At 71.7% G+C, this 55820-nt stretch carries 56 protein-coding genes and 1 pseudogene (2 of these 57 only partly in view); 22 read left to right on the top strand and 35 right to left on the bottom strand.

All coding sequences use genetic code 11. The features are described from left to right. The 6 genes and pseudogenes from ABEA10_RS48170 to ABEA10_RS48145 all read left to right on the top strand — a co-directional run. Nucleotides 1-194, top strand: the 3' end of a protein-coding gene (locus ABEA10_RS48170; RefSeq protein WP_345475423.1) for an aldo/keto reductase. 769 nt of this gene lie to the left of the window's left edge; the window shows 194 of its 963 coding nt (coding positions 770-963); its start codon lies beyond the left edge, outside the window; its stop codon occupies nucleotides 192-194. An 86-nt stretch (nucleotides 195-280) separates the two neighbouring features. Beyond that, entirely contained in the window at nucleotides 281-2107 is a 1827-nt protein-coding gene (locus ABEA10_RS48165) for a glycoside hydrolase family 15 protein (protein WP_345475422.1), read from the top strand. Beyond that, nucleotides 2104-3489 (top strand): glucose-6-phosphate dehydrogenase, encoded by a 1386-nt coding sequence (locus ABEA10_RS48160; protein ID WP_345475421.1) that lies wholly within the window; start codon nucleotides 2104-2106, stop codon nucleotides 3487-3489. Before ABEA10_RS48165 ends, ABEA10_RS48160 begins: the two co-directional genes overlap by 4 nt. Before the next feature lie 133 nt (nucleotides 3490-3622). Next, the gene (locus tag ABEA10_RS48155) at nucleotides 3623-5413 is read left to right on the top strand and encodes an IlvD/Edd family dehydratase (protein WP_345475420.1); all 1791 of its coding nucleotides are present in this window, start codon (nucleotides 3623-3625) and stop codon (nucleotides 5411-5413) included. Further along, nucleotides 5400-6404, top strand: coding sequence for a C-terminal binding protein (locus ABEA10_RS48150; RefSeq protein WP_345475419.1), 1005 nt, complete (start codon nucleotides 5400-5402; stop codon nucleotides 6402-6404). The genes ABEA10_RS48155 and ABEA10_RS48150 overlap by 14 nt, the downstream gene beginning before the upstream one ends. A 47-nt stretch (nucleotides 6405-6451) precedes the next feature. Beyond that, nucleotides 6452-6905: pseudogene (locus ABEA10_RS48145) on the top strand (ATP-binding cassette domain-containing protein); the annotation flags it as partial. 72 nt (nucleotides 6906-6977) lie between these two features. On the opposite strand, the gene ABEA10_RS48140 reads toward ABEA10_RS48145, so the two are convergent. The 3 genes from ABEA10_RS48140 to ABEA10_RS48130 all read right to left on the bottom strand — a co-directional run bounded on the left by ABEA10_RS48140 (nucleotide 6978) and on the right by ABEA10_RS48130 (nucleotide 9634). After that, entirely contained in the window at nucleotides 6978-7484 is a 507-nt protein-coding gene (locus tag ABEA10_RS48140) for a hypothetical protein (protein WP_345475418.1), read from the bottom strand. After that, nucleotides 7481-8884 (bottom strand): ATP-binding protein, encoded by a 1404-nt coding sequence (locus ABEA10_RS48135; protein ID WP_345475416.1) that lies wholly within the window; start codon nucleotides 8882-8884, stop codon nucleotides 7481-7483. Before ABEA10_RS48135 ends, ABEA10_RS48140 begins: the two co-directional genes overlap by 4 nt. Before the next feature lie 75 nt (nucleotides 8885-8959). Continuing rightward, complete coding sequence (locus ABEA10_RS48130; RefSeq protein WP_345475415.1) at nucleotides 8960-9634, bottom strand: response regulator; 675 nt, start codon at nucleotides 9632-9634, stop codon at nucleotides 8960-8962. Between the two features lie 120 nt (nucleotides 9635-9754). On the opposite strand from ABEA10_RS48130, the gene ABEA10_RS48125 reads away from it, so the two are divergent. Beyond that, nucleotides 9755-11743, top strand: coding sequence for a transglycosylase domain-containing protein (locus tag ABEA10_RS48125; protein WP_345475414.1), 1989 nt, complete (start codon nucleotides 9755-9757; stop codon nucleotides 11741-11743). Nucleotides 11744-11805: 62 nt separating this feature from the next. Further along, nucleotides 11806-13215 carry an MFS transporter gene (locus tag ABEA10_RS48120; protein WP_345475413.1) on the top strand — a complete coding sequence of 470 codons (1410 nt, stop codon included), beginning with the start codon at nucleotides 11806-11808 and terminating at the stop codon, nucleotides 13213-13215. A 185-nt stretch (nucleotides 13216-13400) separates the two neighbouring features. Here ABEA10_RS48120 and ABEA10_RS48115 read toward each other — a convergent pair whose 3' ends face one another. From ABEA10_RS48115 to ABEA10_RS48090, 6 genes are all read right to left on the bottom strand, one after another. Beyond that, on the bottom strand, nucleotides 13401-14249 hold the full coding sequence (locus ABEA10_RS48115; RefSeq protein WP_345475412.1) for a chitosanase: 849 nt from the start codon (nucleotides 14247-14249) through the stop codon (nucleotides 13401-13403). A gap of 192 nt (nucleotides 14250-14441) precedes the next feature. Continuing rightward, a complete protein-coding gene (locus tag ABEA10_RS48110; protein WP_345475410.1) occupies nucleotides 14442-14945 on the bottom strand; it encodes a mycothiol transferase in 504 nt (167 codons plus the stop codon). A 154-nt stretch (nucleotides 14946-15099) separates the two neighbouring features. Then, nucleotides 15100-15510, bottom strand: a complete 411-nt coding sequence (locus tag ABEA10_RS48105; protein ID WP_329254000.1) for a VOC family protein — start codon at nucleotides 15508-15510, stop codon at nucleotides 15100-15102. A gap of 5 nt (nucleotides 15511-15515) precedes the next feature. Next, nucleotides 15516-15962 (bottom strand): helix-turn-helix transcriptional regulator, encoded by a 447-nt coding sequence (locus ABEA10_RS48100; protein ID WP_345475409.1) that lies wholly within the window; start codon nucleotides 15960-15962, stop codon nucleotides 15516-15518. A 37-nt stretch (nucleotides 15963-15999) separates the two neighbouring features. After that, nucleotides 16000-16440: an iron chaperone gene (locus ABEA10_RS48095; RefSeq protein WP_345475408.1), complete on the bottom strand. Its 441-nt coding sequence runs from the start codon at nucleotides 16438-16440 to the stop codon at nucleotides 16000-16002. Between the two features lie 63 nt (nucleotides 16441-16503). Further along, entirely contained in the window at nucleotides 16504-17130 is a 627-nt protein-coding gene (locus ABEA10_RS48090; RefSeq protein WP_345475407.1) for a glyoxalase, read from the bottom strand. 196 nt (nucleotides 17131-17326) lie between these two features. Here ABEA10_RS48090 and ABEA10_RS48085 point away from each other — a divergent pair, with 196 nt between their 5' ends. Both ABEA10_RS48085 and ABEA10_RS48080 read left to right on the top strand, forming a co-directional pair. After that, the gene (locus ABEA10_RS48085; RefSeq protein WP_345475406.1) at nucleotides 17327-18340 is read left to right on the top strand and encodes an SDR family oxidoreductase; all 1014 of its coding nucleotides are present in this window, start codon (nucleotides 17327-17329) and stop codon (nucleotides 18338-18340) included. Beyond that, the gene (locus tag ABEA10_RS48080) at nucleotides 18331-18687 is read left to right on the top strand and encodes a hypothetical protein (protein WP_345475405.1); all 357 of its coding nucleotides are present in this window, start codon (nucleotides 18331-18333) and stop codon (nucleotides 18685-18687) included. The genes ABEA10_RS48085 and ABEA10_RS48080 overlap by 10 nt, the downstream gene beginning before the upstream one ends. Before the next feature lie 30 nt (nucleotides 18688-18717). Here ABEA10_RS48080 and ABEA10_RS48075 read toward each other — a convergent pair whose 3' ends face one another. After that, entirely contained in the window at nucleotides 18718-18975 is a 258-nt protein-coding gene (locus tag ABEA10_RS48075; RefSeq protein WP_345475404.1) for a DUF7218 family protein, read from the bottom strand. Nucleotides 18976-19096: 121 nt separating this feature from the next. On the opposite strand from ABEA10_RS48075, the gene ABEA10_RS48070 reads away from it, so the two are divergent. Further along, entirely contained in the window at nucleotides 19097-20155 is a 1059-nt protein-coding gene (locus ABEA10_RS48070) for a DNA topoisomerase IB (RefSeq protein ID WP_345475403.1), read from the top strand. On the opposite strand, the gene ABEA10_RS48065 is transcribed toward ABEA10_RS48070, so the two are convergent. The 6 genes from ABEA10_RS48065 to ABEA10_RS48040 all read right to left on the bottom strand — a co-directional run bounded on the left by ABEA10_RS48065 (nucleotide 20147) and on the right by ABEA10_RS48040 (nucleotide 24564). Continuing rightward, nucleotides 20147-21190 (bottom strand): Ppx/GppA phosphatase family protein, encoded by a 1044-nt coding sequence (locus ABEA10_RS48065; RefSeq protein ID WP_345475402.1) that lies wholly within the window; start codon nucleotides 21188-21190, stop codon nucleotides 20147-20149. The genes ABEA10_RS48070 and ABEA10_RS48065 overlap by 9 nt on opposite strands. A gap of 70 nt (nucleotides 21191-21260) precedes the next feature. Beyond that, nucleotides 21261-21500 carry a hypothetical protein gene (locus tag ABEA10_RS48060; RefSeq protein WP_345475401.1) on the bottom strand — a complete coding sequence of 80 codons (240 nt, stop codon included), beginning with the start codon at nucleotides 21498-21500 and terminating at the stop codon, nucleotides 21261-21263. 52 nt (nucleotides 21501-21552) lie between these two features. Beyond that, a complete protein-coding gene (locus ABEA10_RS48055) occupies nucleotides 21553-22218 on the bottom strand; it encodes a glycosyltransferase family 2 protein (protein ID WP_345475400.1) in 666 nt (221 codons plus the stop codon). Between the two features lie 125 nt (nucleotides 22219-22343). Next, complete coding sequence (locus ABEA10_RS48050) at nucleotides 22344-22934, bottom strand: class I SAM-dependent DNA methyltransferase (RefSeq protein WP_345475399.1); 591 nt, start codon at nucleotides 22932-22934, stop codon at nucleotides 22344-22346. Next, nucleotides 22931-23674, bottom strand: coding sequence for a PIG-L deacetylase family protein (locus ABEA10_RS48045; RefSeq protein ID WP_345475398.1), 744 nt, complete (start codon nucleotides 23672-23674; stop codon nucleotides 22931-22933). The genes ABEA10_RS48050 and ABEA10_RS48045 overlap by 4 nt, the downstream gene beginning before the upstream one ends. Continuing rightward, nucleotides 23671-24564, bottom strand: a complete 894-nt coding sequence (locus ABEA10_RS48040; RefSeq protein ID WP_345475397.1) for an acyl-CoA dehydrogenase — start codon at nucleotides 24562-24564, stop codon at nucleotides 23671-23673. Before ABEA10_RS48040 ends, ABEA10_RS48045 begins: the two co-directional genes overlap by 4 nt. 118 nt (nucleotides 24565-24682) lie before the next feature. On the opposite strand from ABEA10_RS48040, the gene ABEA10_RS48035 reads away from it, so the two are divergent. Continuing rightward, nucleotides 24683-25282: a TetR/AcrR family transcriptional regulator gene (locus tag ABEA10_RS48035; protein ID WP_345475396.1), complete on the top strand. Its 600-nt coding sequence runs from the start codon at nucleotides 24683-24685 to the stop codon at nucleotides 25280-25282. Next, entirely contained in the window at nucleotides 25276-25578 is a 303-nt protein-coding gene (locus ABEA10_RS48030) for a hypothetical protein (protein ID WP_345475395.1), read from the top strand. The genes ABEA10_RS48035 and ABEA10_RS48030 overlap by 7 nt, the downstream gene beginning before the upstream one ends. A 2-nt stretch (nucleotides 25579-25580) precedes the next feature. Here ABEA10_RS48030 and ABEA10_RS48025 read toward each other — a convergent pair whose 3' ends face one another. The 4 genes from ABEA10_RS48025 to ABEA10_RS48010 form a co-directional block, all read right to left on the bottom strand. Next, entirely contained in the window at nucleotides 25581-28928 is a 3348-nt protein-coding gene (locus ABEA10_RS48025; RefSeq protein WP_345475394.1) for a protein kinase domain-containing protein, read from the bottom strand. Nucleotides 28929-28973: 45 nt separating this feature from the next. Next, the gene (locus ABEA10_RS48020) at nucleotides 28974-29573 is read right to left on the bottom strand and encodes a hypothetical protein (RefSeq protein ID WP_345475393.1); all 600 of its coding nucleotides are present in this window, start codon (nucleotides 29571-29573) and stop codon (nucleotides 28974-28976) included. A gap of 183 nt (nucleotides 29574-29756) precedes the next feature. Beyond that, on the bottom strand, nucleotides 29757-29864 hold the full coding sequence (locus ABEA10_RS48015) for a DUF397 domain-containing protein (RefSeq protein WP_345475392.1): 108 nt from the start codon (nucleotides 29862-29864) through the stop codon (nucleotides 29757-29759). Further along, a complete protein-coding gene (locus ABEA10_RS48010) occupies nucleotides 29864-30667 on the bottom strand; it encodes a helix-turn-helix domain-containing protein (protein ID WP_345475391.1) in 804 nt (267 codons plus the stop codon). The genes ABEA10_RS48015 and ABEA10_RS48010 overlap by 1 nt, the downstream gene beginning before the upstream one ends. Before the next feature lie 193 nt (nucleotides 30668-30860). On the opposite strand from ABEA10_RS48010, the gene ABEA10_RS48005 reads away from it, so the two are divergent. Then, the gene (locus ABEA10_RS48005; protein WP_345475390.1) at nucleotides 30861-31229 is read left to right on the top strand and encodes an ATP-binding protein; all 369 of its coding nucleotides are present in this window, start codon (nucleotides 30861-30863) and stop codon (nucleotides 31227-31229) included. Here the strand turns inward: ABEA10_RS48005 and ABEA10_RS48000 are convergent. From ABEA10_RS48000 to ABEA10_RS47985, 4 genes are all read right to left on the bottom strand, one after another. After that, entirely contained in the window at nucleotides 31198-31842 is a 645-nt protein-coding gene (locus ABEA10_RS48000) for an alpha-ketoglutarate-dependent dioxygenase AlkB (RefSeq protein WP_345475389.1), read from the bottom strand. The two genes, ABEA10_RS48005 and ABEA10_RS48000, sit on opposite strands and share 32 nt — an antisense overlap. 109 nt (nucleotides 31843-31951) lie before the next feature. Continuing rightward, the gene (locus tag ABEA10_RS47995) at nucleotides 31952-33172 is read right to left on the bottom strand and encodes a hypothetical protein (RefSeq protein WP_345475388.1); all 1221 of its coding nucleotides are present in this window, start codon (nucleotides 33170-33172) and stop codon (nucleotides 31952-31954) included. A 13-nt stretch (nucleotides 33173-33185) separates the two neighbouring features. Further along, nucleotides 33186-33545, bottom strand: a complete 360-nt coding sequence (locus tag ABEA10_RS47990; protein ID WP_345475387.1) for a VOC family protein — start codon at nucleotides 33543-33545, stop codon at nucleotides 33186-33188. Nucleotides 33546-33673: 128 nt separating this feature from the next. After that, nucleotides 33674-34180, bottom strand: coding sequence for a universal stress protein (locus ABEA10_RS47985; RefSeq protein WP_345475386.1), 507 nt, complete (start codon nucleotides 34178-34180; stop codon nucleotides 33674-33676). 112 nt (nucleotides 34181-34292) lie between these two features. Here ABEA10_RS47985 and ABEA10_RS47980 point away from each other — a divergent pair, with 112 nt between their 5' ends. Beyond that, on the top strand, nucleotides 34293-34697 hold the full coding sequence (locus ABEA10_RS47980; protein WP_345475385.1) for a nitroreductase family deazaflavin-dependent oxidoreductase: 405 nt from the start codon (nucleotides 34293-34295) through the stop codon (nucleotides 34695-34697). A 200-nt stretch (nucleotides 34698-34897) separates the two neighbouring features. Continuing rightward, nucleotides 34898-36805 (top strand): GTP-binding protein, encoded by a 1908-nt coding sequence (locus ABEA10_RS47975; RefSeq protein ID WP_345475384.1) that lies wholly within the window; start codon nucleotides 34898-34900, stop codon nucleotides 36803-36805. Here the strand turns inward: ABEA10_RS47975 and ABEA10_RS47970 are convergent. Further along, nucleotides 36796-37605, bottom strand: coding sequence for a phosphotransferase (locus ABEA10_RS47970; protein WP_345475383.1), 810 nt, complete (start codon nucleotides 37603-37605; stop codon nucleotides 36796-36798). The genes ABEA10_RS47975 and ABEA10_RS47970 overlap by 10 nt on opposite strands. 461 nt (nucleotides 37606-38066) lie before the next feature. Further along, on the bottom strand, nucleotides 38067-40742 hold the full coding sequence (locus tag ABEA10_RS47965; protein WP_345475382.1) for a helix-turn-helix transcriptional regulator: 2676 nt from the start codon (nucleotides 40740-40742) through the stop codon (nucleotides 38067-38069). A 128-nt stretch (nucleotides 40743-40870) separates the two neighbouring features. Between ABEA10_RS47965 and ABEA10_RS47960 the strand changes: the two genes are divergently transcribed. Continuing rightward, nucleotides 40871-41452: a dihydrofolate reductase family protein gene (locus ABEA10_RS47960; RefSeq protein ID WP_345475381.1), complete on the top strand. Its 582-nt coding sequence runs from the start codon at nucleotides 40871-40873 to the stop codon at nucleotides 41450-41452. Between the two features lie 14 nt (nucleotides 41453-41466). On the opposite strand, the gene glgC is transcribed toward ABEA10_RS47960, so the two are convergent. Continuing rightward, nucleotides 41467-42702 carry a glucose-1-phosphate adenylyltransferase gene (gene glgC / locus ABEA10_RS47955; protein WP_345475380.1) on the bottom strand — a complete coding sequence of 412 codons (1236 nt, stop codon included), beginning with the start codon at nucleotides 42700-42702 and terminating at the stop codon, nucleotides 41467-41469. Nucleotides 42703-42773: 71 nt separating this feature from the next. On the opposite strand from glgC, the gene glgA reads away from it, so the two are divergent. The 4 genes from glgA (at nucleotide 42774) to ABEA10_RS47935 (ending at nucleotide 46147) form a co-directional block, all read left to right on the top strand. Continuing rightward, complete coding sequence (glgA, locus tag ABEA10_RS47950; RefSeq protein ID WP_345475378.1) at nucleotides 42774-43952, top strand: glycogen synthase; 1179 nt, start codon at nucleotides 42774-42776, stop codon at nucleotides 43950-43952. A 137-nt stretch (nucleotides 43953-44089) separates the two neighbouring features. Next, nucleotides 44090-44449, top strand: coding sequence for an SPW repeat protein (locus ABEA10_RS47945; RefSeq protein WP_329254097.1), 360 nt, complete (start codon nucleotides 44090-44092; stop codon nucleotides 44447-44449). A gap of 81 nt (nucleotides 44450-44530) precedes the next feature. Continuing rightward, nucleotides 44531-45109 carry a TetR/AcrR family transcriptional regulator gene (locus tag ABEA10_RS47940; RefSeq protein ID WP_345475377.1) on the top strand — a complete coding sequence of 193 codons (579 nt, stop codon included), beginning with the start codon at nucleotides 44531-44533 and terminating at the stop codon, nucleotides 45107-45109. Nucleotides 45110-45295: 186 nt separating this feature from the next. Further along, nucleotides 45296-46147: a siderophore-interacting protein gene (locus tag ABEA10_RS47935; protein WP_345475376.1), complete on the top strand. Its 852-nt coding sequence runs from the start codon at nucleotides 45296-45298 to the stop codon at nucleotides 46145-46147. Here the strand turns inward: ABEA10_RS47935 and ABEA10_RS47930 are convergent. The 8 genes from ABEA10_RS47930 to ABEA10_RS47895 form a co-directional block, all read right to left on the bottom strand. Continuing rightward, nucleotides 46144-47097, bottom strand: a complete 954-nt coding sequence (locus tag ABEA10_RS47930) for a proline racemase family protein (RefSeq protein ID WP_425551065.1) — start codon at nucleotides 47095-47097, stop codon at nucleotides 46144-46146. The genes ABEA10_RS47935 and ABEA10_RS47930 overlap by 4 nt on opposite strands. A gap of 44 nt (nucleotides 47098-47141) precedes the next feature. Next, nucleotides 47142-48077, bottom strand: coding sequence for a dihydrodipicolinate synthase family protein (locus ABEA10_RS47925; RefSeq protein WP_345475373.1), 936 nt, complete (start codon nucleotides 48075-48077; stop codon nucleotides 47142-47144). Next, nucleotides 48074-49450: an FAD-dependent oxidoreductase gene (locus tag ABEA10_RS47920; RefSeq protein ID WP_345475371.1), complete on the bottom strand. Its 1377-nt coding sequence runs from the start codon at nucleotides 49448-49450 to the stop codon at nucleotides 48074-48076. The genes ABEA10_RS47925 and ABEA10_RS47920 overlap by 4 nt, the downstream gene beginning before the upstream one ends. Then, nucleotides 49447-49752 (bottom strand): (2Fe-2S)-binding protein, encoded by a 306-nt coding sequence (locus ABEA10_RS47915; protein WP_345475370.1) that lies wholly within the window; start codon nucleotides 49750-49752, stop codon nucleotides 49447-49449. The genes ABEA10_RS47920 and ABEA10_RS47915 overlap by 4 nt, the downstream gene beginning before the upstream one ends. Continuing rightward, nucleotides 49749-50891 carry an NAD(P)/FAD-dependent oxidoreductase gene (locus tag ABEA10_RS47910; protein WP_345475369.1) on the bottom strand — a complete coding sequence of 381 codons (1143 nt, stop codon included), beginning with the start codon at nucleotides 50889-50891 and terminating at the stop codon, nucleotides 49749-49751. Before ABEA10_RS47910 ends, ABEA10_RS47915 begins: the two co-directional genes overlap by 4 nt. A 105-nt stretch (nucleotides 50892-50996) precedes the next feature. After that, on the bottom strand, nucleotides 50997-53894 hold the full coding sequence (gene fxsT, locus ABEA10_RS47905; protein ID WP_345475368.1) for an FxSxx-COOH system tetratricopeptide repeat protein: 2898 nt from the start codon (nucleotides 53892-53894) through the stop codon (nucleotides 50997-50999). A 107-nt stretch (nucleotides 53895-54001) separates the two neighbouring features. Continuing rightward, nucleotides 54002-54337: a hypothetical protein gene (locus ABEA10_RS47900; protein ID WP_345475367.1), complete on the bottom strand. Its 336-nt coding sequence runs from the start codon at nucleotides 54335-54337 to the stop codon at nucleotides 54002-54004. A 222-nt stretch (nucleotides 54338-54559) separates the two neighbouring features. Further along, nucleotides 54560-54730, bottom strand: a complete 171-nt coding sequence (locus tag ABEA10_RS47895) for a hypothetical protein (RefSeq protein ID WP_329254131.1) — start codon at nucleotides 54728-54730, stop codon at nucleotides 54560-54562. A 303-nt stretch (nucleotides 54731-55033) separates the two neighbouring features. Between ABEA10_RS47895 and fxsT (ABEA10_RS47890) the strand changes: the two genes are divergently transcribed. Beyond that, nucleotides 55034-55820, top strand: partial view of an FxSxx-COOH system tetratricopeptide repeat protein gene (fxsT, locus tag ABEA10_RS47890; protein ID WP_345475366.1) — the start only. 1730 nt of this gene lie beyond the right edge of the window; 787 of the gene's 2517 nt are visible here — the first part of the coding sequence; the start codon lies at nucleotides 55034-55036; its stop codon lies off the right edge, out of view.

Genomic DNA, 55820 nt, shown 5'->3' with positions numbered 1-55820 from the left:
GGCAGCTCGCCGTGGCGTGGGTACTGGCGCACCCCGCGGTGCAGGTCGCCATCGTCGGCTCCCGCCGCCGGGCCCATCTCGAGGAGACGGTCGGCGCCCTGGACATCGGCCTGAGCAAGGAGGACCTCGCGCACCTGGACAAGATCATGTCCGGGGCCGCGCCCCTCCGCGCGCCCGCGCCCGAGGGTGCGTGACCGCCCTTGGACATTCGCTGCTCGTGTCCTGGACCTGCCGAATCAAGCAGTACCGCTGAGCTCCGGCTCGGCAGAAACGAGGCGGCATGCTCGATCTCGAGCCATCATTCCGGCCGATTCACCTGTGTGGCGGGTACCTGCCGCTGGAGGATCTCGGCCTGATCGGGGACGGCGCGACGGCGGCGCTGGTCGGCCTGGACGGTTCCATCCCGTGGATGTGCCTTCCCCGCTTCGACTCCGAACCGCTGTTCTGCGGGCTGCTCGATCACGCGCATGGCGGCCACTTCACGGTGGCGCCGGAGGACCCGGTGGAGGCCCGGCAGCGCTACGAGCCGGACACCGGCGTGCTGACGACCGAGCTGCGCAGCGCCACCGGCCTCGTCCGGGTCACCGACGCGCTGGTCCTGCGCTCCGGCGCCGATCTCACCGATGACGCTCCCGTCGACCGGGCCGAGCTGGTCCGTTCGGCCGTCGTCCTGTCCGGGAGCGTCCGCCTGCGGGTGGACGTGAAGCCTCGCGGCGGCGGGCATGCCCGGGCCCTGTTCAGCGGGCTGGAGGTACGAGCGTCCCGGCGGCCGGACCTCCGGCTGCACCTGCGCTCCAACCGCCCCCTGACCGCCCTGTCCAGCACACACGACCTGGAACAGGGCGATCGCCTCGACCTGGTGTTGTCCTGGGGGCGTTTCCATCGCCACCATCGATTCGACGCCGAGGCGATGTTGCGGCAGACCGCTGAGGCGTGGCGCCGCTGGATGACGCATTTCAGCTACCGCGGCCCTGAGGAACCACTGGTCCGGCGTGCCGCGATCACCTTGAAGATGTGCGACGACTGGGCCAACGGCTCGCTGGTCGCGGCGCCCACGTCCTCCTTGCCCGCACCCGTCGGCGGGATCCGTAACTGGGACTACCGCTACGCGTGGATCCGCGACGCGGCCTACGCCGTGTTCGCCATGCGCCGCATCGGTTTCGGCGGCGAGGCCGACGCCTTCCTCGGCTGGGTGCTGGACGCGTTCGAGCAGAGCGGGCGACCGCGGATCATGTACGACCTCGGCGGCAACCCGGTGCCGGCCGAGGTCGAGGACTTCGAGTTGGAGGGTTACCGGCGATCCGCTCCGGTGCGATGGGGCAACGGCGCCGCCGACCAGCGCCAGCACGACGTCTACGGCGAGATACTGGACTGCGCCGACCAGTGGCTGCGCTCCGGCGGTGAGCTCCAGCCGACGCTGTGGGCCGACCTGGCCGCATTGGCCGACGCCGCGGGGAGCTCCTGGCGGCAGCCGGACCAGGGCATCTGGGAGGTGCGCAGCGAGAGCCAGGTGTTCACGTACTCGGCCGGGATGTGCCAGGTGGCTCTCGACCGGGCCGCGGCGATCGGTGAACGGCTCGGCCTGCCCGGGCGCATCGCGGCGTGGCGAGCCCAGGCCGACAAGGTCCGCCAGCTCATCCTGGACCAGTCTTGGGACGAGGAAGCGCAGACCCTGAGCGTGTATCTGAGCGGCGGCGGCAGCCTGGACGCCAGCCTGCTCGCCCTTCCGCTGCGGCGGGTCATCCCGGCCGATCACCCCCGGATGGTGGCGACCACGACGGCCGTCGCCGAGCGCCTGTCGGCCGGCGGCGGCCTGCTCTACCGCTACCTGCATGATCAGTCACCGGACGGTCTCGCCGGCGACGAGGGTGCCTTCCTGCTGTGCAGCTTCTGGCTCGTCGACAATCTGATCGGCCAAGGCCGGATCGAAGAGGCCGAGGAGCTCTACGCCTCGCTGTGCGCCCGGGCGAGCCCCCTCGGGCTGCTGTCGGAGCAGATCGATCCGTCCACGGGCGAGTTCATGGGCAACTTCCCGCAGGCGTTCAGCCACATCGGGATCATCGCCAGCGGCGTGAACCTCGCGCGGGCGCGGGCGGGTGCGGCGTGATCCATCGGCTGGCCGTCTTCGGCGCGACGGGCGACCTCAGCGCGCGTTACCTGCTGCCGGCGCTGGCCGCGCTGCGAGCGGCGGGACACCTCGGTGACCGGTTCCAGCTGACCTGCGCCGGCCGGGAGGACTGGGACGGCGAGCGGTTCCGGCACTGGGTGGCCGGCCGGCTCGACCGGCACGGCGCGTCCTGGCCGGCCGACGCCAGGAAGGCGATCGTGGCTTGCACCCGTTACCGGCGGGCCGATGTCACCGACCCCGCCGAGGTCGCGTCGGTCATCGCCGGCGATGGGCCGGTCGCCGTCTACCTCGCCCTTCCCCCGGCGGTCTTCCCCGCCGCGGTCACCACGCTGCACGACGTGGGCCTGCCGCCGGGCAGCCGCATCGTGCTGGAGAAGCCCTTCGGGGAGGATCTGGACGGCGCGGTGGAACTGAACCGGCTGCTCGCCGACCTCGTACCCGAGCAGGCGGTGTTCCGGGTCGACCACTTCCTGGCCATGACGACCGTCCAGAACGTGCTCGGCAGCCGGGTGGCCAACCGCGTGCTGGCGCCCATCTGGAACAGCATCCACATCGCCGAGGTGGAGATCGTCTGGGATGAGTCCCTCGCGCTGGAAGGCCGGGCCGGCTACTACGACGGCGTCGGGGCGCTCAAGGACATGGTGCAGAACCACCTGCTGCAGTTGCTGTGCCTGGTGGCCATGGAACCGCCGATCAGCCTCGACGAGCGCGAGCTGCGCGACCGGAAGGTCGATGTGCTGCGCTCGGTGCGGCCTCTCACCGAGAAGGACGCCGTCCGCCGCACCCGCCGCGCACGCTACAAGGCCGGCCGGATCGGTGATCGCCCGGTTCCCGCCTACACCGACGAGGAGGGCGTGGACCCGGGGCACCACACCGAGACCTTCGCCGAGGTGGAGCTGGAACTGGACAGCCCGCGCTGGTCGGGAACGGTCTTCCGGCTTCGCAGCGGCAAGGCGCTCGGACATGACCGCAAGGAGGTCGCGGTACGCTTCCGGCCCGTACCCCACCTGCCCTTCGGCAACAGCGGGGACGCGCGGCCCGACGTGCTTCGATTCGGGCTGGAGCCGGAAGGCCTCACCATGGACCTGATGGGCATCGGTTCTCGCGCCCAGACCCTGGTACCCCTCACGCTGACCGCACGGATGGACCCACCGGGCCTGCCCGCCTACGGCCAGGTGCTGCTCGACGTACTCAGGGGCGACGCCGCCCTGTCCGTCCGCGGCGACGAGGCCGAAGAGTCATGGCGGGTCCTCACGCCGGTGCTGTCGGCCTGGTCGAAGGACCTCGTCCCGCTGCAGGAGTATCCGGCGGGCTCGGACGGACCGGTTCCCCCGCGGCGAGACGCACCCTGCTCGGCGTGAAACGACCAGCAGGGCCTGGCCGCGGCGGAACGCCGACCTTTGCCATATCTGCGCAGGTCACACGGATTTTCGCGCGTTTGCGCCGGGTAAAGGCGCCGTAGGGACTCGGGTAGGCCGGCCAGGAGAGCACTTCATGCCACCGACGAAGCGCACCACGGGGGGCCTGCGGAGCCAGGCCTGGTGGGACAACGCGGGCAATCCGGAGATGACGGCTCTGTACCTCGAGCGCTTCCTCAACTACGGCCTCACCCCGGCCGAACTCCAGTCGGGCCGGCCGATCATCGGCATCGCCCAGACCGGCAATGACCTGGTTCCGTGCAACCGGCACCATCTCGCCCTCGCCGACCGGGTCAAGGACGGCATCCGCGACGGTGGTGGCATCCCGTTCGAGTTCCCCGTCCATCCGCTGCAGGAGACCGGCAAGCGCCCCACCGCGGCGCTGGACCGCAACCTGGCCTACCTCGGGCTGGTCGAGGTGCTCTACGGATATCCGCTCGACGGAGTGGTGCTGACGACCGGCTGCGACAAGACCACGCCCGCGTGCCTGACCGCGGCGGCGACGGTGAACATCCCGGCGATCGTCCTGTCCGGAGGGCCGATGCTCAACGGCTACCACGACGGCATGCGGACGGGCTCGGGGCTGGTGATCTGGCAGTCGAAGCGGCTCCTCGCCGGCGGGCAGATCGACTATGACGAGTACATGGCGCGCGTGGCCGCCTCCGCGCCCAGCATCGGGCACTGCAACACGATGGGCACCGCGCTGTCGATGAACAGTCTGGCCGAGGCCCTGGGGATGTCCCTGCCCGGCTGTGCGGCGATCCCGGCCCCGTACCGCGAGCGGGCGCAGATGGCCTACGACACGGGCCACCGGGTGGTGGCCATGGTGCGCGAGGACCTGACACCGCGCAAGGTCATGACCCGGCAGGCCTTCGAGAACGCGATCGTCTGCGCGTCGGCCATCGCCGCGTCGACCAACGTGCCCATCCACATCAACGCCATCGCGCGTCATGTCGGGGTGCCACTGTCCAACCACGACTGGCAGCGGGTCGGATCCGACATCCCGGTGCTGGTGAACCTCGCCCCGGCGGGGGAGTTCCTCGGCGAGGATTTCTACCGCGCCGGCGGCGTCCCCGCGGTCCTGCGGTCGCTGCTGGCGGCGGGGCACCTGCACGGCGACGCCATGACGGTCTCGGGCCGTACCCTGGCCGAGAACCTCGACGGCGTCCCGCCCGCCGACCCGCAGGTCATCCGGCCCTGCCATGACCCTGTCGCGGCGCGGGGCGGGCTTCTCGTCATGTCCGGCAACCTGTTCGACTCCGCGGTCATGAAGACCTCGGTCATCACCGACGACTTCCGGGCCCGCTATCTGCCGCGCCCCGGCGATCCGCCGGTGTTCGAGCTTCGCGCCATCGTCTTCGACGGGCCCGAGGACTACCACGCCCATATCGAGGATCCGGAGCTGGGCATCGACCAGGACTGCATTCTCGTCATCCGCTACACCGGGCCGATCGGCTATCCGGGATCGGCCGAGGTGGTGAACATGGAGGTGCCCGCCGCGCTGATCCAGCGGGGCGTCAACGCGCTGCCCACGCTCGGTGACGGCCGGCAGAGCGGCACGTCGGACGCACCGTCCATCCTCAACGCCAGCCCCGAGGCCGCCGTCGGCGGCAACCTCGCCATCCTGCGCACCGGCGACCGGATCCGCGTCGACCTGGACAACGCCCGTGTCGACGTCCTCCTGCCGGACGAGGAGATCGCCGCGCGGTGGGCCGAGTACACACCTCCCGCACTGGAGAACCAGACACCGTGGCAGGAGATCTACCGCTCCACGGTCGGGCAGCTGGACAGCGGAGGTTGTCTGGAGCTCGCCGTGTCGTACCAGGACCTCGTACACACCAAAGGGATTCCGCGTGACTCGCACTGACCCCGAAGGAACGGTCCTGATCGCCGACTTCGACTTCGGCGACGTGGACATCGAACGCGAGATCATCGAGGGCGCCGGGTTGAAGCTCCTCGCCGCCCAGTGCAAGAGCGAGGACGAGGTGATCGAGAAGGGCCGTGACGTCGACGGCGTCCTGACCCAGTACGCGCGGGTCGGCGCCCGCGCCATCGACGCGTTCACCCGTTGCCGGGTGATCGCTCGCTACGGCACGGGCGTGGACATCGTCGACGTCGACGCCGCGACCCGACGGGGCATCCAGGTCACGAACGCCCCGAACGACTGGTGCGCCGACGAGGTCGCCGATCACGCCGTCTCACTCTGGCTCGCCGCCGCCCGCAAGATCTGCGAGTACGACCGGGCGACCCGGCTGGGCGAATGGCACTGGAAGACCGGACGGCCGATCTGGCGGCTGCGGGGACGGGTGTTCGGCCTGCTGTCCTTCGGCGCCATCGCACGGCTCATCGCCGAACGCGCCCAGGCGTTCGGCGTCGAGGTCTGGGCGCACGACCCGTTCCTCGACGAATCGGAGATCCGCTCGCGCCAGGTGCGGCCGGTGTCCTTCGACGAGCTCGTGGAGGGCGCCGACTACCTGGTGATCCAGTCGCCGCTCACCCCACAGACACACCACACCTTCGACCGCGCGACGCTCCGCAGGATGAAGCCGACCGCCATCCTCATCAACACCGCACGCGGACCCATCGTGCAGGACACGGCGATCTACCAGGCACTCACCGAAGGGTGGATCGCCGGCGCGGCGCTGGACGACATCGAGGAGGAACCCGCGAAACAGCGCGACTGGCGTCCGAGCAACCCCCTCTTCACGCTCCCCAACGTGGTCATCACGCCCCACGCCGCCTACTACTCCGAAGAGGCCATCGCATCGGTGCGGCGCATCGCCGCCGAAGAGGCCGTACGGGTCCTGACCGGGCAACCGGCACGCTCACCGGTCAACGACGTGACCAGCACGTCATGAGCGCCCCCCTCGCGGAGGCGAAACAAGTGCCGCGTTAAGCGGTTGCCGCCGGCAAGTCCACCCTGCTGCGTCTGCTCGCCGACAAGCAACAGCCCGACACCGGTGAAGTGACCGTCGCCGCCCCCGGCGGCGTCGGCTACCTCCCCCAGACCCTCCCGCCGTCCCCTGAGGCCGGCGTCCAGGATGCCGTCGACTTCGCCCTCGCCGAGTGCGCGCGGCCGACCGAACAGTACGAGGCCCGCGACGGGTACGGAGCCGACGCCTCGCGTCGACGCCGCCCTCCACGGACTCGGCCTGCCCTCACTCGACCGGCGGCGACGCCTCGGCACCCTCTCCGGCGGCGAACGCTCCCGGCTCGCACTCGCCGTCACGCTCGCCTCCCTGCCCGAACTCCTCCTCCTCGACGAACCCACCAACCACCTGTCTCCCGCCCTCGTCGAGGAGCTGGAGGAGGCGCTGGCCGGCTACGAGGGCGCGCTCGTGCTCGTGACCCACGACCGCCGCATGCGGGCCGAGTAGGGAGAAGATGCACCAAACGGTCACCGGGTTTGTCGTTTCCGGGCACTTCAGGCGTCACTCCGTGGGCGAGGGCATCGGAGCCGCGCCGCCGGGTGAGCCCGCCGCATCGGAGCAGTCGGGGCTCGGGTAACCCGCGGCGTCCGCCAGGGCCAGCTTCACCGAAGGTCGTTCGGGCAGCATGAGCCCGGTGCAGTAGATCTGCGTGTACGCCGGCCCCAGGAGCTTGGGCATGGGCGGCACCGTCTCGATGAAGAGCGCCCGGCCGCCGAGGTCGCGGACCGTGATCTGCTTGACCCCGGTCAGCTCCGTGGTCAGGCCCTTCGCGCGCTCGGCCGAGGTGGGCCCGCGCAGCAGTTCGTCGAAGACCTGCTGGGCGTCCCAGGGGCTGACCGCGCGGCCGACCGGGATCGGGAACCCGCGGAGCAGGAAGAAAACCTGGGACCGCGACGACGCCGAGGCGGTGGCGACCGGGGGCTCACCCGCGTACACGACCCCGGTGGGGCGCACGCCGCAGCCCGCCAGCAGCGGGAGCGTCAGCAGGCCCGCGACCAGGCGCCTCACGCGGGAATCCACACGGTGAAGACGGCGCCGCAGCCCGGCGCGTTGGCGGCTTCGATGCCGCCGCCGTGCAGGGCCGCGTTGGCCTGTGCGATGGCGAGGCCGAGGCCGCTGCCCTGGCCCGCGGGACGGGCCGGGTCCGCCTTGAAGAACCGGCCGAACACCTTCGGCAGCAGCTCCTCGGGGATGCCCTTGCCCTGGTCGATCACGCGTACCTCCACTCTGGGCGGGCCGGACCGGGCGATGACGCGCACCGGCGGCGCTCCGTGCGACAGCCCGTTGCCGATCAGGTTGGCGAGGATGACGTCGAAGCGGCGGGGGTCCAGGCGGACTCGCAGGTCCGGCGGCACCTCGACGACGACCTGGTCGGCCCAGCCGCGCGTCGTCACGCACTCGCGGACCAGGTCGGCGAGCGGCACCTCGTCCAGGACGAGTTGCGCCGTGCCGGCGTCCATCCGGCTGATCTCCAGCAGGTCCTCCACGAGCGCGTTCAGCCGCCGGGTCTGGCCGGCGATGAGCCGGGCCGCCGTGCCGGTGTCGGCCGGCAGGGCCGCGGCGTCCTCCTCCAGCACGTCCGTGACGGCGGTCATCGCCGCGATGGGGGTGCGCAGCTCGTGCGACACGTCGGCGGCGAACCGCCGCGCGCCCGCCTCCAACCGGCGCAGCTCGTGCACGGTGAACTCCAGGGACGCGGCGCTCTCGTTGAACGCGCGGGCGACGTCGGCGAGCTCGTCGCGGCCGCGCACCTCGACGCGCGCGCCGAGGTCACCGGTGCCGAGGGCACGGGCGGCCCGGCCGAGGCGGCGGAGCGGCCGGAGCACGCTCTGCCCGAGCAGCACGGCCAGGACCAGCGCCAGCAGGAGCGTGAGGGCGCCCGCGCGAATGAGCGCCCGCTGGATGCCGTCGAGGTCGGCACGCTCTTTGGCGAGCGAGGCGAACACGTACACCGACAGCGGGGAGGACCCTCGGCCGGCGGTGTAGACGCGGGTGGCGACCACCAGCCACGGAGCGCGGCGTAGCTCGACGCGCTGGAAGTACAGGCCGTCCTCCGCCCGGCTGACGAGCGACGGCGGCACGTCCTGGACGCCGAACTCCCCGGCGCTCACCGTGTCATCGCCGGCGGTGACGACCACGGCGCGGTCGGGCCGTACGAGGGCCTGGGCGACGTCGCGCAGCGTGTCGTCCGGCACCGGGTCGGCGAGCGTGCCGGGCACGACGCGGGCGAGCGTGTCCCGGGTCTCCACGAGCACGGCGTCCTGGGCCCGCTGCAGGACGGCCCGGCGGACCAGGACGTAACCGATGCCGGCCACGAACGCGGTCGAGGCCAGGCACGCGACGATGAACGAGGCGAACATCCGCCCTCGCAGTCCGGTGATCATGAGGCCGCCAACCGGTAGGCGCATGCGCGGACCGTCTGGATGAGCAGGGAGGCGAACATCCGCCCCCGCAGTCCGGTGATCACGAGCGTCCCCCGGTGATCACGAGGCGACGAACCGGTAGCCGAACCCGCGGACCGTCTGGATGAACGCGGGTGCGGAGGCGTCCGCCTCGACCTTGGCGCGGAGCCGCTGCACGGTGGCGTCGACGAGCCGCGAGTCGCCGGCGTACCCGTGGTCCCACACCTCCCGCAGCAGGTGCCGCCGGCTGAGCACCTGTCCCGGGTGGCGGGTCAGTTCGAGCAGCAACCGCAGCTCGGTCGGGGTCAGGTTCACGTCCGCGCCCGCCCGCGAAACCCGCAGCGCACCGCGGTCGATGACGAGGTCGCCGTAGGTGGACCGGTCGCCGGCGCCGCCCACGGCCCGCCGCAGGACGGCGCGGATGCGGGCGTCCAGCACGGCGGGCTCGACGGGCTTGATCACATAGTCGTCCGCGCCCGCCTCCAGTCCGATGACCACGTCGAGGTTGTCGCTGCGGGCGGTCAGCAAGATGATCGGCATCTGGTCGGTCCGCCGGACGCGGCGGCAGACCTCGAACCCGTCGACGCCGGGCAGCATCACGTCCAGGATGACGATCTCCGGCCGGCGTGCCCGCGCGTGCTCCAGGCCCTCCTCGCCGGTCGCGCACGCGGTGACCGAGTGCCCCTGGCGGGTGAGGGCGAGCTCCAGGCCCGTACGGACCGAGGGGTCGTCCTCGACGAGAAGAATCGCGGCCATCGCCCCATTATCGGGTGACCGCCGGGCCCTCGGCCGTACGTCACAAAACCCGGACATTTTCCGGAAAGCGTGACGCCGTTGCGACGCCGGCCGGACGTCTCGCGCCAAGGCTTGATCGACATGGGACGACGACGACTTCCGAAGGGCCGCCGGCGGTGGCGGCTGGTCCGGCGCGGGCTGTACGTCCTGGCCTTCGGCTTCGGGGCCCTGTGCGTGGCGGTGGGCATCATGTACTCACGGACCAAGCTGCCGCCGGTCAACGCCGCCGCGCGGGCCCAGTCGAGCACGTTCACCTACCGCGACGGCTCCACGCTGGCCCAGGTCGGGCAGCTGAACCGGGTGGCCGTGCCGCTGCGGGACGTGCCGCCGTACGTGCGCGGCGCCGTACTCGCCGCCGAGGAGCGCGGTTTCTACCACGACCCGGTCGTCTCACCGAGCGGGCTGGCGCGGGCGAGCTGGGCGGCGGTCTCCGGCGGGGACACTCAGGGCGGTTCCGGCATCACCCAGCAGTACGTCAAGGTGGCCTACCTCAACCCCGAACAGACGATGTCCCGCAAGGTGAAGGAGCTGTTCATCGCGGTCAAGCTCAGCCGCGCCCGGTCCAAGGACTGGATCCTGGAGCAGTACCTCAACACGGTGTACTTCGGCCGGGGCGCGTACGGGATCCAGGCCGCCTCGCAGGCCTACTTCCGCAAGAACGCCGGTGCGCTGACCCCCGCCGAGGGCGCCCTGCTCGCCGGGCTGATCCAGGCACCCTCCTACCTCGACCCGGCGCTCGGGCACACGGCGGAGACCCGGGCGCGCTGGCGCTACGTGATCAACGGGATGATGAGCACGGGCGTGCTGCCCAGAGGGCCGTTGCCCGCGTTCCCGAGCATCGCCCCGGCGCACACGGAGCCGATGTACGCCGGCCAGCGGGGCTACCTCATTGAACGCGTCATCGCCGAACTGCACGACCACGGCTTCGACGACGACCAGATCTACCGGCGCGGCCTGCGCGTGACCACCACCATCGACCCGCGGACCCAGGCGGCGCTGCCGGAGGAGGTCGCCCGCGCCACCGGCACCGACCGGGATTTGGAGGTCGGCGTGGCCTCGGTAAGGCCCGGCACCGGCGAGATCCTCGCCGCCTACGGTGGCCGCGACTACCTCACCCACCAGTACGACAACGCCTTCCTCGCCGCGCTGCCACCGGGCTCGTCCTTCTCGCCCTTCGTCCTGGCGACCGGCCTGCGCGCCGGGATCGGGCTGCGCAGCACGTTCGCCGCGACCCCGGCCGGCTCGGTGGTCAACGACGGTGACGCTCAGGTCGCCTCCGCCGACCTGCTCACCGCGACCACCCGCTCCTACGCCACCGTCTTCTCCCGGCTCGGCGCGAAGGTGGGGGCGTCCGGAGCGACGCGTGCCGGCCTGCCCGGCCGCCTTCCGCCGTCGGGGGTGCACGCCGTCGACCAGGCGGCGGCGTACGCCGCACTGGTGAACGGCACCTACGCCGCGCCGCACATCCTCGCCAAGGTGACGGACCGGTCGGGAAAGGCGCTGCTCACTGTACGGCCGCGCACGCGCGCGGCGTTCCCGCCGGCGGTCGCCGCCGACGTCACGTTCGCCCTGCAGATGGCGCTGCTGTACGACGGCAAGAAGGGACCCCGTCAGGTCGTGCCGGGCCGACCGGCGGCGGGCACGATCGGCACCACGGACCACAACGCGGCGGGCTGGTTCTGCGGTTACACGCCGGACATCTCGACCGCGGTCGTCGTCTACCGGGCCAGCAACCGGCCGGTGGTCAACATCGGCGACGCGCCCCAGCGGAGCAGCGCGGACGTACCGGCCGAGATCTGGCGGTCCGTCACCGAGAGCGCCGAGTCCGGGCTGCCGGTCCGGCCCCTCCCGGGGCCCGCCTGGGTGGGATCGACCCGGAGATTCGCCCCGCCGACGCCGACGCCGACGCCGAGCACCCCGCCGCCCGCACCGGCGTCCCCGGCACCGCCGCGACAGACCGCGCAGCAGAAGAAGGCCGCGGCGAAGGCCAAGGCGAGCGCCGGGGCGGCCGGCCGGCCGACGGACCGGGCGACGGCGGCCAAGACCCCGCTGCCCGGGGCGTCGAAGTGAGACGTTCCGGCTTACCTGAGAGGTAATCGACCGGGTGACCTCGCGGCGGCGAACCTTACGGCATGACCACCGCGATCATCGAAAGACCGGCGCGGGACCACGCTCGCGCCGTACCCGGATGGGGCACGCTGCTCGTCCTGCTCACCGGGACCTTCGTCACCACCCTCGACTTCTTCATCGTCAACGTCGCGATCCCGGCCACCCAGCGGGACCTGCACGCCGGGCCGGCCACCATCCAGTTCATCGTTGCCGGCTTCGGGCTCGCGCTGGCCTCCGGGCTGATCACCGGAGGACGGCTCGGCGACCTGTACGGCCGGCGCCGGATGTACACGCTCGGGCTGAGCCTGTTCACCCTCGCCTCGCTCGCGTGCGGGCTCGCGCCGAGCGCCGGGTTCCTCGTCGCGGCGCGCGTCGCGCAGGGCGCGGCGGCGGCGATGCTCATGCCGCAGGTGCTCGGCATCGTGGGCACCGTCTACACCGGCGAGCGCCGGGCGCGGGCCTTCAACGCGTACGGGCTGGCGATGGGGTTCGGCGGAGTGTTCGGCCAGCTCATCGGCGGCCTGCTCATCAAGGCCGACATCGCCGGGCTCGGCTGGCGCAGCGTCTTCCTGATCAACGTCCCGGTGGGGCTCGTGGCGGTGCCGGCGGCGATGCGCCTGGTGCCGGAGTCACGGGCGCCCAAGGCCCGGCTCGACGTGCGGGGCGCCCTTCTCGTCACCGCCGGGCTGGTCCTGATCGTGCTGCCGCTCGTCGAGGGCCGCCAGGAGGGCTGGCCGCTGTGGACCTGGCTGTCCCTGGCGGCGGCGCCGTTCGTCCTCGCCGGCTTCGCCGTGTACCAGCGGCGTGCCGGTGAGCGCGCGCTGATCCACCTCGGGCTGTTCCGGCACCGGGCGTTCAGCGTGGGTGCCATGATCGCGGTCCTCAGCCAGATGGCGGTCGCCTCGTTCTTCCTGATCCTCGCGCTCTACCTCCAGCAGGGCCGCGGGCTGTCCCCGCTGGAGTCGGGCCTGATCTTCCTGGCGCTCGGCGCCGGCTACTTCGTCTCCTCCGCACGGGCGGTCCAGGTCGCGGCCCGGCTCGGCCGTCAGGTCATCGCCGTCGGCGCGCTGACCATGGCTCTCGGGTACGGGCTGCTGGCCCTCGTCGCGGGGGCGACCGGCGGCGGGATCGGCTGGCTCATCCCCGGGCTGCTTCTCGCCGGCTGCGGCATGGGCCTGGTCATGTCACCGCTTCCCGCGACCGCGCTGAACGGTGTCGAGGCGCGGCACGCCGCCTCCGCCGCCGGGGTGATCTCCACCGCGCTGCAGTCCGGCGGTGCGATCGGCGTCGCCGTCGTCGGTGTCGTCTTCTACGACGTCCTCGGCACGGCCCGTTTCTCGGCCGCGTTCGTCGCCGGCCTCGCCACGGCGGGCGCCTGCTGCCTCGCCGCGACCGCGCTCGTCCAGCTGCTGCCGGGCCGGGCGAGGTCATGAGCCCTCCTTCGTCGGGGAGGGTGACCACAAGGGCGCGTCTTTGATTCCCTCGCTTCGCTCGGTCATGAGCCCTCCTCCGCCGGGGAGGGCGACCACAAGGAAGCGTCTTTGATTCCCTTGCTTCGCTCGGTCGTGAACCGGCGGGCGGGCGCGGTCGGGATCCGCGTCCGCCCGCCGGAGTTCTGCTATTCGCTGATGGTGTAGCCGTCGCCGTACACCTTCCAGGTGAGCGGCGGGGTGAAGTCGAGGTTTCCGTCGTTCAGGAAGACGCGCTGCTCGGTGTCGACGCGGCTGGTGTCGCTGTGCGCCTCCTCGCGTTTCATCGCGGCCTTCCGTGCGTCGAGGAACGCGTTGAGATAGGCGACCTCGCCGCCGCCCTGCGCCGGAGGCTTGGCCTTCGCCAGGGCGGCGGCGCGGATCCCGCCGAAGCTGTCGGCGTCGTCTCCCGGGCCGTGCATGACCATGGCGTCGTAGTAGATGAACTGCCCGAGCGCCCGCAGGCCGTCGTTCTTCGCCTGCCGTACGGCGGGGTCGAAGTACACCGAGTCGCGCTCGTCGTCCTGCGCCCGCTGGAACGCCGGGTCGGCCGCCGCCTCGCGCCAGTCGGCGGGGAAGCCCGGGTCGAGTCCCTCGTGGGAGTCGGTGCCGTTCACCGCGCGCAGCGCCGGCAGGTACTTGGCGAGGACGTTGCCCGGCTCGGCGTCGGTGTAGGCCTGGACGGTCTCGAGCATGTCGCCGGTGCCGGAACAGAAGCCGATGATGCCGGCGGTGTAGCCGCGCCCGTCGCCGATGTCCTCGATGTACTTGTACTGCGCCCGCCAGTCGAGCGAGGAGTTCTCCGCGCTGGAGACCACCTGCATGGCGATGTCCTTCTCGTGCGGATCGGTCAGGTCGACGGCCGTCGCCCGTCCGGAGAGCACGGCCGGCGTTCCGGACGCATGCCCGTCACCGGTGAAGGCCACGAGTGCGGGCACGCCGCCGGCGAGGAGGACGACGAGGGCGGGGATCGTCCATCGAGCGGATATCCGTGTCAAGAATGATCCTGTCGGTCCGGGGGGCGGGGCGAATGGCGCTGGCGGCGCGTGACGAAGGCTGCGCGATTCGTTAATGGCCTTCCTGGTAGGCGCTGGGATAAAAGCATGAATTTCGGCCCGTGTCAACGATTCAGTTAGGAACGTACTTATAACAGAAAGTAGACTCCCCAAGTCAACAGGGCGAAAAACGAGCTAAATAATGAGACCGCGCAGGAATGCGGCCTGGCCGGCGTGCTGCGTGTCGTCGTTGATCACGCTCACGAGCCGTACGCCCAGCGTCACCGGCGGGTCCCACGCCTCGTCCACCACACGGTCGAGGTCGGCGTCCTTCAGCCCGGCGACGTACCGCAGGGTCTGCTCGTGCACGGCGTCGTAGTAGCCGGTGAGGAGCTCGCCCGACTCGACACGGACGGCGTCGACGGCCCGTGCGTCGTGGCCGTACCCGGTGTCGGACGGCGGCAGCGGCAGGCCGAACCGCTCGGCCCACCCGCCGGCGGTCCACACCTGCTCGACGCCCGCGACGTCGGCGACGTGGTCGTCCTGGACGCGTGTCAGGTGCCAGACGAGCCACGCGATGGAGTTGGAGTCGTCGGTCGGCCGCGTGGCGAGCCGATCCGGGGACAGGCCGTCCACGACCTCGTGCACGGTCTCGCGAACGCGTTCGAAGGCGTCGGTCAGCAGTTCCGCGCTGTTCATCGGCTTGGCTCCCTTCCTCGCCCGGCCGCGGCGTCCTCCGGTCGGCCGGGGCCGTCATCGGTCCGCTCGTTTCGAGGATGCCAGGCTCGGACGCGACGCCGGGGCGCGGGTGGGGCGGCGGAACCGTCCCCGGCGTCAGGACCCGCCGGACGGCTCAGCGCAGCTCCTGGATGCGGACCATGTTGCCCGCGGGGTCGCGGAAGGCGCAGTCGCGCACCCCGTACGGCTGCTCGGTCGGCTCCTGGACGACCTCGGCGTCGCCGGCCTGCACCCGTTCGAAGGTGCCGTCGAGGTCGTGGGTGGCCAGCAGGATCCACCCGTAGGTGCCCTTGGCCATCATCTCGGCGATGGTGCGGCGCTCGTCGTCGGTGATGCCGGGGTCGGCGGCCGGCGGCGCCAGGAGGATGGACGTGCCGGGCTGGTCCCTGGGGCCGACCGTGATCCAGCGCATCCTGCCCTTTCCGACGTCGCTGCGGACCTCGAAGCCGAGGGTGTCGCGATAGAAGGCCAGCGAGGCCTCCGGGTCGTCGTGCGGCAGGGCACAGGTGTGAATCGTGATGTCCATGCTGCTCACGCTAGCCATTCTCGGCTCCTGACCGGCCGGGTCACCTGTTTCGCCACGCACGACGGCATCTCCTCGGTCGCCTCCATCGCCTGGCGCCGGTAGACGCTGGGCGACACACCGACCAACTCGGTGAAGCGCGTGCTGAAGGTGCCCAGCGACGCGCACCCGACCGCGAAACAGACCTCGGTGACGCTGAGGTCGCCACGGCGCAGCAGCGCCATCGCGCGCTCGATGCGCCGCGTCATCAGATAGGAGTACGGCGACTCACCGTAGGCGATCCGGAAGCGGCGGCTGAGGTGCCCGGCCGACATGTGCGCGCCGCGGGCCAGGGCCTCGACGTCCAGCGGCTGCGCGTACTCCCGGTCGATCCGGTCCTTGACGCGGCGCAGGCGCGCGAGGTCGCCCAGTCGCTGCTCCTCGGCGAGTGCGCGGCCCCACGAGGGGTGACACATGAGACGTTCCCTTCACCGATGTCCGTGAGAGCGGGCCTCAGCTCAACGCCTGCTTCACGAGCGCGGCGATCCGCGTTTCCACCTCGGGCGTCACCTCGGTCAGGGCGAAGCCGGCCGCCCACATGGTGCCCTCGTCCAGGTTCGCCTGGTCGCTGAACCCGAGCGTCGCGTAGCGCGCCTTGAACTTCGCCGCGGGCTGGAAGTGGCAGATGATCTTGCCGTTCAGCGCGTAGGCCGGCATCCCGTACCAGAGCTTCGGCGCCAGGTCCGGCGCGCAGTCCGTGATGACGGCGTGGACGCGCTCGGCCATGATCCGGTCCGACTCCTGCATCTCGGCGATCTTCGCGAGCACGTCCCGCTCGGCCTCCGCCGCCTTGTCCGCGTGCGAGCCGCGGCGCGACGCCTTCTTCATCTCCTGGGCGTGGTCCTTCATCGCGGCCCGCTCCTCGGCCGTGAATCCCTCGTACGTGCTGCTCATGCCGACTTTCCCCTCAATGTGACTGTGGTGACCCTATGTGATGAACAGTGAGTTTTGCCCGGTTTAAAGCGCTGCGGTCTTCGCCGCCGGCTCCCACGCGAACCCGTCCGGGTCGGTGAACGGCGTGTCGTCGCCGTTGATGACGAGCCGGTGCGATCCGGTGCCGTCGGGCGAGACGCCGGCGTCCTTGGCGAGGGCCCGGCGCCCGTAGAGCGCCAGCTTGACGGGGCTCGACCCGGTGTCGAACTCGACGTACTTGCGGCCGAAGCTCTTCGCCACGGTCAGACCGTGCTCCAGGTAGAAGCGCTTGCTCGCGGCCATGTCCGCGACCCCCAGCAGGAGCACGACGGAGTCGATCTTTCCGGTGGCCGGGCCGGTGTCCTTCTTCGCCGAGGTGGCGACCTTCCAGATCGCCCCGTCCGGGGCTCGCACGACGCCGCCGTGGCCCCAGAACGACTTCGTGACCGGCTTCAGCACCGAGGCGCCGGCGTCGAGTGCGGCGTCGATGAGGGCGCTGACGTCGGCCGGCTGGGAGACCGTGACCGACAGCGTGAACCCGCGGAAGCCGGTCGTCGGCGCCTCCGAGGCGCGCAGGCGGATCCGGGTGTCCAGGCCGAGGGCTTCGGTGTAGAAGCGGTCGGCGGCGGTGGGGTCGGCCACCTCGAGGGTGACGGATTCGATGGAGTTCATGAAGATCAGGCTAGGAACGGCCCGGTGAGGTGCGCTTCTTGAATCCTGACCGGTTCGTGACTCCTGACCGGTTCGTGACCGTTCCGGCCACCGGTCGCTCCGCGCACGCCGCCGCTCCACGGGCCACCGGCATGGCGTCGGCGATGCTGGGTAGCGCTGCTCGTGGACGGAAGGTAAGCGACCGAGGGGGAGTTCGATGGGCGGCAGTCGTGTCGTGGTGGTGACCGGTGCGAGTGGAGGGATCGGCCGGGCGGCGGCCCGTGCGTTCGGCGCACGGGGCGACAAGGTCGCGCTGCTGGCGCGGGGTGAGACCGGTCTGAACGCGGCGGCCGAGGACGTGCGCGCGGCCGGCGGTGAGGCCCTGGCCATTCCCACGGACGTGGCCGACTACGACCAGGTACGCGCCGCCGCCGAGCGCGCGGAGGCCGTGCTGGGCCCCATCGACGTGTGGGTGAACGTGGCGTTCAGCTCGGTGTTCTCCGAGTTCGTCGACATCGAACCGGCGGAGTTCAAGCGGACCACCGAGGTCACCTACCTCGGCTTCGTGCACGGCACGAAGGTCGCGCTCGACCTGATGCTGCCGCGCGACCACGGCACGATCGTGCAGACCGGGTCGGCTCTGGCCAAACGCGGCATCCCGCTTCAGTCGGCGTACTGCGGCGCCAAGCACGCCATCCAGGGCTTCTACGAGTCGCTGCGCACCGAGCTGCTGCACCGGGGCACGAACGTGCGCACGACCATCGTGCACATGCCGGGGGTCAACACCCCGCAGTTCGACTGGGTGGAGTCGCGGCTGCCGAACCACGCCCAGCCGGTGCCCCCGATCTACCAGCCGGAGGTGGCCGCGCGGGCGCTGGTGTACGCCGCGGACCATCCGGCGCGGCGGGAGTACTGGATCGGCGGGAGCACCGTGGCGACCCTGCTCGCGAACCGGGTCGCCCCGGGCCTGCTGGACCGCTACCTCGCCCGTACGGGGTTCGACTCCCAGCAGACCGACCAGCCGCGCGACCCGCACCAGCCGGCCAACCTGTGGAAGCCCGCCGACGGCAAGGACGGCCACGACTACGGCGCACACGGAAGCTTCGACGACCAGGCACATCCGCGCAGCTACCAGATGTGGGCGAGCCGGTACCGGGTGGCCGTGGCGACGGCCGCGGTCGCGGGGCTGGGCCTGGCCGGCCTGGGCCTGCTGCGGGGCCGGTGCCGGTGAGGGGCCTGGCCGCGGCGCGACTCGCGTGGGGCGGGCTGCTCGTGACCGTGCCGGACCTGGTTCTGCACACGCTCACGGGCCGTCCGGCGACGCGGTCCCAGACGTGGGTGCTGCGCGTGCTCGGCACCCGCCATCTCCTGCAGGCCGGGGTGGAGCTGGCCCACCCCACGCGCGCCCTCGCCCGCGCGGGCGCGGCGGTGGATCTGCTCCACGCGGCGACGTGCGCAGGCGCGGTGGCGCTCCTGCCGGCCTGGCGGCGGGCGGCCCTGGTCGACGGTACGGGCGCGGTGGTCTTCGCCACCGGCGGCCTGACCCGCGCCCGCCTCACGTCGACCGGTGTCTCCTAGTCGACCGGAGCCCCCGTCGGCCGGCGTCTCCTAGTGGTTGCGCAGGGCCTTGACGAGCTGGGCCTTGGTCATCGTCGACCGGCCCTTGACGCCGATCTCCCGGGCGCGTTTGACCAGGTCGTCCTTATTCCACTCGTCGTACGACGGGCTCTTGCCGCCCTTCTTGCCGACCGACTTGCGTGAGCTGCCCGCCGACGCGTTGGCGATCCGGGCGGCCTTCTCCTTGCTCTCGCCCTTCTCACGGAGCTTCTGGTAGGTCTTCTCGTCCTTGATCTGTGCTCTCGGCATCGATGTGCTCCTTTCACGATCGGCCGTTACCGATCGCCTACCCACCCTGCGCGTTTCACACCTGCGCACGAGGACGCGCCGCCGGTGATAGGCCGGAACGCCCGCGGGTAGCGGGAGGAATGTGGATGACACGCGAGAGGACGCCCTGACGGTCGAGCTCGTGCGCAGCGACCTCGGCGGTCCGGGCATTCGCCGGAGACGGTGTGGCCGTGGGTTCCGCTACTTCGACGGGGAGGCCGTCGCGATCAGGGATCCGGACACGCTCGCCCGCATCAAGGCACTGGTGATCCCGCCGGCGTGGGAGGACGTGTGGATCTGTCCCGACGAGAACGGGCACATCCAGGCGGTCGGGACCGACGCGGCGGGCCGGCGGCAGTACCGGTACCACGACCGGTGGCGTGAGCGGCGCGACCGGGAGAAGCACGACCGGGTCCTGGCGTTCGGCGCCGCCCTGCCCCGCGTCCGCGAGCGGGTCGAGCGCCACCTCGACGGCCGGGGGCTGGGCCGCGAACGCGTGCTCGCCGCCGCGATCCGCCTGATCGACCTGGGATTCTTCCGGCCGGGCGGTGAGGAGTACGCCGCGGAGAACGGCACGTACGGCCTGGCGACCATCCGTCGCGAGCACGTCACGTGCTCGCACGGTGAGATCGTCTTCGACTACACCGCCAAGGGCGCCAAGGAGCGCGAGCAGGCCCTCGTCGACGACCAGGTCATGGCCGTCGTACGGAGCCTGAAGCGGCGCCGGAGCGGCGGGGAGGAGCTCCTGGCCTACCGGAGCGGCCCGCGCTGGCACAACGTCACCGCCGCGGACATCAACGACTACCTCCGGGAGATCTCCGACGGGGAGTTCACCGCCAAGGACTTCCGCACCTGGCACGCGACCGTGCTCGCGGCGGTGGGGCTCGCCGTCTCCAGACCCGCCGCGACCACCGCCAACGCGCGCAGGCGCGCGGTCGTCCGGGTCGTGCGCGAGGTGTCGGAGTACCTCGGCAACACCCCCGCCGTCGCGCGGGCCTCCTACATCGACCCGCGGATCATCGAGCTGTACGAGCAGGGCGTCACGGTCGAGCCGGCGCTCGCCGACCTCGGCAAGGGACGCGACCTCGGCGAGCTCGCCACGCGCGGTCCGGTCGAGAAGGCCGTCCTGAAGATCCTGACCGACTGCGCCGGGTCACCGTGACCCTCCCGCGGCGACGGTCGCGCTCCGGCCGGCCGGTAACGCCGGCACGGCGCGCCGGGGGCCGAAGGAGCGCTGGACCAGGCTCCCCAGCTCGTCGGTGACCGCGAGTGCCGTCGCGGTCCGCGTCCGCCGGACCGCGATCCCCTCGCGCAGGGCCCACGGGCAGACCTCGGCCTCGTCCAGGCCGAGCGTCGTCATCAGGGCCTCGGCGACGATCGCTCCCGCGACGATCTGATGCACCCGGCTCTTCGCCACGCCGGGCAGCCGGGCCCGGTGCCGGTCGTCGCACGCGACGAGCTCGGGGATCCGGTCGCGCAGCAGGTCGCGGCGCAGGACCCGGCGCGCGTACGGGCCGGCCGCGCCTCCCGGCGCGCCGGTCAGCCGGGCGAGCTGCTTGAAGGTCTTGGACGTCGCCACCACCCGCCGCGCCGGGGGAAGCCCCCGGATCCGCCCGCCGACCCCGGCCAGGCGCTCGTACACGAACCGCCGCAGCAGCCGGACGTCGCGTGGGCGTGGCGGGTCACCGGGCAGGAAGGCGCGGGTCAGCCGTCCGGCGCCCAGCGGCAGGGACAGGGCCGGCGCGGGCTCCTCGCCGTCGCCGTAGGCGAGTTCGGTGGACCCGCCGCCGATGTCCATCAGCAGCATCGGACCGGCCGAGCAGCCGTACCAGGCGCGGGCGGCCAGGAACGTGAGGCGTGCCTCGTCCTGCCCGGACAGGTGTCCCAGCCGGATCCCGGTCTCGGCCGCCACCCGCTCGAGGACCGGCTCGCGGTTGGCCGCGTCGCGCACCGTGGAGGTGGCGAAGGCGATCAGTTCGTCGAGGTGCTCGTCCTCGGCCGCGCGGGCGGTCGCGCCGACCGCCGTGACCAGCCGCTCGACGGCCGGCGCCTGGATGCTTCCGTCCGGGGCGATCGCGTCGGCCAGCAGCGTCGGGTGCTTCACCGACCGGACCGGCCGCGGAGGCTCCCCGGGACGGAGTTCCACGATCTTCAGATGGGCGGAGTTCGATCCGACGTCGAGGACACCGAGGCGCATGGGTAACGCTCTACCCACCGTTCCGGAACATCACTCAACGTATCCGCGCGGCGGAGGTTTACGGACGTGACTAAAGGTTCTTGCGGTGCTCTTCGGGCGTGTCCTGACGCGGGGCCTCGCCGGTGAGGATGTTCTGGCCCGGGTCGCCGTGGATCGCTCCGCCCGAGACCGGTCCGCGCCTGAGCCTGCCACCGGGGTTCCTGCTCTTCATCGGGTGCCGGCTCGCTCGCACGGTCATGAAGATCCAGCCGATCAGGACGATCACGATCAGGATGAGCCCGAGGACCGCCAGAATCCCGATACCACTCATGAGACCTCCTTCGTCCGTCAGAAGCCCTACCCAGCGCGCGCCGATCATGCGCTCATCCGAGCGTCGTGAGGAAGTGACCGAAGCCGTGCGGTGCCCGGTAGCGGTGCCGTGCGGAGGTGATGACCCTGACCTGGGGTGTGTGCAGCACGCGGTGGCCCGCGGCCGTCATCGCGGCGACGAGCGCGCGGTCCTCGCCCGTACGGAGCGGCGGGAAGCCGCCGGAGGTCACGTACGCGTGCGCGCTGAAGCCGAGGTTGGCGCCGTGGACGGGGGCGGGGTCACGCGCGTAGTGACGGGCGTAGGCGGCGATCCGCCGGGGCTCGTGCCCGGTCCAGTCCGTGACCTCGACCGTGCCGACGACGGCGTCCCAGCCCCGCGCCGCGTACCGCAGCTGGGAGGCGAGCCATCCCGGCGGCACCAGGGTGTCGGCGTCGGTGGTGGCCACCCACGACACCCCGCGCCGCAGCAGCGCGCGTACCCCGGCCGCGCGGGCGGCCCCGACGTTGCGGGCGGCGATCTCCACGACCTGCGCCCCGTACCGTCGGGCCACCTCGGCCGTACGGTCGGTGCAGGCGTCGGCGACGACCACGACCGGGATGCCGCGGAGCGCGGCCAGGCAGGCCGGCAGCCGTTCCTGCTCGTCGTGCGCCGGCACCACCACGCCGGCTTTCTGGTCGCGTCCGCTCCTCACTCGCTCCGCGGGCGGCTCGTCCCTCACCGCCCACTCCACTCGCTGCGTCGCTCCCGCTCGGGCTTTCTGGTCGCGTCCGCTCCTCACTCGCTCCGCGGGCGGCTCGTCCCTCACCGCCCACTCCACTCGCTGCGTCGCTCCCGCTCGGGCTTTCACGTGAGGCCCTCGGCGGTGGCCACCGAGACCGGTTCGCCGTTCATGTACACCTCGGCGACGAAGTCGGCCTCCCGGTGCTCGGCGAGCCGGGCCAGGCCGGTACGGGCGAGGGCCGCGTGCACCGCGTCGCCGGTCTGCGGGTAGTCGGCCACGGGGTGCCGCCAGTGCACCGCCAGGAGGGTGCCGTCCGGCCGGAGGGCCTTGGTGGCCAGATCGAGCACCTGACCCAGGTCTCTCTCGTCCAGGTAGTAGAGGAACTCCGAGAACACGATCAGGTCGAACGTCCCGTCCGGCCAGTCCTCGGGGAGCGTCCGCCGCTCCACCCGCGCCCCGGGCGCCCGCCGCCGGGCCTGCCGTACCGCCTCCGGCGCGACGTCGCAGGACAGCAGGCGGTCGCAGCGCGGCGCGAGCATCGCGGTCAGCACGCCGATCGAGCAGCCCGGCTCGAACGCGTCCTCGTAGTGCCGTCGCGGCAGCATCGCCAGGCTCAGCGCGTACTTGCGCTCCTCGTACCAGCGGCTGGTGAATCCCCACGGGTCGGGCGAGCCGGCGTAGACCCGCGCGAAGTACTCCGGTCCGAGCGTCACCGAAAGAGCACCTCCCACGGGCGCGCGAAGTGGTCCACGACGCCCGGCGGCAGGATCGGCTCGGGCCCTTCGAGCTGGCTGGCGAAGCAGCCGATGGCCGCCTCCTTCCGCTCGCGTGCCTCTGGGGACAGCGGCACCCGTACGGCCCGGTCCCAGGGCAGCCGCGGGTCGCCGGGCCGTGCCCAGTGCCAGGTCCAGATGGGGAAACGCCACACCTGCCCGCCGCAGGCCAGCGCGGCGCGGCCGACGGCCTCGTGGTCGGGGTGCACGTCCTTCTCCCAGGGCGCCAGGCACGCGTCGAAGCCCGCGACCAGGTCCGGCAGGAGGCGGCGCAGCTCTTCGTCCCGTACGCCGCTGTCGGGCAGCCCGAGCCGTACGGTCTCGCACGCGCCGATGTGCCTCAGCGCGGCGGCCGACTCGGCGATCCGGCGGGCGGCGATCTCTCCGGGCGGGACGGCGGGGTGTGAGGCCTCGCCGTCGGTCACGGCGACGAGCCGCAGCCGCACGCCACGGGCGGCGAGCAGGGACATCAGGCCGCCCGCGCCGAGAACCTCGTCGTCGGGGTGCGCCGCGACCACCACGACACTGCGCCACGCGGTCGTGTCGAGTACAGGCAGTGCGGGCAGGCCGTCCCACGCGCGCCACTCGTGTTCGGTGGTGCCGGGAGCGTCGATCGGGTTCGGCTCGGCGGGGGCGGTCTCGCCGGCGTCCGGTGCGAGGGGTGCGGGCTCCGGGCTCACCAGGTGTCTCCGGTGACCGTCGCGCCCAGGGCGGCCAGGTCGCGCTCGGCGTGGTGCTGGCGGATGTAGACGGTCAGGTCCGCCACCCGCCGCGCGTGCGCCTCGTCGTGGGAGAGCGGCCCCGCGCCGAGAGCACGGCCCGTACGGTCGAGGACCTCCGCCGCGACCTCGGCCACCAGCGACCGCACCCGCAGGGCGCGGGCCGCCGCCTGCTCCTTGCGGTCGAGCGGGTCCGCGTCGATCTCGGCCGCCGCCCGCTCCAGCGCGTCGCGCGCCGAGGTCAGCGCGATCTCGACCGCGCCCAGGTGCGCCAGCGCGTGCGGCTCGCGGACGCCGAGCAGGGGACGGGCCACCGCGCGGGCGCCGCCGTACCAGACCGCGGCGACGCCGACCCCTCCGTGGTGGAACCCGGGCCGCCCGGTGTACCCGCCCGGCAGCCCCACCTGTTCGGCCGGAGCGTCGGTGAACCGCACGTCGAGGCTGTCGCTGGCCGCCATGCCGGTCGCCGGCCACGTGCCCTCGATCGGCTCGCCGGGCCGCACCGCGAACAGCAGGTCGCCGGCGGTCACGAGCGCGCGGGTGCAGACGCGGGCTCCGCTGCAGTACGGCCTGACGCCGCTGACCCGCCCGCCGGAGGCCTCCAGGCTCGGCGGCTTGGCCGCCCACACGCCCCAGAGGTCGCCGGGGGCCGGCTCGGGCCCGTTCAGCTCGGCGAGGATCGCCACCGCGTCGAAGTGTCCCTCGCTGAGCCGGGCGAGGGAGAGGTCCTCTTCGGCGACCCGGGCGAACAGGGCCCACCGCTCACGCGTCGCCCCGCCGCCGGGCAGGGGGACGCGCAGCCCGGCGACCTCGCGAAATCTTCGTTCGACATGTCGCTGCCATGGATTCACCCGCCTCGCGCTACCCCGATTTCGGCCGCTCTAGCAGACCCCGGCCGAGGTCCGGCGCACATCCGGTATAGTGAACGAAACGGTTTCGTTCACATGACTCCGAGAACGAGGTGTGCGGGTGAAGAACGACGACCCTCCGCGCGGCGAGGCGCGCGAGGAGGCGATCCTCGCGGCGACGCTGGAGCTGCTGACCGAGGTCGGGTACGACCGGATGACCATGGACGCGATCGCCACCCGTGCCCACGCCAGCAAGGCGACCATCTATCGCCGCTGGTCGGGCAAGGCCGAGATGGTCGTGACCGCGGTCGGGCGGCACGCGGGGCGCGCGATGGCGGCACAGCCGGACCCGGGCGACCTGCGCGCCGACCTCCTGGGCACGCTGCGGGCGATGCGCGACGGGTTGACCGAGCAGGACGCCGGGCTGCTGCTGGGCCTGATGACCGCGATGCACCACGACGACGAGCTGGCCCGTACGGTGCGAACGCAGATGATCGACGACAAGCGGCAGGCGTTCGACCCGGTGCTCGACCGGGCCCGGGCCCGAGGCGAGCTGCCCGACGGCATCGACCGCACGCTGCTGGCGGAGCTGTGCTCGGCGATGCTGTTCTCGCGGGCGTTCGTCACCGGTGAGCCGCTGGACGACGCCTTCCTCGCCGAACTCGTCGACCACGTGCTGATGCCGCTGCTGCGCCACCGGGCGGGTGAGGCGAAGTGCTGACGACGATCCTGCTCGCGCTCCTCGCCGGATTCTCCGGCGGTAACGGGCTGCCGTACTTCGTGGCCGGGAGCACCGGCGACGGCCGTAACCCGGCGCCGTTCGGCGACTCCGCGGTGACGAACGTGCTGATCGGCTGCGGGATGTTCCTGGTGGCCGCGGTCTGCTGGCACTTCGCCCACACGGCCGCCCATCCGCTCGCCGGGTACGCCGCCGGGGCCGTGGGTGTGCTCGCCGTCGGCCTCATCCACGCCCGGACCTGGCGCCACAACCCCTGGCCCTGGCGCCGGACGTCGTGACCTCAGCCGGGGACGCGCAGGTCCCAGTCGAGCTCCCAGCGTCGTACGGTGCCGTCCATGCTCGCGGAGAGCGCGAACCCGGCGTCGGCGCCGACCACGACGGCGGTCACCTCTCCCTTGTGGCCGTCGAGCGTGCTCAGGCATCGTCCGGTGGCCAGGTCCCAGATCCGCACGGTCGCGTCGGTTCCGCCGGAGACCGCGAACCGCCCGTCCGGGGTGAACCGCACCCGCTTGGAGGCCACCTTGGGCACCGAGTCGGCTGCTCGCGGGCTGTCGGGCTCGTCGCCGAAGACGCGCACGCACTCGCCCGTCGCGGTGTCCCACAGACGGATCGTCCGGTCGGTGTACGCGCCCGCGGAGAGGGCGTACCGGTCCCCGGGGCTCAGGCAGACCGACATCACCTGATCGGTGTGGCCGCGCAGCGCTCGCAGGCACTGCCCGGTCCGCGGGTCCCACAGCCGCACCACCCGGTCCGCTCCCGCGGACGCGGTCAGTCCCGGACCGAGCCAGAGCGCGCAGACCTTTCCGGCGTGTCCCGTCAGCTCGCGCTCGCACGCGCCGGTATCGAGGTTCCAGAGCCGGATCACCGCGTCCGCGCCGGCCACCAGGGCCAGCCGGCCGGCGCGGTCGAGCGCCGCCGCGGTCGCGCCCAGCGCCAGCGGGCGGTCGAGGCCGCCGATCCGCTCACCGGTCTCGATCGACCACACGGCGATGGTCCCGTCGCGGCTCGCGGACATCGCTCGGGACCCGTCGTCGCTCACCTCGACGGTGTTGACGGCGCTGAGCTGCTTGGCGGTCACCCGCAGACAGGTCCCCGCCTCCACGTCCCACACCCGGACCGTGCCGCCCGTCCCGCCGGACACGGCGATCCGGCCGGCCGCGTCCACGTCCACCGCGAACGCCGCGGTGTCTCCCTCGAAGACCCCGGCGCTCCAGGCCGAACGCAGGCCGATCCGGTCCGCGGACCGGCCGAGTTCCCGCCACGCCGCGAGCAGCCGCGGCTCACGTTCGTATCCGGGGACCGCCCTGGCCTCGGCGAGCAGCCCGAGAGCGGTCCGCGGATCCGTGGCCGACCGCGCCCGGTGCATCAGGTGCGCCACCGTGGCGTCGAGGCCGCTCAGCTCGGCGTGTTCGCGCGGCCTGCTCAGCCGGGGCGGCGCGGTGCGCCGCGGGGGCACCGTCCACCGGCGCAGGAGACCGGCCTGCCACGCGGACAGCAGCACGCCCGCGTCCGCGTCGAGGTGGGCCGCCCGTACAGGGCCGGCCTCCCCGCGGAAGGTGCGCAGGCAGCGTCCCTCGTCGAGCGTCCACAGCCGGACCGTGTCGTCCGCGGCCGTGGACACGAGGAACCCGCCGGACACCGCCAGCGAGCCGACCACGCGGGTGTGCCCGCGCAGGGTGCGGGTGTGGCCGCCGTGCAGGTGCCAGACCCGGATCCGCCCGCCGGCGGCCACCGCCGCGATGCGCCCGTCGGCGCTGAGGCAGAGCGCGTCGACCCCCTGGTAGCCGTCGCGTACGCGGCCGTCGAGGACACGGACGCAGCGCCCGGTGGCGGCCTCCCACAGCCGGACCGTGCCGTCCTCGCGGCCCGCGGTGAGCACGAGACGCCCGTCGTGGTCGACCGCCGCGATCGCGTTGCCGTCGTGCCCGTCGAGGGCCGGCCGGAGCCGGCCGTCGGGGAAGTCCCAGACGAGGACGGTGCCGTCGTAGTTCGCCGACACCGCGACGCGCCCGTCGCCGCTGAGGCGCACCGACGCCGACCACAGGCTCCGGTCCCAGCCTTCGGGGGCGTCCAGCACCCGCAGGCGGCGCTCGTTCGCCAGGTCCCAGAAGTGCACGGCGTCCGGCCCGGCCGTGACGGCGTACCGGCCGTCGCCGCTGACGTCGAACCGGCCGGCCGGGACCGTCAGTTGCCGCAGGCAGCGTCCATCGCGGACGTCCCACACGCGCAGTACGCCGTCGCATTCGGTCACCGCGCGCCCGCCGTCGTCGGTGAAGCGGATGTGCATCGACGGCGGCTGCCGGCGCATCCGCATGCCGAAGAACGTCTCGTCGTGCTCCTGGTAGACGTACCACGGAACGCGGAGCGCGCCGTCCGATCGCCCGGACCGGACCGTCGACGCGCGGCCGAGCAGAGCGTCCGCCTGGTCGCGGTCGCCGCGCTCTCGATGCACCTCGGCGAGGAGCCGGCGGGTCTGGCCGGGGTCGGCGCCGCCGGCCACCGTCGCGTCGAGAGCGGCGAGGAGGTCCTCGTCGGTGCACTCGCCGCGCCGCCACCGGAGCAGCCCGGCGTTGTAGGTGGCGTTCAGGTGCTGCGGATCGGCGGCCAGCGCGGCGGCGAACGCCTCGCCCGCCTCGTCCGGACGGCCGAGGTCGAGCAGTGAGACGCCGCGGTTGTTGAGCTCGTCGGCCCGCAGGTCCGCGGCGACCGGGGCCGAGCGCGGATACGGCGTGCCGACCACTCGCCGGTAGATCTCGGTGAGCTCCGCGGCGACCTCGCCCATGGACGCGGGCCGGCCGGCCGGGTGCGGGCTCAGGCACCGGGCCAGCAGTTCGGCCAGGTCCTTCGGCGGCTCGGGTACTCCCGGCTCGGGCCGCTCGCGGCGGGCGGCCAGCGCCGCACCCGCCGTCGCGCCGGACATCCAACTGATCCCGCCGGTGAACATCTCCAGCACGGACACCGCGAAGCTGTACACGTCGGTGCGCCGGTCCACCCGCCGGCCCGCGCTCTGCTCGGGCGAGGCGTAGGCGGGCGTCAGGCCGTGGACGGACACCACCAGGTCCGCCTCGGCCGGGGCGGCGTCCGCGGCCATCGGCGGCGCGGTCACGGCCCGGGTCAGCCCGAAATCGGTCACCTTCGCGACGGCCCCGGCGGCGGTGACGTCCATCAGCACGTTGGCGGGCTTGACGTCCTGGTGGACGAGCCCACGGTCGTGCGCGTGCGCCAACCCCCACGCGAACTGCACCGCCACGTCCAGGACGCGGGTGAGCGCCTCCGCCCGGCCGCCCGCGTACAGGCGGCGGTCGTGGATCCAGTCGCGCAGGCTGCCGCCCGTGACGTATTCGGCGAACACCCGCGGGATCCCGTCGAGGACGCGCACATAGTGGCAGCCGCAGACGTTCGGATGCAGGCCCAGCGACACCCAGATCTCCGCCTCGGCGATGAACCGGTCCCGCTGTGCCCTGGTCCGGAACAGCTCCGCGCGCGGGCACTTCACCGCCAGGTCCGCGTCCCACTCCAGGTGCCGGACCCGGTACACGACGCCCATGCCGCCGCTCTCGTGTACCTGAAGGACCTCGTAGCGTCCGTCGACGACCTGGCCGGTCCGCCACACCCCGCCCGCCGCCATGGGTGTCTCAGCCCCGTACGCGTGCCGGGGTCGCGTCCTGGTCGGTCACCGCCCGGAGGCGGTGTCCGGTGCCGGGGGACCGGGCACGAAGTCGGGCAGGGCGGCGAAGGCGGGGTCGACCTGTGCCGTGGCCAGCACCCATCCCACCCACGCCCGTACGCGCGACAGCGGATGATCGGGGAACTGCGCGTCCCACGCCGGGTCGTCGCCGCGGTGGTACGGCAGCGCGCCCTTCAACTCGGGGGCGTAGGGATGCGGGAGGACCCAGCCGTCCAGGAGGAGGCCGAGCTTGGCCATGATCGTCGTCTCGCGCACTCCGGTGATGCCACGTTCCTCGGCGACGCAGCCGAACATCACATGCCGATCGGCCTTGGCCAGGAAGATGTTCGCCAGGAAGACCTGCCCGCTGGGCGCGTTCGGTATCGGTGCCTTCACCACCTGGCACACCCCGCGAACACCGCCGAGGACGACGGGCTCGGCCTCGATGAGACATCCCATCTGCGAGTACTCGACGGCGAGGTTGCGCCGCATGGCCGGGATGTTCTCCAGCCAGGCCGGCTCGGTCAGCGGGGTGTTGTTGAGTTTGAGATTGATCCAGTCCCCGGTGGCGGAGTGCGACCAGGTCGCCTCGTCGACGCGCTGCAAGCCGCTTGTATCGAAGGTGACGACCACGCTCAAAACCCCTCAGAAGCCGAACCGATGACACGCTGCCGATCGCAACGTACAGCACCGCCTTTGGGACCGCTCCCGACCGCCATGTCCGCATTTGCGTACGCGACGTGTCTCGCGGAACTCGTCAGGAGAAAAGCCGCTGAGGAGTGACTCAACTCATCCGGACTGTTCGTCGGTGATCAGCTTGACCTCAACGCAGTTCGGGTTATTGGCGCCGCTGCGGGTGCTCTTCCGCCATCCGTCGTCGGTGACCTGCCGGTCCATCAGAGAGCCTCCATGACTCGTTGGATCATCTCTCGGGACGCCGATTCGGGTAGGGCCGCCTGTCCGATTCGGTCGTACCGGAGACCGAACTCCCGGATCTCGTCGCCGCCGGCCACCAGCCTCCCTCCGCCCGGCGATTCGGTGTAGGCGACTTCTCCATCTTTGCCCGATATGAGGGAAAAAGATCCATCTACCCCAGCATGAGCCCCTGCGGTCCGAGGGACAACCCTCATGCTGATGTTGGGTCGAGTCGACATGTCCAAGAGGTGTGCGAGTTGTTTCCGCATGACCTCCGGTCCGCCTATCGGCCAGTCGATCACGTTCTCCGGGACGATTGCCCAGTACAGAGGTGGGTCGCTCCTTTTGAACACATCCGCCCGTGACATGCGCTCGCTTAACGCGTCCGCGAAGTCGATCACACCTCCGCCCCGAAACAGCGCGGTGGCGTACTCCGGGGGCTGGAGGAGGCCGGGCACCGTGATGGCCTCGTACGTCTTGATCAGCCGGGCCTTGGCTTCGAGGTGGGCGTACTGCTTGAACCAGTCCGGGTCGTGACCGCGGCGGGCGAACCGCAGCAGTCGGGAGAAGTGGCCGCCCGTCACGAACCGGACGTCGAGGGCCAGGGCCTGCTCGTCGGTGAGTTTCCGCCGCCCGGCTTCGATGTTTGAAACGTTCGAAGCACTGCTGATGATGACCTGCCCCAGCTGATGCTGCGTCAGGTTGTATTTCTTCCGATAGAACCGCACGTCGTAGGCCAGCCACGCCCATAGTGACGACTCGGGATCGACCAGATCATCAGTCATTTTCCCCCTCCTCCTCTTCGAAGCCTTCGAAATGTATCGCTGCTTTACGCGGCGGGTCCAGGCTTTCTCTAGAGAAACCTAGGGGGTAGGCATGGGGCGCTGCAAAACGCAAGAATTCGGACTAAGTATCCAGAATTCCGACAATCCACTTCGGCAGGAAAGGCGCTTGCCGCCGTTTCTCTCCTCTGCCGGTGTGGCACGCGACTTCGTCGCCTCCAGGCTTCGCCTCTGGGGACGGTCGCACCAGGTCGATGACGGTGTTCAGCTCATCAGCGAGATGTTCAACAATGCCCTCGTTCATGCGCCGAGCCCGGATTACGTCGTCGCCGTCGACTGGAACGCCGGGCGGATCCGCCTGGAGATGTGGGACTCGTCGCCGCACCGCCCGACCGTGCTCCCGATCGACGTCGAGGAGGAGCACGGCCGGGGCATGCACCTGATCGCGGCCCTCGCGGAGATATGGGGGAGTCGCGTCGCGGCATCCGGCAAGTGCGTATGGGCCGTCCTTCCCGGCACGCCGGAGAACAAGGTCAGACGGGCGGCACCAGATCGCTCTCGCTGATGGTGTACGTCAGCGTGGGGTAGATGAAGTCCGTTTCATTGTTCTCGCGGCGCCGTAGTCGGTAAAACTCGTGCCTCTGCTCGTCGTCGGCCGGCATGAGGCGCGCGCCCTGCGGGAGGTATGCATGTCCGTCGCGGAACCGAACGAAGGTCTTTGACGTGCGAAAGGTTACGCCCAGCCATTGGTTGTCCGCCGCCTGGCCGGGCGTCTCGAGCACGATTTTATGCTTGAGTCGCCGATTCGAGTCGACAGAGAACGCGACGATGCTGTTGTGGGCGAGGGGGATCTCGAACTTCTCGCCGGCGGACCCCTTTGATTCGAAGATCAGCTTCCTCGGCGGGCTCGCTTCGGGACGTTGGTAGCAGGAAAAGACGGCGATGAACGAATCGTCGGCCAGATCGAGGGCCTGGTCGGAATGGCTGCCCATGGTCGTGTAGGCGTTCGTGTAGATCTCTATGAGGGCGTTGTTGAAGCCGACCGAAATCTCCGCACTTTCTTGAATCCGTTGCGCCAGCCGTTCGTGCACCGCCCGGAAGCGCTGCGCCGGACTGCTGTATCGAGTGGTGGTACGTACGAGAGGTGCACCACCCGCCTCGTCGACCTTGGTGAGCACGGCGCCTCGCCGGCCCTTTCCTACGTCTTCCAGGCGAGCCGACGCGGACAGCTCCGCGAAGAGATCCTCCTCGGTTGGAAGAGCGCACGAGAGGACTTCATTCGCGATCCTATATACGGGGGGCAACGTAGTCTCCCGTGTTCATGCTGAAGAAGATTTCGTCACCGTAATCGATGAAGGACGAGGTCCTGTTCTCCTCGGCGTACAGTCTGCGCAGCTCGTCCATGCCGGCCGGTGTGGGTGGCTCTAGCCTCACCAGATCTCCGGCCGTTTTGAGGAACGTGTGTCCGTTCTTGTGAACGGCTTCGGCGCTCGAACAGCGCACCACGTATCCCAGGCGGGTCGGGAGCGAGTCGGCGTCCAACGCCGACGGCCGGATCTCGTGCGTGTACAGGCGGTTGGTGGACAGCGGCATGAAGAAGACGGAGCCGGGATAGAGGGTCAGGGTGAACTGCCGGGGGAGCGCGGCCCCGTCCCGTTCTTCGGTCGGCTCCTTGAGGCGAAAGTGGAGTCTGGTCAGCCCGCTGGTGCCCTTCACGCCGTAGTCGAAGGCGTCTTCGGCCAGGGGCTGCAGCTGGTCGAGCCGGTCATAGAAGGTGCAGAAGGCCATGATGCCGTTGACGGGCATGTCCTTGGTCTTGTCGGCATGGGCCGAGATCTTGGCCTTGGACTGCTTGCGCTCGGCCGTGGCAGGGGTGTTGTGGTAGATCTGAGCGAGGACGTGATTCAGCGGTGCCTGGTTCCGGAAGACCCATGCGGCCTCGCGGTTCAGGGCCTCGACGATGTGCGTGTCGGTCGGGCGAAAGCTCTCGGTCGGCCCCGAGAAATTGGTGGAGCACCGGAGCAGGCGGAAATGCAGTTCGTCGCCGTTTTGCGTGACGGGCGTCAGATAGATTCCGCTGCGATGGGCTGTGCCGGGCTTGGTGGACTCCGTCAGGGACTGGAACGTGTGCTCCGCACGGATCCGTCCGAAGTGATCGGCGTCGAGCCCGAAGAAGCGGCGGTGGTACACGCCGACGCCGTGTACGCGGATGGGAACTCGGCCGAGGTCGATGAGGGTCCAGTGTTCGTCGACGTCCTCGTGGTAACCGTGTGACAGCTCCCGGATGACGAACACCCGGGCGGCCGCACGCAGCCGGCGACGGCTGATCCTGGATATGTCGCCACACAGGTAGACGGTCTTCTGCGCGAGGTCGAGCGAACCGGAAGCAAGGTCCTCTGGCGTGATCATGGACCCGAAGAATTCCCTGATGAAGTGATCATCTCGAAACGTCGCAGGCGCGACCAAGATGTTGCCCGCATCCTCGATGCAGGCTTCTGGGCGAGGCATGTGATGCACCCGATCAGGCGGGTTGGGACGGGAGGACGCAGAACTCATTGCCCTCAGGGTCGGCCAGCACCGTCCACGGGGCGTCGGTGGGCTGGCCGACGTCGGCTCGGGTGGCGCCCAGAGCGAGGAGCCGCTCGATCTCGGCCTCCTGGTCGTCGGGCCGAAGATCGAGATGCAGCCGGTTCTTGGCGCCCTTGGCCTCGGGTACGGGAATGAAGGCCAGCCAGGGCGTGGTCTGCTGGTCCTTGGCGATGAGATGGGCGCCGTTGGGCAGTTCGTGCCGGGCCGTGTAGTTCAGGGCCTGCGACCAGAAGTCGGCAAGACGACCCGGGGAGGTGCAGTCAACGGCGACACAAAGCATGGTGCTGGACATCAGAGTGCCTTTCCGAAGAACAATGCTCATGGGCGGACCGACCACGCTGATCATGCCAAACGGCCTACGCCGTGTCCGCCCGTCTCCCGGCGGTGTTCTCCGAACGCCTGACCACCGCCCGCCGAAGCCTAGGGGACGACCGTCACCGGCCAGCGGCCCGCGCGGACCAGGCGGGAGGCGACCGAGCCGATGAGCCGGTGGCCCGCCTGCTCGGACGAGCCGACCACCACCATGTCGGCGTGGAGTTCGGTCGCCGCGTCGCGCAGTTCGACGAACGCGTCGCCGCGCCGGACGACGAAGGTGATCGGCACGCCGATCTCGTCCGCGCGTTCGCGGATCTGGGTGCGCAGATCGTCGATCAGCTCTCCGAACAGCTGTTCCTGCGCGGCGACCGCCGGTCCGGTCGACATCCCGGTCCACAGCGACGGCGCCGCGACGTACACGAACACCAGGCGGGAGCGCTGGCGGCGGGCGAGCCCGGCGGCGTACGAACTGGCCCGCATGGCCGTCGGTGAGCCGTCCACGCCGGCGAGGATCAACAGTGGACCGTCGGTGCCGCGCTCGAACACGCCCGGCGACCACTCGGGTCCGTACTCCTCCACCAGCTGGACCGGTCCGGTCTCATCGCCACTCACCCAGCCAGTATCGATCACGGAAGGCCCTGCCGGCGACGGGGCCCGGGGGAAGGATCGCGGAGGCTCGTTGGTTGTGCCCGAGCGAAGATCCCGATCAGATGAGGTGAGGCACATGCTGTTCGGCCGGGAGCACGTCGAGCGCTACCAGGAGACCGATGGCGCCGAGGGGCACGACTGGCAGGGTACGACGGTCCTGCTCCTCACGACGGTCGGCCGTAAGAGCGGGCAGAAGCGCACGAGTCCCCTGATCTACCGCAAGAAGGACGGCGATACCTACACGGTGATCGCCTCCAAGGGCGGGGCCGACGAGCCGCCGCTGTGGTACACCAACCTGCAGGCCAACCCGGAGGTCGAGGTCCAGGTGTGGGGCGAGAAGTTCGCCGCACGGGCCCGTACGGCCACGCCGGAGGAGAAGCCCGCGCTGTGGGAGGCCATGGCCGAGACCTGGCCCGCCTACAACGACTACCAGAAGAAGACCGAGCGGGAGATCCCCGTCGTGGTCCTCGAACGCGTCTGACGCGACCGTCCCGCTCGGCGCCGGGTGCGTCACCCGGCCACCCGGCGGCCGGCGGGGCCGGGTAAATCCCGTTGCCCCGCGGAGCGGTCACCTGCTGTAATCGCGCCGACCAAGGAGCCGACCGACGGAGAGAGCAATGCGCCAAGCGTCCATGTCCCCACGCAAGGGAGTTCTCGCCTACCTCAAGGACATGACGCTCGGTGACAACGCTCAACCTCGGGATTCTCGCCCATGTCGACGCCGGTAAGACCAGCCTGACCGAGCGGCTCCTCTACGCCGCCGGTGTCATCGACGCGGTCGGCAGCGTCGATGACGGCAACACCCAGACCGACTCGTCGGCGCTCGAACGCCGGCGCGGCATCACGATCAAGTCCGCCGTGGTGTCGTTCCGCCTCGGCGACGTCACGGTCAACCTGATCGACACCCCCGGCCACCCGGACTTCATCGCCGAGGTGGAGCGGGTGCTCGGCGTGCTCGACGGGGCCGTGCTGGTGGTCTCCGCCGTCGAGGGCGTACAGGCGCAGACCCGCATCCTCATGCGTACGCTGCGCCGCCTGCGCATTCCCACGCTCATCTTCGCGAACAAGATCGATCGCCGGGGCGCGCGGTGCGACGGCCTGCTGCGGACGCTGGCCGAGAGGCTGACGCCCGCGGTCGTGGCGATGGGCGCGGTCCGCGGACTCGGCACGCGCGACGCGGCCTTCACCCCGTACGGTCCGGGCGACGAGGACTTCCGCGCGGCCCTCGCCGACCTGCTCACCCGACACGACGACGACCTGCTCACCGCCTACGTCGAGGACGCGCTCACCTACCCTCGTCTCCGCGACGCGCTCGCCGCCCAGGTACGGCAGGGGCGGGCGCATCCGGTGTTCTTCGGCTCGGCGATCACGGGTACGGGTCTGGACGCGCTCACCGCCGGCATCCGTGAGCTGCTGCCCCGGGCCGGCGACGACGCGGACGGCCCGGTCTCGGGCACGGTCTTCAAGATCGAGCGCGGTGCGGCGGGGGAGAAGGTCGCCTGCGCGCGCCTGTTCTCCGGCACCGTACGGGTGCGGGACGCGCTGCGGTTCGGTGACGCGGGGGAGGCGAAGGTCACCGGGATCAGCGTGTTCGACGGCGGGGCGGCGGTGCCGCGCGGCTGCGCCGGCCCGGGTGACATCGTCCGGCTGCGGGGGCTCGGCGGCGTCCGGATCGGCGACTCGCTGGGCGAACCGCCGTCCGGCGACGCGACCGGCCACTTCGCGCCCCCGACGCTGGAGACGGTGGTCGTGCCGCGCCGCCGGTCCGACAGGGGTGCGCTCCACGCGGCGCTCACCGAACTCGCCGAGCAGGACCCGCTGATCGGCCTCCGGCAGGACGACCTCGGCCAGGAGATCTCCGTGTCGCTGTACGGGGAGGTGCAGAAGGAGGTCATCCAGGCGACCCTCGCCGACGACTTCGGTCTCGACGTGGAGTTCCGCGAGACCACGACGCTTCACGTCGAGCGGCCCGCGGGCACCGGAGAGGCCGTGGAGGTCGGGCAGAAGGACGGCAACCCGTTCCTCGCCACGATCGGCCTGCGCGTCGACCCGGCCCCGGCAGGCTCCGGCACGCGCTTCCGGCTGGAGGTCGAGCTCGGCTGCCTGCCGTACGCCTTCTTCGCCGCGGTCGAGGAGACCACGCACGCGACGCTGCGCCGGGGGCCGCGCGGCTGGCAGGTCACGGACTGCGCCGTCACCATGACCCGGGCGGGCTACTTCCCGCCGGTCAGCACCGCCGCCGACTTCCGCGGCCTGACCCCGAGGGTGCTGCGGGCGGCGCTCAGGAGGGCGGGCACGGTCGTCTGCGAGCCGTTGCAGCGCTTTCACCTGGAGGTGCCCGAGGACACGTACGGCGGGCTGGCGCCCGTGCTCGGTCGGCTGCGCGCCGTCCCGCGCACCACCGAGGTCCACGGCACGGTCCGTACGGTCGAGGGCGAGATCCCGGCGGCGCGAGTGCACGAGCTGGAACGACGGCTGCCGGGCCTGACCCGCGGCGAGGGCCTGCTCGAATGCACCTTCGACCGGTACGCCCCGGTGCACGGCGAGGCGCCCGGACGCCCGCGCCGAACGACATCGAGTCAGTGGTGACCGAGTGCTGCTCGGATCCGGTCGAGCCACTCTGTGCCCAGCCGGCGCCCGTTCGGAAGTTGGTCGTCTCGATCCCAACGCCATGTCGTGGCTATCGCGAGCGTGAGGATCCGGCACCGGCGAAGCAGGTCCGGATCGGCCGCTCGATAGTGCTCGTCGACCTGCTCGGGCGCATGGGCGAGGTCGAACTCGACCGGTCCACGGCAGCATGTCTCCAGGTCGATGAACAGCTGCCCGGTCTCCGTCCGGAGCACGTTGCCCGGATGCGGCTCACCGTGCAACAGCTGCTCATCGGCGCCGCGGTCGGCGATCTCGCGGCTCAGGCGCGTCAGCGTGTCACCGAGCAGTCCGCGCTCCGCCTCACCGAGCTCCGGGGTACGCGCGCGGTCGCCGACCAGCCGCTGCGCCTGCGCGACTCGATCGGTGAAGTGCGGCGCGGGAACGTCGATCCGCCGCATGCCGGCATGCAGCCGCACGAGCGCCCGCGCGTACTCGGCGGGCGCGAGGCCGGGTGATGGCACGGGCTCGTAGTACGTCCACAGCGTGACCACGAAGCCATCACGCACGTACACGCGGGGCTCGACCCGAGGCTCCAGGCCGGCCACCGGGCTGTCCGTTCCGGCGAGTCGCCGAGCGAGCTCGACCTCGAACTCGGCATCTGCCCGACGCGCGACATACGCGACCCGGGCGAGAACGCCACAAGGCCGCAGGCGCACGGCGATCCGGTTCGAGTCGTGCAGGACGACCGCGTCATCAACGCTCAGGCCGAGCGCGGTGGCCGTGGCAACGGCCGCGGCCACTGCTCGCGGGACATCTGATGCCTTCAACGCGCCTGGTCCCCTCTGTCTCGCCCGGCCGGCCGTCGGCCGTTCAGCCGTGGGTGGTCAGGTGGTGCGCGATGAAGTGGCGCCACCCGGCAATGGCCGTGGGCTTCGTCTCGCCGTGCGTACCGGCGTAGCCGGCCGCTCCGGCGCGGCCAGCCCCTCATTCATGGCCGCCGCCTGCTGAAGACCGAACTTCCCGAGGACCACACAACGAAGCTCGTCGCCCAGGGCGGCAGCGAGGGGGAGGCGTGGAGCCGGGAGAAGACGGCAGCCACAGTACGCCTGGAACCGCGCCCGTCGTCCGGCCGAGCCGAAACGATCGCTCGACGACACCGTCGTGACCTACCGGGGGCTCGATCCACTCCAGCGCCTCGTTCACGGACCCATCGAATCAGACGCGGCCGTCGACGATCCTCTGACGTCGGCGCGTGATGTGGTCAGTCGTTCGTGAGGTGCGGTACCGCCAGGGCGGCGAGTTCGGTGCGGTTCGTGACGCCGAGCTTGGCGTAGACGTGGGAGAGGTGGGTCTTGACGGTACTGCGGCTCATGAACAGCCGGGCCCCGATGTCGGGGTTGCTGAGGCCCTCGGCGGCCAGCCGTACGACGCTGCGCTCGGCCGGGGTGAGTCCCGCCCAGCCGCTCGACGGGCGGCGGCGCGGGCCGCGGGCGCGGCGAGCCCACTCCACCGCCGCGCGTACGTCGAGCGCACTCCCCTCGGCCCACGCGGCGGCGTACGCGGTCTCGCCCAGCGCGGCGCGTGGGCCGGGGTCGGCGGGTACCGGGGCGACACCCATGTCCGTACGCGCGCGGTCGCAGGCGGCGAACAGCCGGGTCGCCTCGGTGTGCGCCCCCGCCTCGGCCGCGATCCGGGCGAGCGCGTCGAGGCCGCCGGCGCAGGCGAGCCACAGGCCGTGTTCCGCGCGCAGGGCCAGGGCCTCGTGGTGCAGTCTCTCCGCGTCGGCCGGGCCGGCGAGGCGGGCCTGCTGTTCGAGCGCGTCGGCGGCCACCCGGGGCATGCCGACCGCACGGGCGACGGCGAGGGCGCGTTCGCACGCCGACGCCGCGGCGGCGTCGTCCCCGGCGGCGTGGAACGCGGCGGCGAGCCCGGTCAGGGTCTGCGGGGACAGCGCGGCCTCGTGGCCCTCACCGAGCCAGCTCGTCTCCGACGCGAACCAGGCGACCGCCTCGCGCGGCCGGCCGGACCGCAGTTCGAGCTCGCCCATGGCCCGTGCCAGGCCGGGCACGAACGGCGGACGCTCGGCGCCCTCCACCAGCCGGACCAGCGGGGCGAGGATCGCACGCGCCTCGTCGAGCCGTCCGGCCGCCGTCTCCACGGTGGCCAGCACACCGGCGGCCGACCCGACGCGATGGTGGTCGGCGAGCGGGCGGGCCGTCTCCACCGCCTCGGTCGCGAGCGCGCGTGCCCGTACGACGTCACCCGTGTAGAGCGCCCCGCAGGCCCAGAACCCGAGCGCCGTCGAGGCGACGCCGCGGTCTCCGCGCCGCAGTAGGCCCTCGGTCGCGCTCCGGAAGAGCTCCTCGGCCTCGTCGTGCTCATCGCGCAGGTGCCGGATCATCCCCATGAGGGCGGTCGCCCCGTCGGCGACGAACTCCTCACCGGCCTCACGCGCCTCGCCCCGCGCCGTCTCCGCCAGCGACCAGGCGGTGTCGAAGTCGGTGGAGAACAGGGCGACGGCCCGCAGAAGCCGGGCGAGGCACGCGGTCGCCACGTCACCGGCCTCCACCGCGATCTCCAGCGCGGCCTGTGCCGCGTCGTGGTCCGGTCCGGCCGGGTGCGTCGTGTCGGCGACCAGCGCCAGGCCGGTCAGCAGCCGGGCCTGGAGCGCGGTGCGGTCATCCGGGGTGCGGGCGACGGCCCGGCGCAGCAACTCCAGCCCCTCGTGACCTCGCGTGGTCAGGTGCCACAGCCAGGGCAGGCCCGCCAGGAGCCGGCGTCCGCGTCCGGGATCGTCCCGGGACAGGCCCCAGGTGGCGGCGGCGCACAGGTTCTCGTGTTCGGCGCCGACCGCGGCGCGCCAGGCGTCCTTGTCGCGGGCCAGCAGGGGACGGGCGTCCTCCGTCAGCGCCAGGTACGTGTCGAGGTGCCGGTCGCGGACCCGCCCGGCCTCTCCGGAGGCCGCCAGCCGCGCCACGGCGTACTCGCGGACCGTCTCGAGCAGGTGGTACCGCGCGACGCTGCGGTGCGTGTCCGCGACGACCAGCGACTTGTCCACGAGCCGACTCAGACCGGCCAGCACCGCCATCCGGTCGAGCGGGCCGAACGCGCAGACCCCGCGGGCCGCCTCGAGCGTGAAACCTCCATGGAAGGCGCCGAGCCGCCGGAACAGGACCTGGTCGTCCTCTGCCAGCTGGTCGTGGCTCCACGCCATCGAGGCCGCGAGCGTCTGGTGCCGCGCCGCGACCCCGCGCGGGCCCCGTACGAGGAGGGAGAACCGGTCGTCCAGGCCCTGGAGGATCTCCCGCGCCGAGAGGGTTCCCGACCACGCGGCGGCGAGCTCGATGGCGAGCGGGATGCCGTCGAGCCGGGCGCACGCCGTACGCACGGCGTCCCGGTCCGGCGCCGGCGTGGGGCCCGAGCGCTCCTCGAAGAGGGCGACGGCGTCCTCGGCGCCGAGCGGCGGAACGCGCCAGACGACCTCGCCCGGCACGCGGAGCGGTTCGCGGCTCGTGGCCAGCACCGTCACGCCGGGGCAGGCACGCGTCAGCTCGGCGGCCAGCTCCGCGGCGGCCTCGACGACGTGTTCGCAGTTGTCCAGGCACACGAGCATCCGGCGGTCGCCGAGCTGCCGGGCCAGGGAGGGGATCGTGTCCCGGTCCGGCGCGGGGAGGACCCCGGCGGCCGTCGCGACCAGTTCGGCGACGACGAAGGCGTCGCCGGTGGTCGTCAGGTCGGCCCAGCAGACCCCGTCCCGCCGGTGTGCGGCCTCCGCCGACGCCGCCTCGATCGCCAGCCGGGTCTTGCCGCAGCCGCCGGGACCGGCGATGGTGACCAGCCGCGCGTCGCCCAGCGCGGCGGCGAGGGCGCGCAGCTCCGGTTCGCGGCCGACGAAGGTCGTCGGCGGAACCGGGAGGTCGTGTCGGATCGCGGACATCGGGCCACAGTCTGCCAGCCGATCCCTCCCCCAGAGGCGATCCCGGTATCGGCCAGGTGGCCGATGTTCCGCACCGCGTGCTCGGCCAGTCTGGATCTCGTCACCGAAGAACGAGAAGGAGATCCGAAATGGGCAAGGTCATCGCGAACATGTCGATGTCACTGGACGGCTTCATCGCCGACCCGGCCGACGGGATCGACCAGCTGTTCGGCTGGATGGGCAACGGCGAGGTGGAGGTGCCCACCGCCGTGGAGTGGGCGACGTTCCGCATGTCCGAGGCGAGCGCGGCGTACATGCGCGAGTCGATGGCGGGCGTCGGGGCGCTGGTCGCGGGCCGGCACCTGTTCGACATCACGCACGGGTGGGGTGGCACCCATCCGCTGGGCGTGCCGGTCGTCGTGGTCACCCACGAGCCGCCGGCCGACCGCCCGGAGACCTTCACCTTCGCCGGCTCGGTGGAGGCGGCGGTGAAGCTCGCCCGCGAGGCCGCGGGCGACAAGAACGTCGTGGTCGCCAGCGCGAAGATCGCTCAGCAGTGCCTCGACGCGGGGCTGCTCGACGCGATCCACGTCGACCTGGTGCCCGTGCTGCTCGGCACCGGCGTCCGGTGGTTCGAGAACCTCACGACGGCACCGGTCCGGCTGGAGGGCCCGGCGGTCATCGAGGGACACGGCGTGACGCACCTCGCCTACACCGTCCACCGGTCCTGACCGTTCCGCCGGCGTCAGCCCGGGATGATCTGGTTCTTCTCGATCACGCGTACGCCGGTCGGCGTGACGGTGAAGCGTCCCTGGTCCTCCTCCAGGTCCACGCCGATCCGCGCGCCGTCCGGCACGTGCACGTTCTTGTCGATGATGGCGTGCCGTACGACGGCGCCGCGCCCGACCCGTACGCCGTCCATCAGGACCGAGTCGCACACCGACGCGCCGGAGTCCAGGTGGACGTCCGGCGACAGGATCGACCGCTCGGCCGTGCCGCCGGACAGGATGGCGCCGGGGGAGACCATCGAGTCGACCGCGTACCCGCGCCGTCCCTCCTCGTTGAAGACGAACTTGGCCGGCGGCAGCGGGTCGTGGCCCGTGTAGATCGGCCACTTCCGGTTGTAAAGGTTAAAGATCGGATGCACCGAGATCAGGTCCATGTGCGCCTCGTAGAAGGCGTCCAGCGTGCCGACGTCGCGCCAGTAGCCGCGGTCGCGGTCGGTGGCCCCGGGCACCTGGTTGTCGGCGAAGTCGTACACGTCCGCCTGCCCGGCCTGGACCAGCTTGGGGATGATGTCTCCGCCCACGTCATGGCGGCTCATGGCGTCCAGCGCGTCCCGCTTGACGATGTCGATGAGCACGCGCGTGTCGAAGACGTAGTTGCCCATCGAGGCGTAGATCTGGTCGGGCGCGTCGGGCAGGCCGGCGGCGTCCTTCGGTTTCTCCAGGAACGCCGCGACTCTTCGCCCGTCGGGGGCGGTCTCGATGACACCGAACTGGTCCGCCAGCGACAGCGGCTGGCGGATCGCCGCGATCGTGACGCCCGCGCCGGACGCGATGTGCTGGTCCACCATCTGCCGTGGGTCCATGCGGTAGATGTGGTCGGCGCCGAACACCACGACGTGGTCGGGGCAGTCGTCCTCGATGAGGTTGAGGTTCTGCAGGATCGCGTCGGCCGAGCCGGCGAACCAGCGCGGGCCCAGCCGCTGCTGCGCCGGCACGGGGGTGACGTAGTTGCCCAGCAGGGTCGACATCCGCCACGTGCGGGAGATGTGCCGGTCGAGGCTGTGGCTCTTGTACTGCGTCAGCACCACGATCCGCAGAAATCCGGCGTTGGCCAGGTTCGACAGCACGAAGTCGATGAGTCGGTACATGCCGCCGAAGGGCACCGCCGGTTTGGCCCGGTCGGCCGTCAGCGGCAAGAGCCGCTTGCCCTCGCCACCTGCCAGCACCATGGACAGGACCTGAGGCGTCGCCATGGGATGACGATAACCGCCCAGGTCACCCCCGGAACAGACGAAATGGGATCTTTCGCTTTACGCTACTGAGCATGCGCGTCGATCTGCTCAGCCGGGAGTACCCGCCGGAGGTCTACGGCGGCGCGGGGGTGCACGTGGAGTACCTCGCGCGGGAGCTGCGCGCGCTCTGCGACGTCCGGGTGCACGCCTTCGGCGCCGAGCGTGACGAGCCGGGTGTCTCCAGCCACCGCGTTCCCGGCGGCCTGGAGTCGGCCAACGCCGCGCTCCAGGTGCTGGGCGTCGATCTGGAGATGACCGCCGCCTGCGCCGGCGCGGACCTCGTCCACAGCCACACCTGGTACGCGAACCTCGCCGGGCATCTCGCCAAGCTGCTGCACGGCGTCCCGCACGTCGTGACGACGCACAGCCTGGAGCCGTTGCGGCCGTGGAAGGCCGAGCAGCTCGGCGGCGGCTACGCGATCTCCTCGTGGGCCGAGCGCACCGCCATCCTCGCCGCCGACGCGGTCGTCGCGGTCTCGGAGGGCATGCGCCGCGACGTGCTCGCCTGCTACCCCGAGCTCGACCCCGAGCGGGTCACCGTGCTGCACAACGGGATCGACACGGTGCAGTACGCGCCCGATCACGGTACGGATGTCCTGAAGCGGTTCGGCGTGGACCCCGGTCGGCCCTCGGTGGTGTTCGTGGGCCGGATCACCCGGCAGAAGGGGCTGCCGTACCTGCTGCGGGCCGCCCGGTCCTTCGACCCGTCGGTGCAGCTCGTGCTCTGCGCCGGCGCGCCGGACACCCCTGAGATCGCCGCCGAGGTCGACGCGCTCATCGATGGCCTCCGCCGCGAACGGCAAGGCGTCGTGTGGATCGCGAAGATGCTGCCTCGCCCGCAGGTCGTCCAACTGCTCAGCCACGCGAGCGTGTTCGTCTGCCCGTCGATCTACGAGCCGATGGGCATCGTGAACCTGGAGGCGATGGCCTGCGAGGCGCCGGTCGTGGCCACCGCGACGGGCGGGATCCCCGAGGTCGTCGCCGCTGGGGAGACCGGGCTGCTGGTGCCGATCGAGCAGGTCGCCGACGGTACGGGCCTGCCGGTCGACCCGGAGCGTTTCGTCACCGACCTGGCCGAGCGGGTCAACGCGTTGATCGCCTCCCCGGGCCGCGCCGCGATGGGCCGGGCGGGCCGCCGCCGGGCGGTCGAGCACTTCTCCTGGCCGCGGATCGCCGAGCGCACCCGGGAGCTGTACGCCCGGCTCGTCTGAGCATCGGCGCTCACCTGTGCCGCCCAGCGGAATGTGACGTAAATCACATCGCCTTCGGCGGAATTGATTGACCGGGCGGCCAGTTATGGATGGGTGATTGACCGTTCGGCCAGTCAAAAGAGACGGAGGTGGCATTCATGAAAGCCTGGACTCGATGGCAGGACTGGGTGGCGTTGGTCGCGGGTCTGTACGCGGCTCTGTCTCCGATCTGGGTCGACACCACGCATGAAGGCGGTGCCGTCGCCTCGCTGATCGTTCTGGGCGCGCTGCTCGTCATCACGAGTCTCGTCTCCCTCGCCCGCGCGGCCGGTGCCGTGACGGAGTGGCTGATCGCGCTCTGGGGTGTCCTGCTCTTCATCGCACCCTGGGTGATCACCTACACCGGGCACAGCGGTGCCGCGTGGACCTCCTGGATCGTCGGTGTCATCGCCGTGCTGGCCGGCCTCAGCGTCGGTGTCACCGGCGACCTGACGCACCGCCGCGCCGTTACCCACTGATCCCCCATCGACACACGTACGCTGACGAGGGGCCGGGCAGGCAGCCCGGCCCCTCGCCGTATCTCACCGGAGGAGTCCCCGATGCCCGGCACGTCACGCGTCCGCTCGGCCGAGGACAGCCGCGCGCGCATCCTGGACGCGGCCGAGGGGCTCTTCGCCGAGGAGGGGTACGACGCCACGCCCACGTCCCGCATCGCCGAACGCGCCGGCGTCTACAAGGGGCTCGTCTTCCACTACTTTGCCCGCAAGATCGACATCCTGCTGGCCCTCGTCGACCGCGTGCCGATCGAGCAGATCGCGTCGCTGGAGGCCGAGGTGGTGCCCGGCGACGTCCCCGCGACCCTGCGCAACGTGGCCGCCGACTTCGACGTCTGGTACACCCGGTCGTCCGGGGCGCGGCTCATCCTGTTCCGCGAGGCGGCCACCCATCCGGAGGTCGGCGGTGCGCTCGCCGAGGTGAACGCCAAGCTCATCGGCCTCGTACGCCGGGCCATCGACGGCGCGCTGCCCGACCCCGCCGTGCCCGAAGGCCGCCGGACCGCGGCCGCGACGACCTTCGCCGTCGCCCTGCTCAACCACGCGCACTGGCGCGACGTCGGCGTGCCCACCTTCGACCTGGGCGACATCGCCGAACTCCTCGGCGCGGGCCTCACCGCTTAGCATCCCTCGCCCGCCGCCCTGGGGCGTGAAAGCCGCCTGCCGCCGGCCGCGACCGGCGTCCTGCCGTATCGGCCGCGGAGGCGCCTGCCGCGACCGCTCCCGAGACGCATCCGTCCACAACGGATAACCTGTCACACAGGGGGCGTGAGTTAGGTTGACCTAAGCAACCCGTTGAGGAGTCAATCAATGGCGAACGATAGACCGGCCCGCAAGGGCAGGAGACTGACCCGGGCGAAGGTCCTGCGGGTCCAGTGGATCACGCCGCACATGATCCGCGTGTTCATCGGCGGTGAGGGCCTGGCCGGCCTCGGCGTGGGTGAGTTCACCGACCACTACATCAAGCTGCTGTTCCCGGTGCCGGGGGTGAGCTACCCCGAGCCGTTCGACATGGAGGTCATCCGCCGTGACCTGCCCCGCGACCAGTGGCCCCGCATGCGCTCCTACACCGTACGGAGCTGGGACCCGCACGCGCTGGAGATGAGCGTCGACTTCGTCCACCACGGCGACGAGGGCCTGGCCGGCCCGTGGGCCGCGAACGCCCGGGCAGGGGACGACGTGCTGTTCCTGGGCCCCGGCGGTGCCTACCGGCCGTCCCCGGAGGCCGACTGGCACCTGCTGGTCGGCGACGAGAGCGCCCTGCCCGCCATCGCCGCGTCTCTGGAGGCCCTGCCGCAGGGCGCTCCGGCCCGGGTGTTCATCGAGGTGACGGGCCCCGGCGAGGAGCAGGAGCTGATCACCCTGGGCGACGCCAAGCTGGTGTGGCTGCATCGCGGCGACGCGCCGGTCGGCGACGCGCTCGTCGAGGCGGTACACGGGCTGGAGTTCCCGGACGGCGACGTGCACGCGTTCGTCCACGGAGAGGCGGGCTTCGTCAAGCGCCTGCGCCGCCACCTGCGCGTCGAGCGCGGCATCCCGCTGGAGCAGCTGTCGATCTCGGGCTACTGGCGGTACGGCACCGACGACGAGGGCTGGCGCGCCGGCAAGCGCGAGTGGAACCGCCAGATCGAGGAGGAGGAAGCCCGGAGCGCGGCCGGTTAGAGGACGAAGCCGGTCGGCAGGGGATCGGCCGGGTCGAGCAGGTAGTTGGCCGTACCGGTGATCCAGGCGCGGCCGGAGATCTCCGGGACCACGGCCGCCACCCCGCCGACGCGCGTCGTGTCCACGAGCCGGCCGGTGAAGCGGGTGCCGATGAACGACTCGTTCACGAACTCCGCCCCCAGCGGCAGCTCGCCCCGCGCGTGCAGCTGCGCCATCCGGGCCGAGGTTCCCGTGCCGCACGGCGACCGGTCGAACCAGCCCGGGTGGATGGCCATCGCGTTGCGCGACAGCCGCGCGTCCGAGCCCGGCGCCAGGAACTGGACGTGCTTGCAGCCCGCGATCAGCGGGTCGGCCGGGTGACGCGGCGGGCGCTGCTCGTTGATCGCCGCCATGATGGCCAGGCCCGCCTTGAGGATGTCGTCCTTGCGGGCGCGGTCGAAGGGCAGGCCGACCGACGACAGCTCGACGATCGCGTAGAAGTTCCCGCCGTACGCCATGTCGTACCGCACCTCGCCCAGGTCCGGCACGTTCACGGTCAGGTCGTGGCCGAGGGCGAACGACGCGACGTTGCGCAGCGTGACGCGTTCGGCGTGCCCGTCGCGGACCGCCACCCGCGCCTCCACCAGGCCCGCCGGGGTGTCGAGCCGTACGACGGTCTCCGGTTCGGTGACCTCCACCATGCCGGTCTCCACCAGCACCGTCGCCACGCCGATCGTGCCGTGGCCGCACATCGGCAGGAAGCCGCTGACCTCGATGTAGACCACGCCCCAGTCGGCGTCCTCGCGCAGCGGCGGCTGGAGGATCGCCCCGCTCATCGCCGCGTGCCCGCGCGGTTCGTCGACCAGGAAGCGGCGCAGGTCGTCCAGGTGCTCCACGGCGTACCGCCGGCGCTCGGCCGCCGTCGCCCCCGGGATCGGCGCCACCCCGCCGGTGACGACCCGCGTCGGCATGCCCTCGGTGTGCGAGTCGACCGCGCTGATCGTACGGATCGACCTCACCGGGCGGTCCTCCTCCGCTGCTTGGCCAGCGCCGCGATCGCGCGGTCCATGTCCGCCTTCACCTGGGCGCGCTGCTCGCCGGTCAGCGGCCCGCGCGGCGGGCGGCAGGGGCCGCCGTACCTTCCGACCATGTCCATGCCCAGCTTGATCGCCTGGACGAACTCCGTACGCGAGTCCCAGCGGAACGCCGCCACCAGCGGTTCGTACAGTTCCCGCGCCTCATCCAGCCGGCCCGCGACGCCCAGTTCGTACAGCCGCGCCGACTCGGCGGGGAAGACGTTCGGGAAGCCGGCGAACCAGCCGGTCGCGCCCATGAGCAGCGCCTCCAGCGTCACGTCGTCCGCGCCCGCGACGACCTCCAGGCCCGGCGCCTTTTCCTGGATCTCCAGGACCCGCCGCACGTCGCCGGAGAACTCCTTGACCGCGACGACGTTGTCGATCTGCGCGATCTCGGCCAGCAGGTCGGGTGTGAGGTCCACCTTCGTGTCGATCGGGTTGTTGTAGACCATGACCGGCAGGCCGACCGAGGCGACCGCCTCGAAGTGCGCGATGACGTCGGCGTGGCTCGCCCGGTACATCGTCGGAGGCAGGCACAGCAGGCCGTCCGCGCCGTCCTCGGCCGCCAGCTCCGCCCAGTGCCGGGCCAGGTGCGACCCGGGCGCGTGCACGCCGACCACGACGACGGCCCGGTCGCCGACCGCCTCGATCGCCGTACGCGCGACGCGGCGGCGCTCCTCATCGGTCAGCGAGGAGTACTCGCCGAGCGAGCCGTTCGGGCCGACGCCCTGGCAGCCGCCGTCGACCACCCAGCGGCAGTGTTCGGCGTACCGCTCGTAGTCGACCGCCAGCCCGGCGGGCGCTGAGGCGTCCTCACGGTAGGGGAGCGCGGTCGCCACGATGACGCCGCCGAGCCCTTTGACCTGCTTGGTCACGTGGTTTGCTCCTTCTCGGGGGGATTGGCGAGCTCGCCCAGCCGGATCGGCCAGGCGACCGGCCGGTGGTGCGGGTTCGTGTCGAGCAACTCGGCCAGCGCGGGCCCGCAGATCCGCGCCTGGCACGGTCCAAGTCCGGCACGCGTACCGAGGCGCACGGCACGAGCATCGAGCCCCGGCGCGCGGGCCCCTTCACGAAGGGGGGTCGCCTGGGCGTGGGCGGCTTGGCGGAGGGTGCCGTAGTCGGTCTCCTCGCAGCGGCACACGATCGTGTCCGGGCGCAGCCACTCCGTCCAGCGGCGGCCGATGGGATGCGCGGTGGCCAGTCGTACGGCGAAGGCGCGGCCCTCGTCGCGCCGCCGGCGTATCGCGCGCAGCCGCTCGGGGGAACCGCCGCCCGCGACCCAGCCGGCCACCACGCCCTCGGCACGGGCGGCCGGCGCGCCGGCGATCCCGGTGACCTCGCCCGCCGCGTACACGCCGGGGACGCTCGTCGCCTGGTCGCCGTCGACCATGACGAAGCCGCCGAGGACGGCGCAGCCCGCGGCGACGGGCAGTTCGAGCCGCGCGGTGAACCCGTGGGTGACGCAGAGCGCGTCCACGGCCGAGGTCCGCTCGCTGCCGGGCACGACCGACCAGTCGGCGCGGAGCCGTGCGGTGACGGCCTCCTCGATGCGACCGTCGCCGCGCGCCTCGATCACCGCCCGCCCGGTCCGGTACGGGACGTGGCCACGGGCGAGCCTCGCGGCGTACGCGGCGAGTTCGGCGGCCTTGCCCGCCTGCCCCGCGAGTTCCCAGGGACGGTGGGTCCAGCCGCGCAGGACCGCGCCGGTCGTGCTCGCCTCCAGTACCTCGATGACGTGCGCGCCCACGTCCAGCAGCGACGCGGCCACCGGCAGCAGGAACGGCCCGGTGCCGGCGACCAGCGCGCGCCCGCCCACGGCGACGCGTTCACCCTTGGCCAGTGCCTGGGCGGCTCCGGCGGTGACGACGCCGGGCAGCTCCCAGCCGGGGAAGGGCAGCACGCGGTCATGGGCGCCGGGAGCGAGGACCAGCGCGTCGGGCCGGAGGACGTACCGGCGGCGTTGGTCGCCGTCCGCGTCCGAGCCGCGCACGACGTGTACGCGGGGCGTGCCGGAGTCGCGTCGTTCGAGCGACCAGACGGCGGCACCGGGCCACCAGTCGCAGCGTTCGCTCTCACGGATGCGGAAAGGGCGTTTCGCCTCGTAGGTGTCCGTGGGCATCCGGTGGTACTGCCCGCCCGCCTGGTCGGCCGCGTCGATGAGCGTCACCCGCGCCCCGGCCCGTACGGCGGCGGTGGCGGCGGCGAGCCCGGCCGGTCCCGCGCCGATGACGACGACGTGGCGCGTCACGGTGTCTCCTCCGCGGTGTCCTCGGCGCGGGACTGGGTGGTGACCACGTCGCCGTCGCGGGCCCTCCGGAGGCAGGCGCGCACGTCGCGGACGCCGTCCACGGTCACCAGGCAGTCGAAGCAGACGCCGATGCCGCAGAACACGCCGCGCGGCGCCCCGGACGGCGCCCGCCGCCACGGCCGGTGCCCGGCGGCGATGAGAATCCCGGCGATCGTCTGTCCGGCCCGGCCGGTCAAAGGCTCGCCGTCGACGGTGATCCGGGTCATCGGCACGGCTTCGTACGCCCGGCGGCTTCGTGTCATCCGGCGGCTCCCTGGGGCAGGACGGCGGGTCGGTCCACGCGGAACGGGGCGGCGTCGACCTCGGGCGTTCGTCCGGTCACCAGGTCGGTGAGGAGCCGTGCGGTGCCCGGGGCGAGGCCGATGCCCGCGCCCTCGTGGCCCGTCGCGTGCCACAGGCCGTCGACGCGAGGATCCGCGCCGATGATCGGCAGATGGTCCGTGACGTACGGGCGGAAGCCGCCGTACGCGCGCATCGCCGGTACGCCGGACAGGCACGGGAACAGCCGCAGCGCCCGCTCCGCGATCACCGAGAGGACCTCTGGGCGCAGCCGGTCGTCGAATCCGGCGGCGCGGCGCGAGGAGCCGAGCAGCACGGTGCCGGCGCGGGTGGACTCGACCACGGCCGAGGCCTGGAGTTCGTCCGTGTCGCCGCCCACGGCACCCACGTAGTCGGCGTCGTACACCTTGTGGAAGACGGTCGGGGGCAGCGGCGTCGTGACCAGGATCTCTCCGCGCCGGGGGCGTACGTCGACCGGCGCGCCGAGGCGGCGGCTCAGCACGCCCGCCCACGGGCCCGCGGCGTTGACGAACAGGTCCGCCTCCAGCGTGCCGGCCGTGGTGCGGACCGCCGTGAGGCGCCCGCCGCGCGCGACGGTGCCGAGAACCTCGCAGCCGGTCAGCAATGTGGCGCCCTCGCGCCGGGCGGCGTCGAGGAGGACGTTCGCGGCGCCGGCGGGCTGGACCTGGGCGTCGTCCGGATAGTGGACGGCCGCGGTGACGTCACGGGTGAGGTGGGGTTCGGCGCTCGCGAGCTCGGCCGGCCCGAGTGGCTCGGCGCGTACCCCGGCGGTCCGCTGCGCGGCGGCGAACGCGGTGAGCTCGCGGGCCCCCTCCTCGGTGGTGGCCACGACGATGCCGCCCTTGGCCTGCCACTCGGTGCCGTCGCCGGTCACCTCCGGCCACAGCCGCCGGGAGAACTGGGCCAGCCGGAGCTCGGCACCGGGCCCCTTGTCGGAGACGAGGACGTTGCCCTCACCGTGCGCGGTGGTCGCCCCGGCCGCGCCGGCCCGGTCGACGAGGGTCACGCGGACACCGGCGAGAGCCAGCTCACGGGCGCACGCGGTGCCGATGATCCCAGCGCCGATCACGATCGCCTTCATCCGTTCGATGATCCGAACGTTATGGCGGCTCTCGCGACGACGTCAACGGCCAGACCGGGGGGCACGCAGCGTCGAACGCCTCCGGCCGAGCGCCCGTGCGCGAAGTCACAGGGGCATCGGAGAGAAACCCGGGTCGAGGCGTTCGCGGCGAAGGAAGAAGGTCACGTGCGGGTGCTCGGCGCCGAGCGACCGCTGATAACGGACAAGGATGTCGGCGCGATCGGTCCCCGCCTCCTGCTGCCGGCCGAGGTCCGACAGCACCAGCGTGAGATTTCCGGCGCAGGCCAGCGTATGCGGGTGGTCGGGGCCGAGCACGCGCCGCAGCCCGGTGAGCGCGGTGCGCGCGTCGGCCGCCGCGTCGTCCAGGCCGCCGGAGTCCGCCAGGGCGTTCGCACGCGTGGTCATGGCGGTCAGCGTGTACGGGTGGCCGGCCCCGACCGTGCCGTGCAACCCGCTCAGGGCCCCGTCCAGCAACGTGATGGCCGCCGCTGGATCTCCGCTCTGCCGGTGGGCCGCCGCCAGCTCGATCGCGCAGGCGTGCGTGTAGGGGTGATCGGTGCCGAACGTGGACCGGTAACGGTCGGCGGTGTCCGTGAGACGGTCCAGAGCCTCCTTCGTGCGACGGCTCATCCGCAGCGCGGAGCCGAGAGTCACCGCCGCGGCGAGTGTCTGCGGATGGTTCACGCCGAAGATCCGCCAGCACCGGTTGTGCACGTCCGAGGCGGACTCGTAGGCGTTCGGGACACCCGCGTCGGCGCGTGCCGCCGCGAGGTCGTTGGCGTGAGCCAGCACCCATGGGTGGTCCTCGCTCAGGATCCCCCGGTCGATGACCGACCGGTACCCCTCGTTGACCTGGTCGGCGACCTGGAGCGCGGCGTGGTAGCGGCCGGCGTGCCGCAGGCTGCGCGCCATCGCGTTCTGGTAGTAGAGAACCGCTGGATGATCGGCGCGGCCGTAGAAGTTCAGAGCGTCGCGGTAGACCCTCTCGTCCTCGCGCGCCGCGTCGTCGTGACGCCCGTTGAGGGTGTCATCGATCGCGACGTTGTTGCGGGCCATGAACGACTGGGGATGGTCCCGGCCGAACACGCGCAGGTGCGCGCTCAACGAGGCCCTGTCGGCGTCGAGGGCCTCGGCGAAACGTCCTCGCATGCGCAACTCGGCACCGACGGACCTCCCGAGGATGACGGTCTCCTCGTGGTCGTCGCCGAGCGACGCCTGAGCCCGGGCCAGGGCGGTCCGGCTGAGTTCGAAGGCGTCGTCGTAGGCGCCGAGGGCCCCCATGGCATCGGCCTTGGAGCGGTTGACGGCCAGGTGCATGGTGAGAGCGTCCAGGTCGTCGGGGACCGACGCGGGCCATCGCTGCAGGGCGCGGTCCGCGAGGGCGCGTGCCTGCACCGGATCACCGACGACCCGCAGGTAGCGCACGATGTTCAGCACCAGGCGCTGAGCGGACGGGTCGCGGCAGCCCTCCAGGCCGGAGGGCGACATGTGCCCCCGGAGCTCCTCGTAGTGCGGCCAGTTGTCGAAGTCGTCGGGGTCGCCCGGATCCGCGGCGGCCAGCAGGAGATGCACGTCGTGTCGCGACTGCTCGACGTCCGCCGCGCTCAGCCGGTCGCGTACGACGGCCTGCACGATGCGGTGCACCTGGATGGTCCGGCGCGCCGGATCCACCCGGGCGAGCGCCGTCCGCCCCAGCGCGCCGATGGCACGGCTGCGGGTGATCGGGTCACCGAGGGTCGTCTGGAGAGAGGAACGGGGGAGATAGCGTCCGCGTTCGAGCGCCTCCAGCGGGATGGGTCCGGCACCGAAGAACGCGCAGCATCGCAGCAACTCGAGAGCCGGCGGTGTGTCCTGTCGGAGTCGTTCGATCGCCGCGTCCCAGCTCTCGGTGACCGATACCGGATAGCCGGACGGCTGGTTCGCCGACAGCAGCCGCCGGGGAGCGGCTGCGAGCCGGGTCAGGTACTCATCGAGAGGGATCCGTGACTCGGCGGCGTGTTCGAGGACCAGGGGAAGATCGCCGGCCGCCTCCGCCAGCCGATGGGCGTCCGCCTCGCTGAGCCCGCGTATCCGGCCCGACAGGAACTCGACGCTCTCGCGCCGGGAGAGCACGTCCAGCTCGTGCAGCTCCTCGAAGGCCCTCCACCGGCTGTTGCGCGTCGTGATGATGATGTTCCCGCGTTCCGGCGGCAGCAGATCCCGCACCCGGTCGGGGTCGTCCGCGTTGTCGAAGACCAGTAGCCACTGCGCGTAGGGACGGCCGAGGCGCAACGCGTCGATCACCGCGGCGGCCCGCTCTTCGTCGGTCATCTCCGTTTCGCCGGCGATGCCGATCTGCGCCAGGTCGGCGAGAGCCCGTTCGCGCGTCTCCGCGGAGATCCACCAGACCAGGTCGTGATTGCCCTTGAAGTGGTTCGCGTACGCGATGGCCACCTGGGTCTTGCCGACGCCGGCCAGGCCCTGGACGGCGATGACGCCGCCCCGTCCGATCAGACGGCGACGCATCTCCTCCAGCACGTCCTCACGGCCGATGAAGTCGTGCACGATCGGCGGCACCGGTCCCCACAACGTGCTCTCGGCCGTATACGGAGACGGGTCATCCGCCGGCGCGCTGGGAGCGGCGGGCGAGGTGGGGGCAGGCGCCGTGCCGCTCTTCTCCGGTCGTGGGCTCCGCGTTCTGCGGGCGCCCCCGTAGCCGAGGTCGCGGTGTCCCGCCATGGCCGCGTCCCAGCGGTTCTTCCAGTCCGCCGGGGTGCCGAGCGGGTCCGGATCCAGGCCGCTCTCGGCGGCGGCCTCGCGGCACGCGGTGACGAACACGGCCACGAACCGCCACTCGGGAAGACGGACCCGCTTGCCGGTGAGGACATCGCTCATCGTCGAGCGGCTCAGGCGGTGGTCGCTCAGCCGCTCCAGGGTGGAGTAACTCGGCATGCCCGCGTCCTGACGCAGCCGGACCAGATCCGCGACGAAGCTCGGTGCCGCCTCCTCCCCCGAAGGGTTCATTCTCACCCGCCTTCGGCCGCCGGATGTCTACGTGGATGCCGTCCCAAATCCTCCGGATTCCTCCGGACTCATCCGTAGTGTGCCAGGTAGGAAAGGCGATGACTATGTCATTTGTGCACCATTCGTGCGGTCGCTCCTGACGGATGCGTTTTTGGACGGCGTAAAAATCGAGTATGACCACGTCGCCGATGCCGTGACACGATGACCGGAGCCATCGCGGCCGGCCTTTCGGCCGGCCGCCGGCTCGTGTGCTCCTCGAGCCGGGCCGTGAAGCTGAGGGCCCGGGCGAATTCGCGGTAGATCGGCAGCCGCTGGTCGCGCGGCGCGCCGTGGAGCGTCAGCCTCAACCCGATGAACAGCGTCAGGCAGCGCAGTGTCGCCGCGACGACGGTCCCGCCGGCCAGAGCGACGAGCGGCCATAGACATGCCTGGCTCAGGATCACGGAAACGACCTTCCTTGTCGGCCTCTGGTTCAAGCAAACGAGGTCGGTGCCTGGCCGGACAAGGTCATCAGCCGACGTCGGAGGACTCCGGCGTCCGTGGGTCCGGATGCGGCGCCCGGTCCGGACGAATCAAGAAAGGCTAGATCCCGGAAATATCGGTCCTCTTCCGGAAGGGGTCGGAATATCGCGGAGCGTCATCCGGCCCGCCCTCCGAGCGGGGGTTCAGAGCCGGTTCTGAAAGCCCGCGGATGCTTCGGTCGTGGCCTCGTCTTCCGCGAGTACGCGGCGAAGTGCCTGGTCCAACGCCCCGTCGGCGTCGACGCGTAGCTCACGGAGAGGCAGCCGTGACAGGTTCGGCAGATCGCGGATCGCCGGAAAGGCGTCGTCGCTCATGTGGTCCCTTTGCTCGCCCATCGATACTGGTAGCAGGCACATCGTAGACCGCGGTGCCAGCCTAAGAATCGACGGCCGGTGGGCATCGGTTCCGAGGTCGGGACGGCCTCCCGAGACGGTCGTCGGCGGCGGAAATGCCCTTCCGGGAACGGATGAAAACGCCGTTCGGGGCGAATAGTCGGCGGAAGTGGCGACATCAGGGCCGTGGTCCTCGGTCGGCGGAGTCTTATGATGTGGACGCATCCGATCCGCCGACCTGTATCCGGAGGTAGGAGCATGGCCATTTCCGGGGAGTCAGGGCGAATGCCGGAGGTCTGGGGCGGAGTACCGACCCGGAACAAGAACTTCACCGGACGTTCCGAGCTGCTCCAACTCCTGCGGGCACGGATCGGTGACTCGGCCACCGCGGTGCTGCCGAGCGTCGGGCCGGGGCGTGCCGCCGGTCCCTCCCATGCGCTTCAGGGCATGGGCGGTGTCGGCAAGACCCAACTCGCCGTGGAGTACGTCTACCGGTACCGCGCCACGTACCAGCTGATCTGGTGGATTCAGGCGGATCAACCGGCGCTCGTACGGTCTTCACTGGCCAAGCTCGCCCCTCGCCTCGGGCTGCCGTCCTCCGAGCGCAGTGGCACCGATGGGGCGGCGCAGGCCGTCCTGCGGGCCCTGGCCCGAGGCGAACCCTACGATCGCTGGCTCCTCGTCTTCGACAACGCGGTCGAACCGGCCGACCTGAAGGACCTGATCCCCACGGGCCCGGGACACGTCCTGGTGACCACGCGCAACTACAACTGGAACGGACTCGTCGAGACGCTCGAGGTCGACGTCTTCCGGCGCGAGGAGAGCGTGGAGTTCCTCCGGCGGCGGAGCGCGGTCGCCGAGTCGGAGGCCGATCGGCTCGCGGAGGCCCTGGGCGACCTGCCCCTCGCGCTTGAGCAGGCCGCCGCGCTGAAGGCGGAGACGGGCATGTCCGTCGACGAGTACCTGGGACTGCTCCACGAACGGACCCGGGAGCTCCTCGAACAGAGCCGGCCGGCGGACTATCCGACGTTCGTGTCCGCGGCGTGGACGGTGTCCGCCGAAACGGTGGAGG

The sequence above is a fragment of the Actinoallomurus oryzae genome, from assembly GCF_039541955.1.
Classification (GTDB): domain Bacteria; phylum Actinomycetota; class Actinomycetes; order Streptosporangiales; family Streptosporangiaceae; genus Actinoallomurus; species Actinoallomurus oryzae.
The sequence above is the reverse complement of the archived record's forward strand: the minus strand, read 5'-3'. Positions and strand labels throughout refer to the sequence as shown.

Excerpts from the sequence above, each read along its gene's own strand:
- ABEA10_RS48165 (WP_345475422.1), top strand. The coding sequence starts at position 281 with ATGCTCGATCTCGAGCCATCATTCCGGCCGATTCACCTGTGTGGCGGG.
- ABEA10_RS48155 (WP_345475420.1), top strand. The coding sequence starts at position 3,623 with ATGCCACCGACGAAGCGCACCACGGGGGGCCTGCGGAGCCAGGCCTGG.
- ABEA10_RS48135 (WP_345475416.1), bottom strand. The coding sequence starts at position 8,884 with ATGCGCCTACCGGTTGGCGGCCTCATGATCACCGGACTGCGAGGGCGG.
- ABEA10_RS48130 (WP_345475415.1), bottom strand. The coding sequence starts at position 9,634 with ATGGCCGCGATTCTTCTCGTCGAGGACGACCCCTCGGTCCGTACGGGC.
- ABEA10_RS48125 (WP_345475414.1), top strand. The coding sequence starts at position 9,755 with ATGGGACGACGACGACTTCCGAAGGGCCGCCGGCGGTGGCGGCTGGTC.
- ABEA10_RS48120 (WP_345475413.1), top strand. The coding sequence starts at position 11,806 with ATGACCACCGCGATCATCGAAAGACCGGCGCGGGACCACGCTCGCGCC.
- ABEA10_RS48110 (WP_345475410.1), bottom strand. The coding sequence starts at position 14,945 with ATGAACAGCGCGGAACTGCTGACCGACGCCTTCGAACGCGTTCGCGAG.
- ABEA10_RS48105 (WP_329254000.1), bottom strand. The coding sequence starts at position 15,510 with ATGGACATCACGATTCACACCTGTGCCCTGCCGCACGACGACCCGGAG.
- ABEA10_RS48100 (WP_345475409.1), bottom strand. The coding sequence starts at position 15,962 with ATGTGTCACCCCTCGTGGGGCCGCGCACTCGCCGAGGAGCAGCGACTG.
- ABEA10_RS48095 (WP_345475408.1), bottom strand. The coding sequence starts at position 16,440 with ATGAGCAGCACGTACGAGGGATTCACGGCCGAGGAGCGGGCCGCGATG.
- ABEA10_RS48090 (WP_345475407.1), bottom strand. The coding sequence starts at position 17,130 with ATGAACTCCATCGAATCCGTCACCCTCGAGGTGGCCGACCCCACCGCC.
- ABEA10_RS48085 (WP_345475406.1), top strand. The coding sequence starts at position 17,327 with ATGGGCGGCAGTCGTGTCGTGGTGGTGACCGGTGCGAGTGGAGGGATC.
- ABEA10_RS48075 (WP_345475404.1), bottom strand. The coding sequence starts at position 18,975 with ATGCCGAGAGCACAGATCAAGGACGAGAAGACCTACCAGAAGCTCCGT.
- ABEA10_RS48065 (WP_345475402.1), bottom strand. The coding sequence starts at position 21,190 with ATGCGCCTCGGTGTCCTCGACGTCGGATCGAACTCCGCCCATCTGAAG.
- ABEA10_RS48060 (WP_345475401.1), bottom strand. The coding sequence starts at position 21,500 with ATGAGTGGTATCGGGATTCTGGCGGTCCTCGGGCTCATCCTGATCGTG.
- ABEA10_RS48025 (WP_345475394.1), bottom strand. The coding sequence starts at position 28,928 with ATGGCGGCGGGCGGGGTGTGGCGGACCGGCCAGGTCGTCGACGGACGC.
- ABEA10_RS48015 (WP_345475392.1), bottom strand. The coding sequence starts at position 29,864 with ATGGACCGGCAGGTCACCGACGACGGATGGCGGAAGAGCACCCGCAGC.
- ABEA10_RS48010 (WP_345475391.1), bottom strand. The coding sequence starts at position 30,667 with ATGACTGATGATCTGGTCGATCCCGAGTCGTCACTATGGGCGTGGCTG.
- ABEA10_RS47995 (WP_345475388.1), bottom strand. The coding sequence starts at position 33,172 with ATGCCTCGCCCAGAAGCCTGCATCGAGGATGCGGGCAACATCTTGGTC.
- ABEA10_RS47990 (WP_345475387.1), bottom strand. The coding sequence starts at position 33,545 with ATGTCCAGCACCATGCTTTGTGTCGCCGTTGACTGCACCTCCCCGGGT.
- ABEA10_RS47980 (WP_345475385.1), top strand. The coding sequence starts at position 34,293 with ATGCTGTTCGGCCGGGAGCACGTCGAGCGCTACCAGGAGACCGATGGC.
- ABEA10_RS47965 (WP_345475382.1), bottom strand. The coding sequence starts at position 40,742 with ATGTCCGCGATCCGACACGACCTCCCGGTTCCGCCGACGACCTTCGTC.
- ABEA10_RS47960 (WP_345475381.1), top strand. The coding sequence starts at position 40,871 with ATGGGCAAGGTCATCGCGAACATGTCGATGTCACTGGACGGCTTCATC.
- glgC (WP_345475380.1), bottom strand. The coding sequence starts at position 42,702 with ATGGCGACGCCTCAGGTCCTGTCCATGGTGCTGGCAGGTGGCGAGGGC.
- glgA (WP_345475378.1), top strand. The coding sequence starts at position 42,774 with ATGCGCGTCGATCTGCTCAGCCGGGAGTACCCGCCGGAGGTCTACGGC.
- ABEA10_RS47945 (WP_329254097.1), top strand. The coding sequence starts at position 44,090 with ATGAAAGCCTGGACTCGATGGCAGGACTGGGTGGCGTTGGTCGCGGGT.
- ABEA10_RS47940 (WP_345475377.1), top strand. The coding sequence starts at position 44,531 with ATGCCCGGCACGTCACGCGTCCGCTCGGCCGAGGACAGCCGCGCGCGC.
- ABEA10_RS47935 (WP_345475376.1), top strand. The coding sequence starts at position 45,296 with ATGGCGAACGATAGACCGGCCCGCAAGGGCAGGAGACTGACCCGGGCG.
- ABEA10_RS47930 (WP_425551065.1), bottom strand. The coding sequence starts at position 47,097 with ATGCCGACGCGGGTCGTCACCGGCGGGGTGGCGCCGATCCCGGGGGCG.
- ABEA10_RS47915 (WP_345475370.1), bottom strand. The coding sequence starts at position 49,752 with ATGACACGAAGCCGCCGGGCGTACGAAGCCGTGCCGATGACCCGGATC.
- ABEA10_RS47910 (WP_345475369.1), bottom strand. The coding sequence starts at position 50,891 with ATGAAGGCGATCGTGATCGGCGCTGGGATCATCGGCACCGCGTGCGCC.
- fxsT (WP_345475368.1), bottom strand. The coding sequence starts at position 53,894 with ATGAACCCTTCGGGGGAGGAGGCGGCACCGAGCTTCGTCGCGGATCTG.
- ABEA10_RS47895 (WP_329254131.1), bottom strand. The coding sequence starts at position 54,730 with ATGAGCGACGACGCCTTTCCGGCGATCCGCGATCTGCCGAACCTGTCA.